This window comes from Mycobacterium sp. Soil_C_30 (assembly GCF_057656995.1).
This window is the reverse complement of the sequence record NZ_JBDGJH010000003.1, coordinates 396,603-453,216: the sequence shown is the minus strand read 5'-3', so window position 1 is coordinate 453,216 and position 56,614 is coordinate 396,603. Positions and strand designations below refer to the sequence as shown.

General features: G+C 67.6%; 55 protein-coding genes (2 of these 55 only partly in view). 26 read left to right on the top strand and 29 right to left on the bottom strand.

Annotated features, from left to right (window positions below):
- Both AC3A6P_RS07885 and AC3A6P_RS07880 read left to right on the top strand, forming a co-directional pair.
- Positions 1-70, top strand: partial view of a DUF427 domain-containing protein gene (locus tag AC3A6P_RS07885; protein WP_487690475.1) — the 3' end only. The gene continues 638 nt to the left of window position 1, outside the view; 70 of the gene's 708 nt are visible here — the last part of the coding sequence; the start codon falls outside the window, past its left edge; it ends in the stop codon at positions 68-70.
- The gene (locus AC3A6P_RS07880; RefSeq protein ID WP_487690473.1) at positions 58-522 is read left to right on the top strand and encodes an SRPBCC family protein; all 465 of its coding nucleotides are present in this window, start codon (positions 58-60) and stop codon (positions 520-522) included. Before AC3A6P_RS07885 ends, AC3A6P_RS07880 begins: the two co-directional genes overlap by 13 nt.
- Here AC3A6P_RS07880 and AC3A6P_RS07875 read toward each other — a convergent pair.
- Genes AC3A6P_RS07875 through AC3A6P_RS07845 form a run of 7 tightly spaced genes read right to left on the bottom strand, consistent with a single transcriptional unit; the run spans position 519 to position 7,279 of the window.
- A complete protein-coding gene (locus tag AC3A6P_RS07875) occupies positions 519-1,436 on the bottom strand; it encodes an alpha/beta hydrolase (RefSeq protein ID WP_487690471.1) in 918 nt (305 codons plus the stop codon). The two genes, AC3A6P_RS07880 and AC3A6P_RS07875, sit on opposite strands and share 4 nt — an antisense overlap.
- A gap of 8 nt (positions 1,437-1,444) precedes the next feature.
- Positions 1,445-2,911, bottom strand: a complete 1,467-nt coding sequence (locus tag AC3A6P_RS07870) for a flavin-containing monooxygenase (RefSeq protein ID WP_487690470.1) — start codon at positions 2,909-2,911, stop codon at positions 1,445-1,447.
- A gap of 3 nt (positions 2,912-2,914) precedes the next feature.
- Complete coding sequence (locus AC3A6P_RS07865) at positions 2,915-3,631, bottom strand: SDR family NAD(P)-dependent oxidoreductase (RefSeq protein WP_487690468.1); 717 nt, start codon at positions 3,629-3,631, stop codon at positions 2,915-2,917.
- Positions 3,632-4,405: an HpcH/HpaI aldolase family protein gene (locus AC3A6P_RS07860; RefSeq protein ID WP_487690466.1), complete on the bottom strand. Its 774-nt coding sequence runs from the start codon at positions 4,403-4,405 to the stop codon at positions 3,632-3,634. It abuts the gene before it with no gap.
- Positions 4,402-5,364: a zinc-binding dehydrogenase gene (locus tag AC3A6P_RS07855; protein WP_487690463.1), complete on the bottom strand. Its 963-nt coding sequence runs from the start codon at positions 5,362-5,364 to the stop codon at positions 4,402-4,404. Before AC3A6P_RS07855 ends, AC3A6P_RS07860 begins: the two co-directional genes overlap by 4 nt.
- A 2-nt stretch (positions 5,365-5,366) precedes the next feature.
- Entirely contained in the window at positions 5,367-6,578 is a 1,212-nt protein-coding gene (locus AC3A6P_RS07850) for a cytochrome P450 (protein ID WP_487690460.1), read from the bottom strand.
- Positions 6,575-7,279 carry an NIPSNAP family protein gene (locus AC3A6P_RS07845; RefSeq protein ID WP_487690457.1) on the bottom strand — a complete coding sequence of 235 codons (705 nt, stop codon included), beginning with the start codon at positions 7,277-7,279 and terminating at the stop codon, positions 6,575-6,577. The genes AC3A6P_RS07850 and AC3A6P_RS07845 overlap by 4 nt, the downstream gene beginning before the upstream one ends.
- Before the next feature lie 72 nt (positions 7,280-7,351).
- On the opposite strand from AC3A6P_RS07845, the gene AC3A6P_RS07840 reads away from it, so the two are divergent.
- Both AC3A6P_RS07840 and AC3A6P_RS07835 read left to right on the top strand, forming a co-directional pair.
- Positions 7,352-8,167: an SMP-30/gluconolactonase/LRE family protein gene (locus AC3A6P_RS07840; protein WP_487690454.1), complete on the top strand. Its 816-nt coding sequence runs from the start codon at positions 7,352-7,354 to the stop codon at positions 8,165-8,167.
- 17 nt (positions 8,168-8,184) lie between these two features.
- Positions 8,185-9,000, top strand: coding sequence for a thioesterase family protein (locus AC3A6P_RS07835; protein WP_487690451.1), 816 nt, complete (start codon positions 8,185-8,187; stop codon positions 8,998-9,000).
- On the opposite strand, the gene AC3A6P_RS07830 is transcribed toward AC3A6P_RS07835, so the two are convergent.
- Together AC3A6P_RS07830 and AC3A6P_RS07825 are read right to left on the bottom strand one after the other, a co-directional pair.
- Positions 9,001-10,257 carry a cytochrome P450 gene (locus AC3A6P_RS07830; RefSeq protein ID WP_487690448.1) on the bottom strand — a complete coding sequence of 419 codons (1,257 nt, stop codon included), beginning with the start codon at positions 10,255-10,257 and terminating at the stop codon, positions 9,001-9,003.
- A 42-nt stretch (positions 10,258-10,299) separates the two neighbouring features.
- Entirely contained in the window at positions 10,300-11,457 is a 1,158-nt protein-coding gene (locus tag AC3A6P_RS07825; RefSeq protein WP_487690445.1) for a CaiB/BaiF CoA transferase family protein, read from the bottom strand.
- Positions 11,458-11,522: 65 nt separating this feature from the next.
- Between AC3A6P_RS07825 and AC3A6P_RS07820 the strand changes: the two genes are divergently transcribed.
- Complete coding sequence (locus AC3A6P_RS07820; protein WP_487690443.1) at positions 11,523-12,068, top strand: TetR/AcrR family transcriptional regulator; 546 nt, start codon at positions 11,523-11,525, stop codon at positions 12,066-12,068.
- A gap of 3 nt (positions 12,069-12,071) precedes the next feature.
- Here AC3A6P_RS07820 and AC3A6P_RS07815 read toward each other — a convergent pair whose 3' ends face one another.
- On the bottom strand, positions 12,072-14,378 hold the full coding sequence (locus AC3A6P_RS07815) for an MMPL family transporter (protein ID WP_487690440.1): 2,307 nt from the start codon (positions 14,376-14,378) through the stop codon (positions 12,072-12,074).
- A 101-nt stretch (positions 14,379-14,479) separates the two neighbouring features.
- Here AC3A6P_RS07815 and AC3A6P_RS07810 point away from each other — a divergent pair, with 101 nt between their 5' ends.
- A complete protein-coding gene (locus tag AC3A6P_RS07810; protein ID WP_487690437.1) occupies positions 14,480-15,088 on the top strand; it encodes a TetR/AcrR family transcriptional regulator in 609 nt (202 codons plus the stop codon).
- Here the strand turns inward: AC3A6P_RS07810 and AC3A6P_RS07805 are convergent, their stop codons facing one another.
- A complete protein-coding gene (locus tag AC3A6P_RS07805; protein ID WP_487690624.1) occupies positions 15,089-16,309 on the bottom strand; it encodes a CynX/NimT family MFS transporter in 1,221 nt (406 codons plus the stop codon).
- Between the two features lie 65 nt (positions 16,310-16,374).
- Between AC3A6P_RS07805 and AC3A6P_RS07800 the strand changes: the two genes are divergently transcribed.
- A complete protein-coding gene (locus AC3A6P_RS07800; protein WP_487690434.1) occupies positions 16,375-17,043 on the top strand; it encodes a FadR/GntR family transcriptional regulator in 669 nt (222 codons plus the stop codon).
- Here the strand turns inward: AC3A6P_RS07800 and AC3A6P_RS07795 are convergent.
- Positions 17,016-18,155, bottom strand: coding sequence for an acyl-CoA dehydrogenase family protein (locus AC3A6P_RS07795; RefSeq protein WP_487690431.1), 1,140 nt, complete (start codon positions 18,153-18,155; stop codon positions 17,016-17,018). The genes AC3A6P_RS07800 and AC3A6P_RS07795 overlap by 28 nt on opposite strands.
- Positions 18,156-18,203: 48 nt before the next feature.
- On the opposite strand from AC3A6P_RS07795, the gene AC3A6P_RS07790 reads away from it, so the two are divergent.
- Both AC3A6P_RS07790 and AC3A6P_RS07785 read left to right on the top strand, forming a co-directional pair.
- A complete protein-coding gene (locus AC3A6P_RS07790; RefSeq protein WP_487690428.1) occupies positions 18,204-19,307 on the top strand; it encodes a phosphotransferase family protein in 1,104 nt (367 codons plus the stop codon).
- A gap of 55 nt (positions 19,308-19,362) precedes the next feature.
- Positions 19,363-19,809 (top strand): hypothetical protein, encoded by a 447-nt coding sequence (locus tag AC3A6P_RS07785; RefSeq protein WP_487690425.1) that lies wholly within the window; start codon positions 19,363-19,365, stop codon positions 19,807-19,809.
- 1 nt (position 19,810) lies between these two features.
- Here AC3A6P_RS07785 and AC3A6P_RS07780 read toward each other — a convergent pair whose 3' ends face one another.
- The 3 genes from AC3A6P_RS07780 to AC3A6P_RS07770 are packed head-to-tail and all read right to left on the bottom strand — an operon-like array spanning position 19,811 to position 22,403.
- Positions 19,811-20,701, bottom strand: coding sequence for a phytanoyl-CoA dioxygenase family protein (locus tag AC3A6P_RS07780; protein WP_487690422.1), 891 nt, complete (start codon positions 20,699-20,701; stop codon positions 19,811-19,813).
- Between the two features lie 57 nt (positions 20,702-20,758).
- On the bottom strand, positions 20,759-21,940 hold the full coding sequence (locus tag AC3A6P_RS07775; protein WP_487690420.1) for a cytochrome P450: 1,182 nt from the start codon (positions 21,938-21,940) through the stop codon (positions 20,759-20,761).
- A gap of 58 nt (positions 21,941-21,998) precedes the next feature.
- Positions 21,999-22,403 carry a nuclear transport factor 2 family protein gene (locus tag AC3A6P_RS07770; RefSeq protein WP_487690417.1) on the bottom strand — a complete coding sequence of 135 codons (405 nt, stop codon included), beginning with the start codon at positions 22,401-22,403 and terminating at the stop codon, positions 21,999-22,001.
- Between the two features lie 73 nt (positions 22,404-22,476).
- On the opposite strand from AC3A6P_RS07770, the gene AC3A6P_RS07765 reads away from it, so the two are divergent.
- From AC3A6P_RS07765 to AC3A6P_RS07740, 6 genes are all read left to right on the top strand, one after another.
- Entirely contained in the window at positions 22,477-22,974 is a 498-nt protein-coding gene (locus AC3A6P_RS07765) for a nuclear transport factor 2 family protein (protein WP_487690414.1), read from the top strand.
- Entirely contained in the window at positions 22,971-23,687 is a 717-nt protein-coding gene (locus AC3A6P_RS07760) for an HAD-IB family hydrolase (protein WP_487690412.1), read from the top strand. The genes AC3A6P_RS07765 and AC3A6P_RS07760 overlap by 4 nt, the downstream gene beginning before the upstream one ends.
- Before the next feature lie 20 nt (positions 23,688-23,707).
- Positions 23,708-24,184, top strand: a complete 477-nt coding sequence (locus AC3A6P_RS07755) for an Rv1352/Rv1906c domain-containing protein (protein WP_487690409.1) — start codon at positions 23,708-23,710, stop codon at positions 24,182-24,184.
- On the top strand, positions 24,184-25,419 hold the full coding sequence (gene lipE, locus AC3A6P_RS07750; protein ID WP_487690406.1) for a lipase LipE: 1,236 nt from the start codon (positions 24,184-24,186) through the stop codon (positions 25,417-25,419). The genes AC3A6P_RS07755 and lipE overlap by 1 nt, the downstream gene beginning before the upstream one ends.
- 300 nt (positions 25,420-25,719) lie before the next feature.
- Entirely contained in the window at positions 25,720-26,913 is a 1,194-nt protein-coding gene (locus AC3A6P_RS07745; RefSeq protein WP_487690403.1) for an acyl-CoA dehydrogenase family protein, read from the top strand.
- The gene (locus tag AC3A6P_RS07740) at positions 26,906-28,060 is read left to right on the top strand and encodes an acyl-CoA dehydrogenase family protein (protein WP_487690400.1); all 1,155 of its coding nucleotides are present in this window, start codon (positions 26,906-26,908) and stop codon (positions 28,058-28,060) included. The genes AC3A6P_RS07745 and AC3A6P_RS07740 overlap by 8 nt, the downstream gene beginning before the upstream one ends.
- On the opposite strand, the gene AC3A6P_RS07735 is transcribed toward AC3A6P_RS07740, so the two are convergent.
- Both AC3A6P_RS07735 and AC3A6P_RS07730 read right to left on the bottom strand, forming a co-directional pair.
- Positions 28,057-29,166, bottom strand: a complete 1,110-nt coding sequence (locus tag AC3A6P_RS07735) for an FAD-dependent oxidoreductase (RefSeq protein WP_487690397.1) — start codon at positions 29,164-29,166, stop codon at positions 28,057-28,059. The genes AC3A6P_RS07740 and AC3A6P_RS07735 overlap by 4 nt on opposite strands.
- Positions 29,163-30,056, bottom strand: a complete 894-nt coding sequence (locus AC3A6P_RS07730) for a DUF1295 domain-containing protein (RefSeq protein ID WP_487690394.1) — start codon at positions 30,054-30,056, stop codon at positions 29,163-29,165. Before AC3A6P_RS07730 ends, AC3A6P_RS07735 begins: the two co-directional genes overlap by 4 nt.
- 321 nt (positions 30,057-30,377) lie before the next feature.
- Between AC3A6P_RS07730 and AC3A6P_RS07725 the strand changes: the two genes are divergently transcribed.
- Positions 30,378-31,412, top strand: coding sequence for an extracellular solute-binding protein (locus AC3A6P_RS07725; RefSeq protein WP_487690392.1), 1,035 nt, complete (start codon positions 30,378-30,380; stop codon positions 31,410-31,412).
- A 90-nt stretch (positions 31,413-31,502) separates the two neighbouring features.
- Positions 31,503-32,126 (top strand): VTT domain-containing protein, encoded by a 624-nt coding sequence (locus AC3A6P_RS07720; RefSeq protein WP_487690623.1) that lies wholly within the window; start codon positions 31,503-31,505, stop codon positions 32,124-32,126.
- Here the strand turns inward: AC3A6P_RS07720 and AC3A6P_RS07715 are convergent.
- From AC3A6P_RS07715 to AC3A6P_RS07705, 3 genes are all read right to left on the bottom strand, one after another.
- On the bottom strand, positions 32,101-33,315 hold the full coding sequence (locus AC3A6P_RS07715; protein WP_487690621.1) for a CaiB/BaiF CoA transferase family protein: 1,215 nt from the start codon (positions 33,313-33,315) through the stop codon (positions 32,101-32,103). The two genes, AC3A6P_RS07720 and AC3A6P_RS07715, sit on opposite strands and share 26 nt — an antisense overlap.
- 80 nt (positions 33,316-33,395) lie before the next feature.
- Complete coding sequence (locus AC3A6P_RS07710) at positions 33,396-34,931, bottom strand: threonine/serine exporter family protein (protein WP_487690389.1); 1,536 nt, start codon at positions 34,929-34,931, stop codon at positions 33,396-33,398.
- Positions 34,932-34,986: 55 nt separating this feature from the next.
- A complete protein-coding gene (locus AC3A6P_RS07705) occupies positions 34,987-36,234 on the bottom strand; it encodes a mechanosensitive ion channel family protein (RefSeq protein WP_487690386.1) in 1,248 nt (415 codons plus the stop codon).
- A gap of 345 nt (positions 36,235-36,579) precedes the next feature.
- Between AC3A6P_RS07705 and AC3A6P_RS07700 the strand changes: the two genes are divergently transcribed.
- Positions 36,580-37,503, top strand: coding sequence for an AEC family transporter (locus tag AC3A6P_RS07700; protein ID WP_487690384.1), 924 nt, complete (start codon positions 36,580-36,582; stop codon positions 37,501-37,503).
- Between the two features lie 3 nt (positions 37,504-37,506).
- Here the strand turns inward: AC3A6P_RS07700 and AC3A6P_RS07695 are convergent, their stop codons facing one another.
- Positions 37,507-38,058, bottom strand: coding sequence for a DUF1697 domain-containing protein (locus tag AC3A6P_RS07695; RefSeq protein WP_487690382.1), 552 nt, complete (start codon positions 38,056-38,058; stop codon positions 37,507-37,509).
- 219 nt (positions 38,059-38,277) lie between these two features.
- Between AC3A6P_RS07695 and AC3A6P_RS07690 the strand changes: the two genes are divergently transcribed.
- Positions 38,278-38,865, top strand: a complete 588-nt coding sequence (locus tag AC3A6P_RS07690) for a DedA family protein (protein WP_487690619.1) — start codon at positions 38,278-38,280, stop codon at positions 38,863-38,865.
- A gap of 9 nt (positions 38,866-38,874) precedes the next feature.
- Here AC3A6P_RS07690 and AC3A6P_RS07685 read toward each other — a convergent pair whose 3' ends face one another.
- Positions 38,875-39,654 (bottom strand): glutaminyl-peptide cyclotransferase, encoded by a 780-nt coding sequence (locus AC3A6P_RS07685; protein ID WP_487690380.1) that lies wholly within the window; start codon positions 39,652-39,654, stop codon positions 38,875-38,877.
- 247 nt (positions 39,655-39,901) lie between these two features.
- On the opposite strand from AC3A6P_RS07685, the gene AC3A6P_RS07680 reads away from it, so the two are divergent.
- Entirely contained in the window at positions 39,902-40,066 is a 165-nt protein-coding gene (locus tag AC3A6P_RS07680) for a long chain fatty acid-CoA synthetase Faa4p (RefSeq protein WP_487690617.1), read from the top strand.
- A 6-nt stretch (positions 40,067-40,072) separates the two neighbouring features.
- Here AC3A6P_RS07680 and hrpA read toward each other — a convergent pair whose 3' ends face one another.
- Entirely contained in the window at positions 40,073-43,984 is a 3,912-nt protein-coding gene (gene hrpA, locus AC3A6P_RS07675) for an ATP-dependent RNA helicase HrpA (protein WP_487690377.1), read from the bottom strand.
- A gap of 29 nt (positions 43,985-44,013) precedes the next feature.
- Positions 44,014-44,226 carry a hypothetical protein gene (locus AC3A6P_RS07670; RefSeq protein WP_487690374.1) on the bottom strand — a complete coding sequence of 71 codons (213 nt, stop codon included), beginning with the start codon at positions 44,224-44,226 and terminating at the stop codon, positions 44,014-44,016.
- A gap of 86 nt (positions 44,227-44,312) precedes the next feature.
- Between AC3A6P_RS07670 and AC3A6P_RS07665 the strand changes: the two genes are divergently transcribed.
- From AC3A6P_RS07665 to AC3A6P_RS07655, 3 genes are read left to right on the top strand one after another with little or no spacing between them, the layout of a single operon-like run.
- Positions 44,313-44,711, top strand: a complete 399-nt coding sequence (locus tag AC3A6P_RS07665) for a winged helix-turn-helix transcriptional regulator (protein ID WP_487690372.1) — start codon at positions 44,313-44,315, stop codon at positions 44,709-44,711.
- A gap of 42 nt (positions 44,712-44,753) precedes the next feature.
- On the top strand, positions 44,754-45,752 hold the full coding sequence (locus AC3A6P_RS07660) for a zinc-binding alcohol dehydrogenase family protein (RefSeq protein WP_487690369.1): 999 nt from the start codon (positions 44,754-44,756) through the stop codon (positions 45,750-45,752).
- Positions 45,753-45,795: 43 nt separating this feature from the next.
- Positions 45,796-46,866: a M42 family metallopeptidase gene (locus AC3A6P_RS07655; RefSeq protein WP_487690366.1), complete on the top strand. Its 1,071-nt coding sequence runs from the start codon at positions 45,796-45,798 to the stop codon at positions 46,864-46,866.
- Here the strand turns inward: AC3A6P_RS07655 and AC3A6P_RS07650 are convergent.
- Entirely contained in the window at positions 46,850-47,695 is an 846-nt protein-coding gene (locus tag AC3A6P_RS07650; RefSeq protein ID WP_487690364.1) for a class I SAM-dependent methyltransferase, read from the bottom strand. The two genes, AC3A6P_RS07655 and AC3A6P_RS07650, sit on opposite strands and share 17 nt — an antisense overlap.
- A 121-nt stretch (positions 47,696-47,816) precedes the next feature.
- Positions 47,817-49,070, bottom strand: coding sequence for an MFS transporter (locus tag AC3A6P_RS07645; protein ID WP_487690616.1), 1,254 nt, complete (start codon positions 49,068-49,070; stop codon positions 47,817-47,819).
- Positions 49,071-49,288: 218 nt separating this feature from the next.
- Between AC3A6P_RS07645 and AC3A6P_RS07640 the strand changes: the two genes are divergently transcribed.
- Positions 49,289-49,675 carry a DUF2237 family protein gene (locus AC3A6P_RS07640; RefSeq protein ID WP_487690362.1) on the top strand — a complete coding sequence of 129 codons (387 nt, stop codon included), beginning with the start codon at positions 49,289-49,291 and terminating at the stop codon, positions 49,673-49,675.
- Between the two features lie 47 nt (positions 49,676-49,722).
- Here AC3A6P_RS07640 and AC3A6P_RS07635 read toward each other — a convergent pair whose 3' ends face one another.
- The 3 genes from AC3A6P_RS07635 to AC3A6P_RS07625 all read right to left on the bottom strand — a co-directional run bounded on the left by AC3A6P_RS07635 (position 49,723) and on the right by AC3A6P_RS07625 (position 53,936).
- Entirely contained in the window at positions 49,723-51,789 is a 2,067-nt protein-coding gene (locus AC3A6P_RS07635) for an HNH endonuclease signature motif containing protein (RefSeq protein WP_487690360.1), read from the bottom strand.
- A gap of 198 nt (positions 51,790-51,987) precedes the next feature.
- Positions 51,988-53,319, bottom strand: a complete 1,332-nt coding sequence (locus AC3A6P_RS07630; RefSeq protein WP_487690358.1) for a serine/threonine-protein kinase — start codon at positions 53,317-53,319, stop codon at positions 51,988-51,990.
- 176 nt (positions 53,320-53,495) lie between these two features.
- Positions 53,496-53,936: a MarR family winged helix-turn-helix transcriptional regulator gene (locus AC3A6P_RS07625; RefSeq protein WP_487690355.1), complete on the bottom strand. Its 441-nt coding sequence runs from the start codon at positions 53,934-53,936 to the stop codon at positions 53,496-53,498.
- A gap of 68 nt (positions 53,937-54,004) precedes the next feature.
- Here AC3A6P_RS07625 and AC3A6P_RS07620 point away from each other — a divergent pair, with 68 nt between their 5' ends.
- Complete coding sequence (locus AC3A6P_RS07620) at positions 54,005-55,252, top strand: multidrug effflux MFS transporter (protein ID WP_487690353.1); 1,248 nt, start codon at positions 54,005-54,007, stop codon at positions 55,250-55,252.
- A 192-nt stretch (positions 55,253-55,444) separates the two neighbouring features.
- Positions 55,445-56,614: the 5' portion of a maltose alpha-D-glucosyltransferase gene (treS, locus tag AC3A6P_RS07615; RefSeq protein WP_487690350.1), read on the top strand. It continues 1,092 nt past the right edge of the window; 1,170 of the gene's 2,262 nt are visible here — the first part of the coding sequence; its start codon is at positions 55,445-55,447; its stop codon lies off the right edge, out of view.

Genomic DNA, 56,614 nt, shown 5'->3' with positions numbered 1-56,614 from the left:
GGCACACGTGGACCTGACCGCCGAACTACCGCAACATCCGATCAGAGAGGCCACCTCGTGGGCATCGTGACCACCAGTTCGGCGACGGCTTTCACCCAGCCGGCGGAGACGGTGTACGACTTCGTGACCAATCCGGCGAACTGGACCAAGACCTACCCCGGCAGCAACTACGTGGGCAAGCTCGACGAACTCCCCCTCAAGGTGGGTGACACCTGGGAGGAAGGCGGCCCGGACGGCGAGCGCATCTTCACGTGGCATCTCGCGATGGCAGTGCGCCCGACGCTGTGGATGTTCACCTCGGTGGGCCGCCTGGGCCACGACCGGGAGGGCAACGGCGGGATGGAGGGCCGGATCACGGTCCAGTACCACTTCACCCACCCCGCACCCGAGGTCACGCTGTTTACCAGGACCATGACCGTCGAAGCTCCCAAACACGCACCGATGCCCGACGGCTTCTTCCGGATCGTCAACCCCGCGAACATCGACAAGTATCACGCCGCGATCCAGCGGGAGCTCGCCTAACTCACATGCAGCGCCCGTCGCAGCGCAGAACCCTGCTGCGCGAACAACTCCCGGCTCACCGCCCACTCCGGGGCCAGGGAATCGAAGCCGTGAACAGTCCCGGGGAACACGCGTAGTTCGGTGCCCACCCCCGCCCACATCAGCCGCAAGGCGTAATCGATGGCCTCATCGCGGAGGGGATCGAGCTCCGAGCAGGTGATCAACGCAGGCGCCATCCCGGTCAGGTCGTCGTGGCGTCCCGGCGCCGCGGCCCAGACATCCTGCGCCGCAGCATAATAGCTCCACATCTGCGCACAGGCGGGGCCGTCGAATCCCGGGGTGGTGGTGAATTCCTGTTTCGACGGTGACGGCCTGTCATCGAGAACCGGCTGGTGCAGTAACTGGAAGGCGACATCGGGTGCGGCCCCCGCAGCGGCCAATCGGGCCAGGGTCGCGGCCAGCGCTCCCCCGGCGCTGCTACCCGCCACGGCCACGCGGTGCGGGTCGAGACCGAGCTCGTCGGCCCTGTCCACCGCCCACATCAACACCGTCAGCGCATCGTCGAGTGCGGCCGGGTAGGGGTGTTCGGGTGCCAACCGGTAGTCAACCGAGATCACCACACAACCGCCGCGGCGGGCCAACTCGACACACTGCCGATGATCGGTGTTGAGATCGCCCAGCACGAATGCCCCTGAGTGGCAGTAGATCACCGCCGGGGCGCGGCCACCGATACCCCGGTACAGCCGGACCGCCACAGTGTCGACGGGTATCTCGGTGATCTGCACACCGGTGGTGTCAACCGTGCGGGCGGTTTCCCCACGGCGTCGGTTCAACCCGGCCCGGACGGTCTCGAGCACGTCGCCCGCGAGGTTGGTCCTGGCGTCCAGCAGGTGCCGAAGCGCAGGGTCGAGACGGGTTTCGACGCTGCTGTCCACGGCCGGGTTCACCGGAGCGGCCCGTCGAAGGTGAAGTCGGACGGCTTGAACCGGCGCGTCATCGCCCAGAAGGCGCGGGCGCTGCGCGGCCACTGGGTGACGACGCGGCCGCCTGCGGTACGGAAGTAGTTGCTGCACCGTGTCGTCCACACGGTGCCCTCCATCCACGTATCGATCTTGGCGAGGAAATCGGCCATCACCTCGGGGCGCACCACGATGGAGGACTTGCGGTGTCTGCGCATGTACCGCAGCGCCCGGACGATGTAATGCGCCTGTGCCTCCAGCATGAAGATGACGCTGTTGGAGCCGACATTGGTGTTGGGCCCGTACAGCATGAAGAAGTTGGGCACCCCGGGAACGGCCATTCCGAGGTAGGCGTATGCCCCGTCGCGCCAGCGCTCCCGCAACGTCGTACCGTCCGCACCGGTGACCTCGATCTGCCCCAGATAATCGGCCGCGGCGTACCCGGTGGCGCACACCACGGCGTCGACGTCGAGTTCACGGCCGTCCTCGGTGACCAGCGAGCGTGACCGCAACGCGCGGGCCGCACTGGAGATCACCTGGACGTTGGGGCGCGCCAGTGCCTGCAGGTAATCCGTGGCGAACACCAGCCTCTTGCAGCCCAACGGGTGCTCGGGTGTCAGCTGGGCGCGCAGTTCATCGTCGGAGATCGTGGCTTCCAGCACTTTCAACGCGATGGCCCTGAACTCCTGGGTCTTGTCACTGCCGTTCTCGATGACGGAGATGTTGGATTCGCTGCGCAACCACAGCCGGGTGCGGTAGACCTTCTTGGCGAACGGCACATGCTCGAAGACCCACTTCTCGCGCTCGGTGTAGGCCCGGTCCGGCTTCGGCAGGATCCAGGTGGGCGAGCGCTGCACCGAGTACACCGTGTCGGCCACCTTCGCGATCTCGGGAAGCAGCTGTGCCGCAGTCGATCCCGTCCCCAGCACCGCGACCCGCCGGCCGGCGAGCTCGATGTCGTGGTCCCAGCGTGCGGTGTGCATCACCGTGCCGGCGAACGGCTGCTCCTGCACCAGCGCGGGCATCACCGGCTGGGTGAACAGGCCGACAGCCGAGACCACCACGTCGAACGTGTGCTCGGCACCGTCGGTGGTGGTCAGCCGCCAGCACTGCTGTCCGGGATCCCACCGTGCTGCCGCGATTTCGGTGTTGAGGCGCAGATGAGACGCCAACCGGTAGCGCCGGGCACACTCCTCGAAGTACGCCAGGATCTCCGGCTGCCCGGACCACAGCCGCGACCACCGCCCGTTGAGCGCGAACGAGTAGGAATACAAATGCGATTTCACATCGCAGGCCAGGCCCGGGTAGGTGTTGATTCGCCAGGTGCCGCCCACCCCGTCTTCCCGGTCGAAGACGGTGAACTCGGTGAACCCGGCTCTCCTCAGGAAGATGGCCAGCGCCAGACCACCGGGGCCTGCGCCGATGATCCCCACGGACAGTTGTCTGGCCATCTGTCAACCAATCTGGAGGGTTTGGCCGCCGTCGACGACGAGCTCGGAACCGGTGATGAAGGACGCCTGCTCGGACAGCAGGAAGGCCACCGCGTCGGCCACCTCCATCGGCGAGCCCAGCCTGCCCGACATGGCCCGTGCGGCCAGGCGGGCCTGGGTGGTCTCGTCGAGCATCGGGGTGGCGATGGGCCCCGGGAACACGGCGTTGACCCGGATCCCTGCGGGGGCCAGTTCGGCGGCCGCCACCTGGGTCAGACCGCGCAGCGCCCATTTGGCCGAGCCGTAGGCGGCGTGATTCGGGAACGGCCGGAGGGCGCCGGTGCTGCAGGTGTTGACGATAGCGGCGCCCTCGGCGCGGGTCAGTTCGTCCAGCGTGGCACGCATTCCGAGGAACGGGCCCAGGCAGTTCACCCGCCAGCTGCGTTCGAATCCGTCGACGGTCTCGGTGCCCAGGGGCGCCCGGTGCAGGATGCCGGCGTTGTTCACCAGCGCGGTCAGCCCACCGAACCGATGGACCGTGGCGCTGACCGCCTGCGCCCACTGCTGCTCGCACGTCACGTCCAGCGGTACCGTCAGCACGGCGTCGGCAGCAGATGCGGCCAGCTCATCGGTGCGCACGTCGCACGCCGCGACGGCATACCCGTCGGCGCGCAAGCGGGCCACGATCGCAGCCCCCTGACCGCGGGCGGCGCCGGTGACCAGCGCGACTCGTTGACCCATTCAGTGGTATCCCTTCGACCTGTGCCCGGCGGCGTCGATACCGGCCAGCCGCAGCTGCTCGGCTGCGCCGTGCCGCAGGGCCTGCCCTTCCGACATGAGAGTTAGCATCCGAAAACCTCGTTCGCTGAACAGTTTTCCCGCTTGTCCGTGCCCGGCATGGATCCCGGCCACCAGTCCGGCTTCGGCAGCGGCATGCTGGATGCGGTCGATCGCGGCGTCCACTTCGCCGCCGCCGGCGGCGGAGAACCCCGAGGACACCGCCAGGTCTGCCGGTCCCACGTAGACACCGGTGAGCCCGGGGACCGCACAGATCTCGTCGACCACGGCCAGCGCCCGCGCGGTCTCGATCATGACGAACACGCTGACACGGTCTTGCAGTGCGGCGGTATCGGATCCGAGACCGGCGCGCAGCGGACCGAAGCTGCGTACACCGGCGGGCGCGTACCGGGTGGCCGCCACTGCCGCGGCGGCTTGTTCGGGAGTCTCGACCATGGCGATGATCACCGCGTCGGCACCGGCGTCGAGGACGCGCCCGATCGGGGCCGGTGCCGCTGACGGCAGACGCACGGCGGTGGCGATGGGCACCGGCTCCAGCCGGCGCAGCAGCACGGCGACGTCGGCATCGTCGAGATAGCCGTGCTGGGTGTCGAACCCGACGTAATCGTAACCGGCCCGGGCGAAATCCTCCGGGCCCGAGAACGACGGTCCGGTGATCCAGCCGCCCCACACGTGTGGTTTGGCGGTCAGCGCCTGCTGCAGCCGGCTGGCGCTCACTGCGCGATCACGATCTTGACCCGTGCGGGGTCGGGTCGGGCCCCCTGCTCGAAAGCTGCTTGTACGTCGTCGGTTCCGAACGTGTGTGTGACGTACGCGTCGAGCAGGTCGGGGTGGGCGGCGGCGAATTCGTCGGCGCGGCGCAGTACCCGCCGACGGTCCAGCGTCACGCCGGATTTGAGAGTCAGGTTGTTACGCAACAGAGTACGCATGCTGATCGGGTACCAGTCGTCGTCCGGCACCCCGAAGTAGAACACGGTGCCTCCGAACGCGACTGCCTCGACGGCGTGCCCCAGCGTGGCCACCTGATGACCGACCGCTTCGATCACGATATGAGGCCGGTCCTCGGAGCTGCGGTGCCGCACCCACCGGTCGCTGGTGGCCCGCACCGCGGTGTCCACCCCGAACCGGTGGGCGATCGCCGACCGGTCGATGGGGTCGATGCCGGTGACATGTTCAGCACCAAGGCTTTTGGCGACGAAGGCGAACAGCAAGCCGATCGAGCCCTGTCCGATCACCGCGACCCGGCGGCCGGCCAGGTCAGGTAGCTGTTCGAAGGCGTACAGCACACAGGCCAGCGGTTGCAGCCCGACCGCGTGCCGGGGTTCCAGCGCAGGCCGGTAGGCGGCCACCCCGTCGCCGTCGGTGATCACCTGTTCCGACAGCCCGTCGAACCCCGAGGCCCAGCCGACCACCCGGTCACCCGGATGGTGATCGGGATGGCGGCTGGCAAGAACCTCTCCGACGATCTCATGGATCGGGAAACCCACGATGCCCGCCGTACTGGCGCCGGTATCGCCGGGCAGCCGACCCTGCGTACCACGAAAGCCGGGCATGTCGCTGCCGCAGATCCCGGCGGCCAGGAAGCGCAGCAGCACCTGACCCGGCGCCGGCGCCTGCGGTTCGGGTACGGACAGCTTCTCGAAGACGAACGGGGCCACCAGCCGGTATGCCCACATGCTCACACCTGCACCGGGATGCTGTTCCAGCCCCACTGGAAGCTCGACGGCGGGCGTACCGCTGCCGCGGCATCGATGTGATACTCGGGTACACGTTTGAGCCACTCCTGCACCATGATCGTGATCTCCAGGCGGGCCAGGTGTACACCCAGACAGAAGTGCTGACCGCGGCCGAACGCCAGCAGCCGTCGGATCGGGCGGTTCCAGACGAACGCGTCGGGGTCGTGGTACTCCCGCTCGTCGCGGTTCGCCGATGCGAGCAGGGTAATGACACGCTGGCCGGGCCGCAGCGTGGTGCCGTGCAGGACGAACGGCTTGCGCACCGTGCGGGCGAACCACTGCGCCGGCGCGCAGTAGCGGATCATCTCTTCCCGTGCGATCACCGCGTTGGCCTCGGGATCGGCGCTCACCTCCGCGAGCTGTCCCGGATGGCGCAGCAGTTCCCACAGCCCGTGCGCGACGATCTTCGGCACGGTCTCGGTACCGCCGATGAACACCCCCAGCATCTGGGTGGCCGCCTCCGCGTCGGTGAAGGCGGAGCCATCCGGCAGCCGGAAGTTCACCAGTGCCTCGGCGATCGGTGTCTGCGCGGCGCCGGCCCGCTGCCGTTCCACGATGGGTGTCAGGTAGCTCAGGTACCCCGGCCGGGCGTTGGCCACATTCACGCCGCTACCGGGCTGCGCGAGACTGCCGGCGTTGACGGTGGCGAGCACGTCGGAGGCCAGTTGGGTTGGCAGACCCAGTAGTTCGCAGACCACCGCCGACGCGACGATACCGCCGTAGTCCTGGGTCAGGTCGAAGCCACCGCGAGGAAGTAGCTCGTCGAGTCGTTCGTTGGCCAGGGTCCGGATCCGGTCGGCCAGCTTCGACACCGACCTGGGGCGGAACTGCGCGGACGTGCAGCGCCGGACATCCTCGTACAGCGGCGAGTCGAAATTGGCGTGGAACGGCATGGGGTGCAGCGGTGGATCGGCGACCGCGCCATGATTGTGCTCGGCCAGAACCGTTGCGGCGGGCAGGGTTCCCTCTGATGCCACGAAGGTGCCGTCGTGAATTTCGAGCACCCGCCAGATGTCGTCGAAACGCGACACGGCGTAGGTGTCCCACTTCTCGACGTAGTACAGCGGGTGGTCGTCACGCAGCACCCGGTAGTACGGCAGCGGATCCGCCATCACGGCCGGATCGAACGGGTCGTACGAGAGGTCCGTCTTCATCGCAGTGGTGAGGGGGGTAGGGCTTGCAATATCGAGTCCTCCCAACCGTCGCGCAACGCCGGCGCGACGCTCATCCAGGTGACGATCTCGGCCGGCGGGTTGTCCTTCCAGGACGGGTAGTGGTTCTCGAAGCAGTCCCAGCCGCCGTCGAGGGCCCAGTAGTGGATCACCTCGTTGTAGCGGAAGGTACTGATGAACGAACCCAGCCAACGCTTACCGGTGCGCTCCGACCACGGCACGTACAACCGTTCCAACTCCCGGATGTAGTCATCCTGGCGGCCCGGTTTGGTCTGCATGATCTCCTGTATCACCAGGCCCGCCCCGAAACCGTTGTCCTGCAGCTCGGCCAAGGTCTTGTTGCTGCGGCCCGCATACATGATCCGGCCCTCACCGGAGGCGCCGTTCCGGGTCAGGAAGGCAGCCCACTCGCCGGCGGGCCCGCTGTGGGTTCCGCCCGGTGCTTGCGCGCGCCCGATCCGGGCGTAGTCGGCGAACGCGTCGAGTTCCCAGATGACGGTGGCCTGCGGCCAGTGCCCGTTGTAGGGCGTCGTCTCCCAGATCGCGAACAGCCGGGCCCCCAGATCGCTCATCATCGGGTGGTAGACGGTGTTGAACGTGTCGGTGAACCGCTGACTGCCGATCGCACCCAGGGCGACGGTCTCGTGCAGGTACAGCAGCGTGTGGCCGTGATACTTCTTCATGCGGTGCGCTTCGTGGTTGACACTGACACCTTGCGAGCGTGACACTTGAGACGTGTTTTGTAAAGGCATGGTGTGAAACCGGTCCCGCTGGCCAACGGCTTCTGTTTCGGTGAGGGTCCTCGCTGGTTCGAGGGCATGCTGTGGTTCTCCGACATGCTCGGCGAGGCGGTGCACACGGTCACCTTGGACGGCTCCATGACGACGCTGCCGCTGCCCGGACATGCCCCGTCGGGCTTGGGTTTCCGCCCCGACGGAACCCTGCTGATCAACTCCACCCGGCTCCGCCAGGTATTGCGCTACGACGGCGAGAACGTCGGCGCCTGTGCCGATCTGAGCGATCTGGTTCCCGCTGATCTCGGCGACATGGTGGTCGACGACACCGGTCGCGCCTACATCGGCTCTCAGGCCCGCAGCGGCGGTGTCATCGTGCGCCTCGATCCCGATGACACCGCCACCGTCGTCGCCGAAGATCTCGACTTCCCCAACGGCATGGTGATCACCCCGGACCGGCAGCTTATCGTGGCCGAGTCGACAGCGCGCCGGCTGACCTCGTTCCCCATCGACGACGCCGGCGGTCTCGGTGAACGCTCACTGTTCGCAGATGGGCTCGCCGGACCACCGGATGGGATCACCCTCGACGACGAGGGCGGGGTTTGGACGTCGATGACCCTGGCCTGCCGGTTCGACCGGATCATGGCCGGCGGCAGCGTCACCGACCGGATCGACCTCGGCGACCGGACCGCAATCGCCTGCACGCTCGGTGGCCCCGAACGCCGGGTGCTGTTCCTGCTGTCGAGCACCGACGCCTACCCGCAACGACTGGTCGGCACCAAGCTCTCCCGGCTGGACACCGTGACGGTCGCGGTGCCCGGTGCGGGCCTACCGTGACCCGAGAAAGGTGACGAATGTCGGACGCCTACTACGAACTGATCGATGAAAACGATTCGCGGGGAGAGAAATTCACCGCCAGCGATCTGGTCCGGAGCACCTGGACGGCGGCGATTCAGCACGCGGCTCCGGTGTCGGCGCTGTTGGTCCGCGCACTGGAACGGTGTGCGCACCGCGACGATACCCGGTTGAGCCGCGTGAGCATCGACCTGCTGGGCGGGGTGCCCGCCGACGGCGACCTGTGGGTACGCGGCCAGGTCGAGCGGTCCGGCAGGCAGATCGAACTGGTGAGCGCCGAGATGCTGGGCCCCGGTCGCGACGGCCGGCCACGTCCCGTCGCGCGCGCCAGCGGATGGCGACTGCAACAACTCGACACCGCTGAGCTGTTGCATGCTCCGGAGCCACCTCTACGGCCGGTATCCGAGGCGGTCAGCCGCGACATGAAGAAGGACTGGGATCGCAACTACGTGCACAGCCTGGACTGGCGATGGCTCACCACGCCGCTGGCGCCGGGACCTGGCGAGTCCTGGATCCGGCCCGAAGTGGATCTGGTTCTGGGCGAGACGATGACACCGCTGCAGCGGCTGTTCGCGGTGGCCGACGATGCCAACGGGATCGGCTCCACACTCGACATCCGGAAGTGGACGTTCCTCAACACCGATCTGGTGGTGCACGTGCACCGGATCCCCACCGGCGAGTGGACCGGCATCCGCGCCCAGACCAGCTACGGGCCGGACGGTATCGGGACAACCGTCGGCACACTGTTCGACGAGGCCGGGCCGGTCGGCGCGATCCAGCAGTCGGTGCTGGTGCGTCCGCGGCCCGCCGGTTGATCAGCCGACGTACGCCGGCACGCGTTTGATGCCGTGCACAAAGCTGCTGTGTAGGTGGTCGGGCTCACCGAACTCGATTCGATCGATCCGGGTCAGCAACTCGCGGAACAGGTTCCGCAGCTCGGACCGGGCCAGCTGGACACCCAGGCAGAAGTGTGGGCCGCCACCGCCGAAGCCCAGGTGCGGGTTGGGTGAGCGGGACAGATCAAAACGGTCCGGGTCGGTGAACACGGCCTCATCACGATTGGCCGAGCAGTAGAACAAGCCCACCTTGTCCCCCGCGCTGATCTGCGTTCCCGCGATCTCGACATCGGTGGTGGCGAACCGGGCGAACTGCAGCACGGGCGTGGACCACCGGACGAACTCCTCGACCGCCGTGCCGATCCGGCCGTCGAAATCCGCCATCAGCCAATCGCGTTGAGCGGGATTGTCCGTCAACGCCATCATGGCGTGCGTGGTGGCCTGTTTGGTGGTGTCGTTACCCGCCGATGACAACAGGATCAAGAAGGCCCCGATCTCGTCGTCGGTCAACCGGTGCCCGTCCACCTCGGCGTTGACGATGCTGGTCATCAGGTCATCGCCCGGGTGCTGACGGCGGAATTTCGCCAGTTCCACCCCGGTGCTGACCAACAGCATCATCTCGTTGATGGTGGCGGTGGCCCGCTCCTCCAGGGTGGAGTACTCGTCATCGCTCATGCTGAAGAGCTTTTCGGCGGCCTGGGCCACCGCGGGTCGGTCCGCCGGCGGTACACCGAGCATCTCCATGATGGTCAGCATGGGCAGCCGCGCGGAACATGCGGCCACGAAGTCGATGTCGCCCGCGCCTATCAGGTCGTCGACGACCAGTGCCGCGTTCTGCTGGATCTGCTGTTCGATCGTGCGGACGTTGCGCGGGGTGAAGGCCGAACTGATCAGCCGCCGGTACACGGTGTGCTGCGGCGGATCCATCGCCAGGAAGAACGTCGCGATCTTCTGCACCTCGGCCGGCATCGGGTCGAGCGCCACCCCGCGACTGGAGGTGAACAGCTCGGGATGCTGGCTGACGAAGGCGACATCAGCGCGCCGGGTCAGTGCCCAGAAGCCGTCCTCCTGCAGATCGAACAGCGACGACATGGGTCGCTGCCAGGACAATCCGTCGGCGGCGCGCAACTGCGCGAAGACCAGGTCGCGTTCGGCGAAGGGCCGGCCCCAGAATGCATGGGAGGTGATGTCCAACGAACTGTATTCGCGTGTGTGCGTTGAGCTTGCGACGGCCACGGGCGCTCCTTCCACAATCGCATCAGCGTGACATTGTTGATGCTATTTGTAAAGCTCGGCCAGGATCTCCGCGGTGTGTTCACCGAGCGCAGGTGCCGGCCCGCGCGGTGCCCAGGGTGTGGCGGAGAAGTCCACCGGCGAAGCCACCATGGGGACGGCTCCGTCGGGAACGGGGACGTCGACGATCCCGCCTGCGGCGTGGAACTGTTCGTCACCGAGGACGTCCTCCAGTGTGTTGATCGGAGACCAGAACAGGTCGGGCTCGGATGCGAAGATGTCAGCCCATTCAGCCAATGTCCTGGTGGCGAAAACAGCGTCCAGTTCGGCGATCAACGTTTCAGCATTCCTGGCGCGCTCCCGCGGACGGGCGTAACGCGGATCGTCGAGCCAGTCGGTCCGGCCCACAGCCCGGCACAGCGGCGGCCAGTGCCGTTCACCCTCCAGTCCCACGAGCCAGAACGGCTTGCCGTCCCCGGCCCGGTAGTTGTTCATACACGGATTGCCCATCGACTCCCGGCGCCCGATGGCGATGGGATGCCCGGTGGCCAGGAAGGTGTTGAGGTCGAAGCTCACGGTGTAGACACCCTGCCGGTACAGCGACGTCGCCACCAGTTGGCCTGCGCCGGTGCGGCCACGGGCCACCAGCGCCGCGCAGATGCCGGCGGCCAGTGTCATACCGGCGGCGTGGTCACCCATTCCGCCGCGCTGAAACGGCGGGGTCTCCCCGGGTCTCGTCAGCAGATGCGCCAACCCGGCGCGCGCCCAGAACGCCGCCACGTCGTACGCCGCACGGTCGGCGTCGGGTCCACCGACCCCGTAGCCGGTGATCAGCCCGTACACCAACCGGGGGTGGCGCTGCGCCAGCGTATCGAAATCGAACCCGAGCCGCCGCAGCGCAGCGGGGCGTACGTTCGTGAGGAAAACGTCTGCGCGGGAGATCAATTCGTCGGCCACCGCCCGGCCGTCATCCGTCGACAGATCGAGGACGACACTGCGCTTGGACCGGTTGTCCATGTCGAACGGCGGATTGACCTCAGGGTCCAGCCCCAGCATCCGCCCGAACCGCCGCGCGGGATCGCCGGCCGGCGGCTCGATCTTGATCACGTCGGCGCCCCAGTCGGCCAGCAGACCCCCCGCCGCGGGCGCAGCGACCCACACTCCCAACTCGACAACCCGGATGCCCGCCAATGGTCCCGTCACGGCTTGCCAGTTTACAAACCCGCTGGGCTTTGTAATTCTGAACGGACGAGCCGAAAGGGGCCTGTGTGAATCGACCACCGCCCGGCTCGCTCGCGTCGCTGGACAACGAGTCCTCGTCGCGACAGCGGATCCTGCGCGCCACCGCAGAGGTGTTGGCCCGCAGTGGCCAGTCCAAGCTCAGCCTGTCCGATGTGGCGGCACAAGCAGGCGTCTCGCGGCCGACGCTGTATCGCTGGTTCGCCTCCAAAGGCGAATTGCTCGACGCTTTCGGCGCCTTCGAACGGGACATGTTCGACGACGGGGTCAACCGGGCCACCGCGGGGCTGCGCGGCAATGACCGGCTCGATGCCGCGTTGCGGTTCATCGTCGAGTACCAGCAGTCCTATTCAGGGGTCCGGGTGGTGGACATCGAACCCGAGGTCGCCATCGCCCAGTTGGCCCGGGTGATCCCGCAGATGCGCGCGCGGTTACAGCGGTTGATCCCCGGCACCGGTGGCGCCATCAAAGCCGCCACCGCCATCCGCGTCGCCGTGGCGCACTACATCGTGCGCAGCGACGACAGCGAACAGTTCCTGGCTCAGCTCCGGCACGCGGTGGGCCTCAAACTGTAGCCACTACACCGTGACTCGATCATTCTCCAGTGCCCGGTTGAGCTTCTCGCCTTCGATGTCGAGGTCCGGCAGTCGGCGCTCCAGGCGCTCGGGCAGCCACCAGGCCCGGTCACCCAGCAGCGACATCACCGCGGGCACCATCGTCATCCGCACCACGAAAGCGTCGATGAAAACGCCGAAAGCCAAGGCGAATCCGATCTGTTTGATCATCGGGTCGGCATTGAACACGAAGCCGACGAACACGGCCATCATGATCACGGCGGCAGCGGTCACCACCCGGGCGGCCTGGGTGAAGCCCTGTGTCACTGCGGCATCACCGCGGTGGCCGTGCACGTGCGCCTCTTTCATCGACGACACCAGGAACACCTCGTAGTCCATGGCGAGGCCGTAGAGCACCCCGGTGACGATGATCGGCAGCAGGCTCAGAATGGGCCCGGTGGCACTGAGGCCGAACAACTGCTGCAGCCAACCCCATTGGAACAGTGCGGTGGTGGCACCGAAGGTGGCCAGGATGCTGAGCAGGAATCCGGCAGTGGCTTTCACCGGTACAGCGATGGAACGGAACACCACCATCAGCACCAGCAGCGAAAGACCCACCACCACACCGATGTACAGCGGGATCGCACTGGCGATGCGGTCGGAGATGTCGATGCCCATGGCGGTGATCCCCGTGACGCCGAGGTCGACGTTGTGCACATCGGCGAGCGGGCCGGTGTGGTCGCGGATACCGCGCACCAGGTCGGCGGTGGACTCATCGGTGGGTCCCGCGGTGGGGACCACCGAGAAGATCGCCTTGTCCGAATTGTCCGACACCATCTGCATGTTCACCGCCTGCACACCGTCGAGGCGGCGCAGATCGGTGTAGACGTCGGCGATCTGGGCCTCGGTCAGGGTGTCCGCGTCACGGGGTTCGGCGACCACCACCAGCGGGCCGTTGAACCCGTCGCCGTAATGGTCGGCCACCATGTCATAGCCGGCCCGCTGCGGGGTGCCCTCGTTGTAGGAGGAGCCGGCGGGCAGGCCCAGGTGCATACCGAGGGCAGGCACTGCGAGCACGCCGGTGAGCAGCACCCCGGCGATGGCCACCGGAACGCGGTGCCGCAGTACCGCACCCACCCAGGCGGCGGCGAAGCGGGGAGTGCCGGCGCCGTCGGACACCTGGGTACGGGCCTTGTCCGAGCAGATGCGTTCACCCACCAGGCCCAGGAGTGCGGGCAGGATGGTCAGGGCGGCAAGCACGGCCACGATCACGGTCGCGGCGGCGGCCAGCGCCATGGTGGTCAACAACGGGATGCCCGCCACCGACAACGCGACGAGGGCGATCACCACCGTCGTGCCTGCGAAAACCACTGCGCTGCCGGAGGTTCCGACAGCACGGGCGGCGGCGTCGGCGGCGGTCAGGCCCTGGTCGAGGATCAGCCGCCGCTGCCGGTTGACGATGAACATGGCGTAGTCGATACCCACCGCCAGGCCCAGCATCAGCGCCAGCACCGCGGTGATCGACTGCATGGTGAACAGATGGGAGAACAGGAACGTGCCACCCACCCCGACGGCGACCGAGGTCAGCGCCGTCGCCAGGGGCAGGCCGGCTGCCACCAGTGAGCCCAGGGTGATCACCAGGACCAGCGCAGCCACCATGACCCCGATGACCTCGCCGACGCCGACGATCTCGGGCAGTTGGGCCATCGACGCCGACGGCAGCACCTGCAGATCGGTGTTGGCCACGGCAGACTCGGCCGCCGAGACGGTGTGCTCCACCGCGCCGGTGGGCAGGTCGCTGGTCTGCTTGTCGAACTGGAATTGGAACAGCGCGGTCTGGCCGTCCGCGGAGACGACGACACCGGGCACCTGCTGTCCGTTGACGGTCAACGGGATGGGTGCGTCGGCCGGCGGCGGCAGCTGATGCTGGATCCGCGCGATCGCCGCCCCCGCGGTCAGGGTGGGGCTCGACGCGCCCTTGGCGAGTTCGGCCTGCGCGAGGGCGCGGGGATCGATGACGTGCTCGGCGTGCGACACCGCGTCGACGGCGGCTGTCAGCGCGGCCAGGTTGGCCCCCTGGTCGACCCGCTGCCCGTCGGGCGCGGCGAAGGCGATCATGCCCTGGCCGCCGGCCATCTCGGGCATCTCGGCGCCCAGCTGATCGATGACCTCCTGGGCGGGCGTGCCGCTGATCCGCATCTCGTTGGAGATCTTGGGCGGGTTCACCACCAGCAGGCCTGCGACGACGGCGATCAGCGCCAGCCAGGCGGCGAGCACCGCCCAGGGGCGGCCGAACGCGAAGCGTCCCAGACGATGGAGAAAGGTCGACATGTAAATGAGAGTAGGCTCCCAAAATGGGAGCGAGCTATCAATTGTCGCCAACACCACCACCGGCCTGACAGGATGATCTGGACCACTACTCGGAGGTTCCCGTGACCGAGATTTCGGCGGACGCCGACGCCGCCACCGCACCGGCCAAGCGCCGCCGCGCCGACGCATTCGCCAACGTCAACCGAATCGTTGCCGCCGCCCGCGAGGTGTTCTCCATCCACGGCGACTCGGCCACGCTCACCGACGTCGCAGCTGCGGCCGGCGTCGGCAATGCCACTTTGTACCGACACTTCGCCAACCGCCAGGCCCTGGCGGCGGCAGTGTACGAGGACATCTTCGTCACCGAGGTCGAACCGGTGATCACCCAGCTCGTCGAGAGTGAGGCGCCGCGTGAATCCTTCCTCGACGTCATCGAGCGCCTCACCGAGGTGATGTGCCAGCAGCGCCCGTTGCTGTCCTCACTGGATCATCTGGCCGAACTCACCGTCGCCCTGTTCAACCGCAACTCCGAGCTCGTCGCGGCCATCGTGGCGACCGGTCAGGCCAAGGGTGAGCTGCGCCTGGATCTGACCGCGGATGACGTGGCCACCTTCGTGGCCATGGTCACCACCGCTTCAGTGGCCCTGGATCAGCCACCGGAGTTACGCCGGCGCTACCTGAGCCTGATGCTCGACGCGTTGAACCCGGTCGGCGCTCAGCCACTTCCCTAGCTAGACGTACCGGTTGCGGCCGGCCACCGCGCCGGTGGCCATCTGCACGGCATACACCGCGAGGAACAGGATCCACGGCACCGTCCAGCCACCTGTGACGTCGTGCAGCACTCCGAACAGAAGCGGTCCCACGCCGGCTATCAGATAGCCGATCCCCTGCGCCATCCCGGACAGTTGCGCGGTCTCGTCCGCGGTCCGGGCCCGGAGTGCGATCACCGCGAGCGCCAGCGCGAACACACTCTGGCCGATGCCGATCAGCACACTCCACAGCACCGGTTGGGCCGCCGGCGCCAGCATCACCCCGAGGATGCCCACCACCCCGACCAGTCCGAGGCCGACGATCCATCCGCTCTGGCTCCCGCGGCGGGCGGCCATGGGCGCCACCACCAAGGCGATCGGCACGCCGATCAGCGCGGTCAGGCCCACCAGGATCCCGGCCTGCAGCTTCGGCACCCCGTTGTCGATGAAAACCTCTGGCAGCCAGCCCATCACGATGTAGGCCATGAAGGCCTGGCACCCGAAGAACACGGTGACGATCCAGGCCAGCCGATTACGCAGCAGCGAGCGTCGCGGCTCGGAGTGCTCGGCCCGTCGCGTCCAGGCGGCACCGTGGCGCCGGGACACCGGCACCCACACCGCCAGCGCGATCAAGGCCAGCGCACCCCAGACGGCGAGCGCCGGCCGCCAGCCGCCCAGCGGTTCCTCCAGCCCCGGCGTGAGCGCGGATCCCAACGCTCCCCCTGCCTGCAGCGCGGCCGTGTAGATGCCGGTCATCACGCCGATCCGGGCCGGGAACGAGCCTTTGATCACCACCGGGATCAGCACGTTCACCAAGGCGATTCCCGCGCACGCCACCAGGCTGGCGCCCAGGACCACGGTGGCCCCGCCCACCGCGCGGATCACCAGGCCCGCAGCGATGATCATCAGCGACAACGACACCGTGCGCCCCAGCCCGATTCGAGCGGACAACCGCGGTGCGGCCAGTCCGGCGGCGGCAAAACACAGCGCGGGCAAGGTGGTGAGGACACCGGCCCAGGTGGCCGAGACGCCGAACTCGGCGCGCATCTCGCCCAGCAGCGGCGCCACACTCGTCACCGCCGGACGCAGGTTCAGCGCCGTGAGGATCACCGCCACGGCCAGCAGCGCCCCTCCGGCAACCGCCGTGACAGCGGTCGTCCGCAACTCCGCTGCGGACCCGTACTGACGATCCGATTGTTTCATCCATGTTTCGGCCCTCACGGCTGCTATGGTCGCATACATCCCATGATTGGATGAAAGGACGCCCTGTGCCGTTGACCACTACCCGTCGAGCCGGCCTGGTCGAGCAGGTCATCGAGCAGTTGCGAAGTTCGGTCAACAGCGGCGAATGGCCGGTGGGTGAGCGCATCCCCAACGAAGCCGTGCTCGTCGAGCACCTGGGCGTAGGCCGCAACACCGTTCGCGAGGCCGTCCGCGCCCTGGCTCACGCCGGCATCCTGGAAGTCCGCCAGGGCGACGGCACCTACGTGCGTGCCACCAGTGAGGTGTCCGGGGCACTACGACGACTGTGCGGCAGTGAGCTGCGGGAGATCCTGCAGGTGCGCCGCGCACTCGAGGTCGAAGGCGCCAGGTTGGCAGCGCTCAACCACACCCCCGACGAACTCGCCGAACTGCGCCGACTGCTCGCCACGAGTCATCAGTGTCTCAGGACCGGACCCGACGAGTTCGCCCGTGCCGACGCCGATTTCCACCTCGCGGTGGTGCAGTACTCGCACAACACGATCCTGATCGAGCTGTATCGCGGGCTGCGCGAGACCATCGCCGCCAGCGTCGCAGCCACCACGTCGACCTTCGCCGAAGCTCTGGCGGACGAACACAGCGCGGTCGTCGAGCACATCGCTGCCCGCGACGAACAGCGCGCGGCCCAGTCCGCCGGCCGGCTCTTCGATCATCTCCTGGCGGGCGTGTCCCGGTAAACCGGCCGGCCCAAGCCCAATTCGTGCTGGGCGATCATGTTGCGGAACACCTCCAGGGTGCCGCCATAGATCCCGGTCGGTCCGGCCAACCGGAAGACATACTCCGCGGCACTGTCCGAGAGCGCCGAAGCACTGCCGAGGATGTCCATCAGATCCGGTGCGACATCCCGCATGGTCTGGGCGATGGCCACCCGGCCGTACACACCGGAGGTACTCAACGCGGCCTCCTGCCGCGCCACGCACCGTCCCAACCGGAGAGCGACGTCGTCGGTGGGCGTGCCCACCGACGCGGACACCGCATCGAGCGCCTCGGCGGTCAGCAGGGCATGTTCGGTCATCACCGCGAGCTTCTGCAGGCCTGCCGAATCCGGCTCTCTGACACCATGTTCGGCAGCCAGCGCGGCTCGCATCACCGTCCACCCGCCGTTGACGTCGCCGATGCGGTATCGGTCGGCCACCCGGACGTCGCTGTAGTAGACGATGTTGGTCCGGTCACCGTCGACGGTACGGACGGGTTGGATCTCGATCCCGGGGCTGGCCAGCGGTACCAGGAACAGGGTGAGATTGTGATGCCTCGGCCCGTCCGGGTCGGTGTTGGTCAACAGGAACACATACCGGCTGTTGTGCGCATTGGAGGTGAACATCTTGGACCCGTTGACAATCCAGCCCTGACCGTCCCGTACGGCCCTGGTCTTGCACGTGGCCACATCCGAACCGCCGTCGGGCTCGGTGTAGCCCAGGCACAGCAGGATCTCACCCGAGAGCACCCCGGGCAGCACCTCGTCGCGCAGCTCTCCGGAGGCGAACTGCGCGACGAACTTGGCCACCAGAGCCGTTGTCCCCCAATGGAACCACGGAGTGTGCGCCCGCCCGATCTCCAGCTCCCAGATGCGGCGGCGCACCGCGGAAAAACCGCCATCGGCTTCGCCGGCCCAGTCCGCCGCCAGATATCCGGACGCGCCCAGCGCACGGTGCACCCCCTCGTCGAAGTTCTCACCGGTCCGGCGGTCTCGCTCGATCACCTCGCCGGTGACGTGCTCGGCGAGGAATGTCCGCAGGCCGTCCCGGAACGCCCAGTCCTCGTCGCTGAGCTGCACGTGGGAGAAGTCCATGAGCATTCCCGCCTATCGGCATTACATATTCTGCTATCACTGTAAACCATGACGTATCGTGGGGATTCGGTCGGCCTCGCTCTTCACCTGGGCCGCGGGATACAGCGCGTCCTCACCCAACCGTTGATCGGGTGGGCCCGGCCGCTGCCCCGGCGGCCCGCCCAGCTCGACGCGCCGGCACTGTCCCGGCTGCTCGGGCGACGCGTAGCCTCGGCATCCCCACTCGGCGGTGACGACGGAACCTCCTCGCGTGTCCGGCTGGCCCTCACCGGCGACGACGTGCCCGCCACCGTCTTCGTGAAGATGCCCGCCCGCACCGCAGGCACCCGGTTCATCGGCGAGCTGGGCCGCCTCGGACACACCGAAGTCCGCTTCTACCAAGAGATCTCACAACAGATCGACGGGGTGCCGCAGTGTCATGCCGCGGCGTTCGATCCACTCACCGGTGGCTTTGTCCTGGTGCTCGAGGACCTGGCGGCCGGCCCCTGCGACTTCCCCGACACGCTGCACCCGCTGGGCGCCGACCGCGCCGGCCTGGTGATCGAACTGCTCGCCCGGCTGCACGGCCGGTACTGGGAACGGCCACTCGCGTGGACCTATACCGCCTCCGAGGACCCCACCTCGCAGCTCACCGGCTCGCTGCTGAACACGTCGGCGCGCCGGCTGACCCGCCGCACCACCATCCCGATCGAGGATGGCCGGTTCATCATCGACAACTACCGCGCGGTCGCCCGGCTGATCGACCGGCCGCCGCACACCGTCATGCACGGGGACGCCCACCCGGGCAATGTGTACTTCCGCGGCGGGGGCGCGGGGCTGCTGGACTGGCAGGCAGTGCGCCGCGGCCACCCCGGCCGCGAACTCGCCTACACCCTGGTCACCGGCATGACCCCCGACGAACGCCGGACCCACCAACGGGATCTGCTGGACCGCTACCGCGGCGCGCTCGCGGCCGCCGGCGGCCCGGCGCTCGACCCCGACGAGCTGTGGCTGCGCTACCGCCAGGGCGCGCTGTATGCGTATGTGGCCGCCCTGGCCACGGCCGGGATGGGCGGGATGCAGAACGAGGACATCGCCCTCGAGGGTCTGGCCCGCAGCGTCGCGGCCCTCGGCGACCTGGACACCGTCGCGGCACTGCGGCGGGGACTCTAGAGTTACATCTTCGATTTGTTGTGTAATCCAGCGCCGGTCGTCTTAGATTGAGGCCATGAGGATTCTGGTGGCTGTCGTCGCGATCGCCGCGTCGATTCTGGGGCTGGCGCCCACCGCGCATGCGGCCAAGATGTACTACGGCGCCTACAACGTCGCCATCGACGGCCGCTACGACTTCCACACCTGGATCTTCTCGATCAGCGGCTGCAACGAATCGGTGCCCGACTGCGTCAGCGTCATCACACTGCCGCAGCCCATCGCCAAGGCCTATGAGGCGTATGTCAACGCCTACTACGCCGACGGCAAGTACACGATGACGATCGACGACCCGTTCGGCCTGCGCTGCGGCAATGTCTACTACGGCCCCACCATCCCGACCCGCGACGTCTACACCTGGGACGCCAACACCCTCACCGGAGCCATGGTCTCGTCGTTCGCCACCGGCTGCGACGGCGCCCCGGGCGGCAGCTACACATATCCGATTCGCCTGACCAGGATGTGAATCATCCGCTCTTGGCGGCGATGAGCCTGTCGATGGCAGCACGGGCCGCCGGGGTGATCTCGTCGATGTCGGCACCGGGACGGGCGCTGTAGCCGTCACCACGGACGGCCACGATCGGATCCTCCACATCCCGGTAGTAGCCCATGGCGTACGCACCCTGCTGGTAGCCGATCAGCCTCAGCATGTCGTCATCGAGACCCGCGGCCACGTCCGGCGGGCAGGCCAGATACTGGTTCTCCTCTTGCCGCACCCACCCGACCGCGTAATTGATGTTGACGGCCTTACGGATCCGGCTCGACCGGTTCGCCCCGCCGCTGTGCCAGATCTTGCCCGAGTACAGAAGCACCGAACCGCGTTCCATCTCCGCTTGCAGACAGTCGGCGTCGCTGAACTGCGCGTCGGGCCCGGCCGTATGGCTGCCGGGTACCACGCGGGTGGCTCCCATCTCAGCGGTGTAGTCCGACAACGCCCACAAGGTGTTGCACTGTACGTGATAGTCCAGCGGGAAAGGGAAGTAATCCCAGGCGTTTTCGTCCTGATGCAGACCCTGCGCCGACTCGCCGGGGTAGATGGAGATCACCTGGGTCAGCATCAACTGGTAGGCACTGGCATGCCCGAGGAAATCACCGACCGCACCCAGGATGGTGGGGTGGCGGATCAGCCGGTGTGACAACGGTGAGCGGGCCACCAGGGCACCGGTGCGACGGGTCTTCTTGCCCAGGTGGTCTTCGGCACCGACCGGACTGTCGTTGATGTACGGGTCCAGTTCGGCCTCCAGCTCGTCCATGAACGCGGAGGAGACGAGGTTGTCGATGATGACGTAGTTGTCGCGCCGCAGGGCTGCGATCACCTCGTCGAGGGGCGCGGTGGCGGGCAGGTGGTGCAGGGTCACCCGAACCAGTCTGGCGCGGGCCGTGTTTCACGTTCCGCCGACGGCGTAAACGACGCGTTACGGCAGCACGATCCGCAGCTCCTCCCAGCCGCGCACCGTCGAGGTGGGCGCCAGCCGCGCCGTGTCGTGATCGATGTCCCACTCCGGAAACCGGTTGAGCAGTTCGTCGAGCGCGACGCGGCCCTCCAGGCGCGCCAGGTTCGCCCCGAGGCAGTAGTGCGTGCCCTTGCCGAACGTGAGGTGGCTGTTGCTGCGGTGGATGTCGAAGGTATCGGGGTCGATGAACCGGCGGGGGTCACGGTTGGCGGCGCCGAAGAGCAGCAGCATGGCGCTGCCCGCCGGCACAGTGGTGCCGTACGCCTCGAAATCGCTTGCCATCCAACGCGCTACGTGCGGGCCCGTGGGTTCGAACCGCAACGTCTCGTCGATCACCCGGTTCAACAGCGAGCGGTCCTGGGCGACCTCGCGGCGTTGCCCGGGATGGTCGGCGAGCACCTTGGCCAACCACCCGATCAATCTGCCGGTGGTTTCGTTGCCCGCACCCGCGACCACCTGGGTGTAGTGCAGGACCTCGGTGCGGGTGAGCTTGCGGACCGTGCCCGTCTCGTCCTCGAACTCGACGGTGAGCAACGCGGTCATCAGGTCATCGCCGGGGTTGTTCACCCGCCAGTCCACGTAGTCGGCGTACATCCGCCCGTCGGCGATCCGGTCTGCGTTGGCGACCTTCATCGGGGCGCCCGGCCTGGTTCGCAGATTCGCGTCGTTGGCGTCGCGGAAGCCGGTCTGCTCGGATTCCGGGATGCCCAGCAGCATCCCGATCACCCGCATCGGCATCATGGCGGCCAACTCGGCCACGATGTCGAATCCGCCTGATCCGACAAGAGGATCCAGGCATCGCACACAGTACTGCCGGATCTGATCCTCGATGGCGGCCATGCGCCGAGGGGTGAACACCCGTGACATCAGCCCACGCAGCATGGTGTGCTGCGGCGGGTCCTGGAACATCATCACCCCGGGCGGCATGTCGAAATCCGACTGCACCAGTTCCAGGATGTCGCTTCGGCTGTTGGAGAACGTCTCCCAGTCGCTCAGTGCGTGAGCGACGTCGGCGTGCCGCGACAGCGCCCAGAAGTCGTAGCGCTCGTTGTGATAGAGCGGCGCTTCTTCGCGCAGCCGCGCGTACACCGGATACGGATCGGCCACGATGTCCTGGTCGTACGGGTCGTAGTAGACGCCCATCGCGTCATGCTATGCAGCTGCTCAGCATGGGGTCAAGGTGCGCCCTCGTCGACCCGGCTCACACCGGCCACGAGCGTTGGGCCGACGCGGGCGCACCGACGTCCCGGGGATCCACCTCCACCGCATAGGACGTGATGGCGGCGATCCGGTTCCCGTCGAATTCGAAGATGTGGCAATCAGATACAGCGGTCACCCCGCCGGGGCTCTGATAGCGGGTCATCGAATCGATCACCACCGCATCCGGGCTGGTGACCACCACGCGTCGATCCGTCACCTCGGTGGTGTCCTCGAGACTGCCCGCGGTCTCACGACAGGTGCGCCGCAGGGCGTCGGCACCTTCGAGCACCATGTAGCCGGGCACCGTCCAGCGCACATCGGCGGCCAGGTGGGGGAAGACGTCGTCGAATCGGTGCTCACAGAAGGCGAGGCAGATCTGCTCCCGGTCCACCGGTTCGTCCGCCACTGCTCGACCGTACCGCCTCCAGGACGTCGCCGAAGGTAGTCTGGCCACCTCGTCACCCGCCGGAGGTTCAGCTATGGATGCCGCGACCGCTGTGCTCGAACTCGACTCGATCAAGCAGCTCAAAGCCCGTTACTGCCGTCATCTCGACGCCAAGGACTGGCAGTCCTGGCGCACCGTGTTCGCCGATGACTTCATCAGTGACACCGCGGCCGCCGGTGGCGCGGTGATCATGGGCGCCGACGAATTCGTCGCGTTCACCAGAAAGAACATCGGCCGGCGCTCCCAACCGACCGTGCATCAGGTGCACGCCCCGGAGATCGAGCTGACGTCGGATACCACCGCGCGCGGTGTCTGGGCCCTCCACGATGTGGTGCGCCTGGCCCCCGGGGTCAATCTCAATGGATACGGCCACTATCACGAGACGTACGAGAAGCTCGACGGCCAGTGGCGGATCACGAGTTCCACCCTCACCCGGCTGCGTGAGGACATCTTCAATCCGTTCTTCTCGATACGTATCTCCGACGGTATGAGGCGTACGGGGGCGCGGTTGGCTCGCCGGCTGACCACATGACCCCCCCGGCCGGAGCCGACGCGGTCGCCGCAAGTCCTGCGGGAGCGCACATCGGCGCCTTCTTCGACGTGGACGGCACCCTGGTCGACGGTTTCACCGCGGTACCGCACGCAGGTCACCGAATCCGACGGCGCCAGGCCAGGATCGGCGAGGTTCTCGGAGTCATCGAAGCCGCGACGCGCTACCGGCTCGGCCGGATGGAGTTCGAACGCCTCGTGGTGCGCGCTGCTGGTTATCTGCGGGGCGAATCGCTGGCCGATCTCGACGTCCTGGGTTCCGATCTGTTCAACCGCCGCATCGAAGCGCGGATGTTCCCGCGGATGCGCGAAATCGTCGCGGCCCACCAGAGCCGGGGACACACCGTCACCATCCTCACCTCGGCCCTGAACATCCACATCGACGAAGTGGCCCGCTCGCTGGGCATCACCAACGTGGTGTGTAACCACTTCGCCGTCGATGACCACGGCCGGCTCACCGGCGACATCCGTAAGCCGATCATCTGGGGCACCCGCAAGGCCGAGGCGCTCGCGCGGTTCAGCGAACAGCACCAGCTGGACCTGGCCGCGAGCTACTTCTACTCCGACGGCGAGGAGGATCTCCCGTCGATGCGATTGGTGGGGAACCCCCGCCCGGTGAATCCGCGCCGGACCCTCGCCGCGGCCGCCGCCGAAGCCGGGTGGCCGGTGCTGCGCGTGACCCGGGCTCTCAGTTAGCTCGTCTATTCTTGTCTGCTGTGTGGACGAAGAGATCAGCAGCATGGGTATCGGCGCTGGCCCTTGCGGGCCTGTGCGTCGCGGGCGGAACAGCCCACGCAGAACCCGAGCCCGCACCGCCCCCGGCGCCCAAGACCTCCATCGACACCAGCGGCACCTACGCGGTGGGCACCGACATCGCGCCGGGCACCTACCAGTCCCCCGGGCCGGTCGAGGGTGATGCCTGCTACTGGAAGCGGGTGGGCGGCGACCAGATCCTCGACAACGCCATGAGCAAAAAGGCCCAGGCCGTCCAGATCGAAGCCACCGACACCGCGTTCACCACCAGCGGCTGCCAGCCGTGGCAGAAGACCGACTGTGCGCCCGGCTGCCTGCCGGTACCCGCGTCCCCGCTGGACGTGTTGGGCCAGCTCGGCCGCGTCCTCACCGGCCCCAAGACGCCACCGGCTCCGTCGGCCCCGGCCCCCGCAGAAGCGCCGTCCACCCCGACGCCGTAATGACCGCGGACGGGCGGATCGCCGTCCCGAAGGACCTCGACGCCGTCACCGCTGTCGGTGACGAGGACCGCACCGGCATCGACCCGGCTGCGCTCGAGCGCATCTGGCAGGCGGCGCGGCACTGGTACGCCGCCGGAATGCAACCGGCGATCCAGGTCTGTCTGCGCCACCGCGGCCGGGTGGTGCTCAACCGGGCGATCGGACACGCCTGGGGTAACGGCCCCACGGACCCGCCGGATGCCAGGCAGATCCCCGTCACCACCGATACGCCGTTCTGCGTGTACTCCGCGGCCAAGGCCATCACCACCACCGTGGTGCACATGCTCGTCGAGCGCGGCGAGTTCTCCCTCGACGACCGGGTCTGCGACTACCTGCCCACCTACACCAGCCACGGCAAGGACCGCACCACCATCCGTCACGTCATGACACACAGCGCCGGCGTGCCCTTCGCCACCGGTCCGCGTGTCGATCTGAAGCGGATGAACGACAGCGAGTACGCCCGCGAGATGCTCTCCCAACTCAAGCCCGTGTACCGACCCGGCTTGGTGCACATCTACCACGGGCTGACGTGGGGACCGTTGATGCGCGAGATCGTCTCGGCGGCCACCGGCCGTGACATCCGCGAGATCCTGGCGACCGAGATTCTGGACCCCCTCGGCTTCCGGTGGACCAATTACGGTGTGGCACATGACGATGTGCCACTGGTCGCACCGAGTCACGTCACCGGTAAGCCGCTGCCCGCACCGATCGCCAAGGCGTTCAAGATCGCCGTCGGCGGCACCCCACAACGCATCATCCCCTTCTCCAACACCCCGGCCTTCCTCACCAGCGTCATCCCGTCATCGAGCACGGTGTCGACAGCGTTCGAGCTGTCCCGATTCGCCGAGATCCTGGTGCGCGGCGGCGAACTCGACGGTGTGCGGGTGCTGCGACCCGAGACGCTGCGCGCCGCGACGACGGAAGCCCGCAGGCTGCGCCCGGATCTCGCCATGGGCCTGATGCCGCTGCGCTGGGGTACCGGATACATGTTGGGCTCCAAGCGGTTCGGCCCGTTCGGCCGCGACGCAGCCCAGGCGTTCGGCCACACCGGACTCACCGAGATCGCGATCTGGGCCGACCCCGAGCGTGAGCTCGCGGCCGGAGTGGTCAGCAGTGGCAAGCCCGGCCGCCATCCCGAGTCCGGCCGTTACACCGCGCTGTTGGACAGCATCGCGGCGGCCATCCCGCGCGTCTGACCCCGCCCCCCTTCTCTCTCGCTCGACCGCCACCTCTCTCTGACGCCACATATATGTGCCCAGCGACGGCCACACGGCGTGTCGCGCGGTAAACCGCATATATGTCGCCGAGGGTCGGCGATCGACCGCCACATATATGTGCCCGGCGACGGCCACACGGCGTGTCGCGCGGCAACCCACATATATGTCGCCGGGTGTGGGGCGCGAGTCGCCGGGTGTGGGGCGCGAGTTGCCGGGGCAAGCCGCTCGAACGGCCACCCCGCCCGGAGTTGACAGAAGTCAATTTTCTACAGTGGCGTGATGAGCACCACATCTGACGAGGTTCGTGTCGCCGAACTCGCTCGAGCCGTAGTGCAGGAGCACGATCCGAAATCGGTCCCCGTCCGCGAGTACCTCGGCGCCTGCTACGACGCCGGGCTGTCCTGGGTGCACTTCCCCGAGGGCATGGGCGGCCTCGGGGTCTCCCGCGGCTTACAGGCCGTCGCGGACCGGATCCTGCAGGGCGCCGGCGGGCCGGTTCCGTTGGGGCTCAACCCCATGGGCTACGGCATGGCCGCGCCCACTGTGCGTGAGCACGCGCAGACCGACGAGGTGAAGCAACGCCTGCTCCGTCCGCTGGCCACCACCGAGGACATCTGGTGCCAGCTGTTCTCCGAACCCGGGGCCGGTTCAGATCTGGCCGGGCTGGCCACCTCAGCGGTCCGCGATGGTGAAGACTGGGTGATCAACGGCCAGAAGGTCTGGACCAGCTTGGCGCACCGGGCGCGGTGGGGCCTGCTGCTGGCACGCACCGATCCCGACCTGCCCAAGCACAAGGGACTGACCTACTTCGTCATCGACATGCACTCTCCTGGCGTGGAGACCCGGCCACTGCGGCAGATGACCGGCCAGGCCGAGTTCAACGAGGTGTACTTCACCGACGCCCGGATTCCGGACACCATGCGCCTCGGCGCCGTGAACGACGGCTGGCGGGTGGCGATGACCACCCTGATGAACGAGCGCAGCGCCCTCGGCGGCAGCGGATCTCGCCGCGGAGCGGGCACCATCGCCGACGCCACCGCGCTGTGGGCGTCCCGCCCCGAACAGCAGACACCGGTGCTACGTGACCGCCTCACCCAACTGTGGCTGCGCGCCGAGGCCCAACGCCTGACCTCGGAACGGTCCCGCGCCGCGGCGACGGTCGGCGGACCGGGCCCCGAAGGATCGATCGGGAAACTGGTGGGCGCCGAGCTCAATCAGCACATCTACGAATGGTGCATGGATTTCCTTGGCGCAGAGGCAATCCTGTACCACACGTACGACCTGCTGGATGAGGACGACAACGCCGATTGGCGGGGACCGGTACAGCAGCGGTTCCTGCGCAGCCGCGCCAACACCATCGAGGGTGGCACCTCGGACGTCATGCGCAACATCCTCGGCGAGCGCGTACTGGGGCTGCCCGGCGATCTCCGCGCCGACGCCGGGATGCCCTGGAAGGAGATTCCCCGTGGCTAGTGAGTTCGTGTTCACCGACGAGCAGGAGCAGCTGCGCCGCGCGGTGCGCAAATTCTGCGCCGACAACTTCGACGAGCAGTCGGTGCGCCGTCTGATGGAGACCCACCCGCCGTTCGACGCCAAGGCCTGGCAACGGCTGGGATCGGAGCTCGGTGTGCTGGGCCTGGCGGTTCCGGAGGACGACGGCGGCGCGGGCGGCACCCTGGTCGATCAGGCCGTGGCCGTCGAGGAGCTCGGCGCAGCCCTGGCCTGCGGGCCGGTGTTCGGCACGGTGTTCCTCGCCATCCCCGCGCTTGTCGCGGCGCCGGCCTCCCCCACTCGTGACGAGCTGCTGGCCGAGCTGGTCGAGGGACGGCGCACCGCGGCAGTCGTGGTGCCCGACCATGCCGGCATGTTCCACCCGGAGTCGGTGTCCATCACCGCGACCGCGGCAGGTGACGGGTTCACCCTGACCGGGTCCGCAACCCAGGTGGTCGACGCCGGCGCAGCCGATGTCCTGCTGGTGGCGGCCGACGGCCCCGACGGCGTGGCGTTGTACGCCGTCGACGGCTCTGCCACGGAGCGCACCGACCTGGCCACCCTGGACCTGACCCGGCCGCAGGCGTCAGTGCAATTGACCGGTGCGCCGGCGAAACTCGTTGCCGGTGCCGGTGAAGCCGACCGGGTCATCAGCCATGCGCTGCACGTCGGCGCCACCCTGCTCGCGGTCGAACAGGTGGGTATCGCCGCACACCTGCTCGACCTCGCCGTCGACTACGCCAAGGCGCGGCTGCAGTTCGGTCGGCCCATCGGCTCGTTCCAGGCCGTCAAACACCGACTGGCGGACATGCTGGTGGACGCCGAGCATGCCCGCTCGACCGCCTACCACGCAGCCTGGGCGTTGACCGACGGCTCCGATGATCCGGCGCTGGCGGCGAGCATCGCGCAGTCCACCTGCTCTGCCGCGGCGGCCCGCATCGCCGCCGACACCATTCAGGTGCTGGGCGGGATCGGCTTCACCTGGGAACACCAGACCCATCTGTACTTCAAACGCGCCAGCACCGATGCGGCCCTGCTGGGTTCGGCTGAGCAGCACCGGGATCGGGTGGCCGCGATGGTGCTCGACACGGCGTCGGCAGACCGGGCGCCGCGGGTGGCGGCGGGCTAGCGCCGGATCCCGCGGTAGATTCCACGCCGGACGATCCACGGTTGCAGTACCCGATCGATGGACCACGCCGGAAAACGGAACGCGTGACCGGACGGAGCGAACACCTCCAGCCCGTCCGGTTGCACGCCGAGCACCGAACCCCACCGCCGCTTCGGCGGCGTGTAGGTGCGCAGCGGTGCACCGTCGAGTGACGCTGTGACGTTGTGCGCCAACAGTTTGTCGGCGCGGTTGCGTGCTGAGCTGCGCAGCGGATCGGTGGCCGCCACATCACCGACGGCGAACACGTCCGGATGGCCCGGCACCGACAGATCGGGTAGGACCCGGACGAAGCCGTGTTCGTCGAGCATCGTCGACGGTAGCCAGCCCGTGTTCGGCTGCACCTTCCCGACGGCCCACAGCACCGCATCGGCAGTGGCGGGCGGCTGGCCGGTGGTCCACTGCACGGGCCGGTCGGTGATCCTGTCGAACCCGAACCCGTGCGGGATCTCGGCCCGGTGTCCCGGATGCAGCACGACCCCGCGGTCGACCAGACGCCGCCGCACCGTCGTCCAGGTCTTGAGGTGGTGCGCCGGCAGCGCGCGCTCACCCGGGTAGTACAGGTGGACGGACTTGCCCGGCCATCTGCCGGCCAGATTGGCGGCGCTGCTGACCGCTGCCGCGCCGCCCCCGACGACGATCACCGACGTCGCGGCCGACAACTGGGCATGTGCCGCATGCAGATCGGCGGCGATGTCCGCACCGGACTGCACTGTGGGTCGTCGCCAGAAGCCGTTGGTGACACCCGTGGCGATGACGAGCACGTCGTAGTCGAGTCTGACGGTGGTGGCGTCGGCGACCGTCACCGTGACCGTGCGCGCGTCCGGGTCGGCGCCGGTGAGAGTGCCCTGCACGGTACGTACGTCATCCAGGCCGCGGAAACGTTCGAAGGCGATCCAGTAGTCGCGGGCCCACTCGTCGGGCCGCGCCAGACGCACACCCAGCTCTTGACCGCTGAGCAGCCCTGGCTTCACCGAGACACCCACGACGTCGGCGGTGCGGGCCAACCGGATCGCCGTCAGGACACCGGAATCGCCGAGACCGGCGACCACCACGCGTGGACGGGTCACACCCGCGCCTTCTTCGGCGGGCGCGGCACGAACCGCGGCACCCGGGTGATCACGTCGCCGTAGTGCGGCCGGCGTTCGAGACTGCGAGCCTCCATCATCGGGATGCTCGCCCCCAGGAACATGGCGAGCATCGAGGCTGCCCCGAGCACCAGCCACCACCAGTCACCCGGAGCCGCGGCGATGCCGAAGAGCGCCAGCGCGAGCCAGAACAGGAACTCGCCGAAGTAGTTCGGATGCCGCGACCAGCTCCACAGGCCGCGATCCATCACCTCACCCGGCGCGCGGTGGCGGACAAAACGATGCATCTGCACGTCTGCGACGAGTTCCAGCAGCACCGCGGCCAGGCCCAGCGTGAATGCGGCCGCGGTGAGCCACCCGATCCCGTCGCTCGGCCGCGTCACCGCGATGTACACGGGGAGCATCGCCAGAAACACCTGGAGAGTGGGGATCAGGTGGATCGCGACCAGATCGGCGACGAACTCCAGCCGGCCCGCCCGCTCCCGGAACATGGGGTAACGCCAGTCCTCGTGGTGCAGCCCGGGGAACGCGTACACCCAGTTGGCCGTCAAGCGAATGGCCCACGCCACCACCACGATGGCGACAAGCCAGCAGCGGGGATCATCGAACCCGGCCTCACCACGGAGCCACCAGTAGAACAGCAGCAAAGGTGGGACAACGCTCCAGAACGCGTCATAGAAGCTCGAGTTGCCAAAAGCGCGGGAGAACGCAAACACCACCAGTGTCGCGAGGACATCGGCGATCAACGCATCCAGCCACAGCCGCCCGGTGTCCGGACCCCACACCAGCCAGCAGACCGCCAGGACAACGGCGACGGAATAGGCGAGCACCACCCACGCCAGCGACGCCGACTTGCTCCGTGGTCTAGTCAAAGATGGCCACCGTTCCTCCGCCGCTTTGCATCGCTCCGCACTCACGCCGGCCCGCTCGGCCGACGCTCGATGCGAGCCGACGAAACGGCCGCCACGGCAGGACGATCCCGAGTGATTCTGTTGTGGCGCAACCGGGAAACGCGCAACCAGCGTGCGTCTCACGGGAGCGCCCCACCGGCACCGTCATGAGGGCGACGACCGCAGAACTGTAACACGTTCCAGTAACGGTGGGGCCCGGTTCGCCGACGTACCCGCTATGCTGTCGGCAAACAGTTGCGGATGCTTGTCCCGTTGGCGTCCCAGTCTTCACAGGATGGACCGATGACCGACACCGGCGCGCCAGCCCGACGGTGGCGGCGGCTCCTCTCCATCACCCTGCTGGCCACGCTGATCGCCGGCTGCTCCAACGCGACCTCGGGGGCCGGCTCGGAAGACGCTCCCGACGGCACCGTGTCGCTGTCCGTCCTGGCGTTCACCTCGGCCGCTCCCGGGTGGAATGCCAGCATTCCGGCCTTCGGCGCTACCGAGGCCGGCGAAGGCATCTCCGTCCGGACCACCTACGGACCGTCGGCCGAACTCGTGCAGTCGGTCCTCGACGGGGCCCAGGCCGATATCGTCTACCTGGCCGATCAACCCAATATCGATCGGCTGGTGCGGGAGGAGAAGATCTCCGCCGACTGGAACACCGGACCCCACCACGGGCAGCCGTTCGGTTCGATCTCCACTCTGGTGGTGCGTGAGGGCAACCCGCTCAACATCCAGACGTGGAACGACCTGCTTCGGCCCGGCGTCGAGGTGATGGCCGCCAATCCCGTCCTGTCCGGCTCTGGCAAGTGGGGACTGATGGCGGGGTATGCGGCCGCCAGCCGCGGCGGGCAGGACAGAGCCGCCGGCATCGACTACCTCAACAAGTTGATCCTCGAACACGTGCTCGTCGGCCCCACCACCGTCCCGGAGGCCATCGACCTGTTTCTCGCCGGCACCGGCGACGTCCTGATCGCCCCGGAGAACAGCGCCATCGACGCCGAACGGCACTCCTCCGGCGTGGAGCGCATCGTTCCTCCGCAGACCTTGAAGATCGACAACCAGGCTGCCGTCGTCAGTACCAGCGAGCATCCTGACGAAGCGGCGCGACTGGTGGACTACCTGTACACCCCTGAGGCGCAACGACTCTGGGCCGAGGCCGGCTTCCGTCCGGTACTGCCGGAGATCGCGGCGGAGTTCGCCGCGGACTTCCCGACCCCGGAGAAGTTGTGGACCATCGACGAGATCGGTAGCTGGGCGGTCCTGGACCCGCTGTTCTACGACCCGGAGAACGGCATCATCACCCGGATCTTCGATCAGGCCACCGCGTGAGCGACATTCGCCTGTAGTTTCCTCGCCGGCAATGTCGCGCAGGTAGTTTCGCAGGCTGTGACGGGTGCGGTCCTGGCGCTGCCCGAGGTCATGGACCCGATGTACTGGCTCGGTGACACGGGGCCATTCGGGTCGGCGGTCCTGCTGGGTGTCGTCGTCATCGTCTTCATCGAGACAGGGCTGCTGTTTCCGTTCCTGCCGGGGGACACCCTGTTGTTCACCGCAGGTCTGATTGCGGCCCAGCCACATTCAGCCGTCGACCTGTGGTCGGTCGGTCCGTGCGCGGCCGTCGCCGCGGTGGCGGGCGGTCAGGTCGGTTACGGGTTGGGCCGGCGTATCGGTCCGGCGTTGTTCGGCAAACCCGATGCGCGGTTCTTCAAACAGCGCTACCTGCGTGAGTCGCATCGTTTCTTCGAGCGCCACGGGGCCAAGGCCCTGGTCATCGCGCCGTTCATCGGCGTGGTGCGCACTTTCACACCCGTGGTCGCCGGTATCGCCGGGATGCGCTACCGGATGTTCCTCCTGTTCAACATCATCGGCAGCAGCTTGTGGGGCCTGGGTCTGACGACGGTCGGTTATTTCCTGGGCAACGTTGCGTTCGTCGCGCAGCACCTGGAGCTCATGGTGCTCGCCATCGCGGTGCTGTCCACCCTGCCCGTGGCCATCACGGTGGTGCGCGCGGCGGTGGTCACGCGATCGCGCCGGACTCCTTGAGCTCGGCGATCCGGTCCCAGTCGATGCCCAGTTCCATCAGCACCAGCTCCGTGTGTTCGGAGGCCTGCGGGGCGCGGGTGGTCTCCAGCGGTTCGTGGTTGAACTGGACGGGTCCGCGAACCACCTTGAACGGGGTGCCACCGTCGCCGGCTTCGACCTCGACCACCATGTCGTTGGCGATCGCCTGTTCATCACCTGCCAGGTCGACGAGGCTCTGGAAGGGCGCCCATTGGCCGCGCATCGTCCTCAGATGCTGACGCCAGTATTCGAAGGGTTTACTCCGGATCGCTTCGGCGATCAGTGCCCCACCCTCGGCGGCGTTCTCGATCAGCGGCATCACTTCGGAGAACCGGGGGTCGTCGGCGAGTTCCGGCAGGCCCAGGTGCTCGAAGGCGTCGCGGATGTAGCCGGTGGGGCTGACGATGCACAGGTTGATGGTGCCGCCGTCCGAGGTCTGGTAGTTGGCCATGAACGGATTGACGGACGGCCCTGTGGAATTCGGCATCAACGAACGCATGGTCTGACCGGTCTCCATGCCCTGCGTGACACTGGCACCGGCGGCCCACCACGCGGTGGACAACAACGACACGTCGATTTCGGTCGCCTCACCAGTGCGTTCCCGGTGGAACAGCGCCGCCGAGATGCCGCCGGCGATGTTCATCCCGCCGATGGAGTCGCCGAACGCCGGAATGCCCTGCGACAGAGCGCCGCCCAGCTCTTCCGGCGTCAGCGCATGCCCCACTCCGCTGCGCGTCCAGAACGCGGTTCCGTCGAAGCCGCCGGTGTCCCGCTCCGGACCCTTGTCACCGTAGGCGCTGCCGCGGGCGTAGATGATGTCCGGGTTCACCGCGCGGATGTGTTCGACGTCGAACCTGTTCTTCTGCCGTTGTGCGGGCAGGTAATTGGTGAGGAAGACATCTGCGGTCTTGGCGATCTCGTAGAGCACTTCCTGCCCGCCCGGGGTGGACACATCGATCCCGACGCTGCGCTTGCCGCGGTTGGGATGTTCGATCAGCGGGTGGCGGTCCGGGTCGAGCTGGAATCCGCCCATGTTGATGAATCCGCGTTGTGTGTCACCCCGGACGGGATGTTCGACCTTGATGACATCAGCTCCCCAGTCCGCGAGGATGGCGCCCGCGGCGGGTACGAACGTGAACTGTGCTACTTCCAGGACCCGGACACCTGACATCACCTTGGTCAACTCTGACCCTCCCGTTCGACTGATGGCTCTTGCCGTATGGCGAACAGTATGCCTTGCAGCAGTGGTACTCAGTCGGTGTCGTCGTCGGCCGGTTCCAGTGCCACGCTGTGCGAGCGCGTGTACCCGCTGCTCTTGGGGCGAGGAGTCTTCACCGGCCGCAGCCGCACCCCGCGGCCGACCGCGCGGCGGATTCCGGGTGGCTCCGGTCGCTGGAAGAAGCGACTGAACCGGCCGGCACCGGACCGCAGCGGCGATCCGATGAACTCCCCCATCACCACCCCGCTGCCGATCGCGAGCGCGGTGGCCCCCGCGGCCAGCATCTGGGCCAATCCGTCGTCGAAGCGTTTGTCCACCGCGAAGGCGAACACGGCCTGGAAGACGGCCAGCCCCGGGAGCAGCGGAGTGATGCCGGCGGTCGCGGTGACCAGCGCCGGTGCCCGCCGGCTGATCGACATGACGGTCGCGACCAGGCCGACGCCGACGGCGGCCATCCCGGTGGCGACCACCTGACCGAACCCGACGGCGCTGAGACCGATGACGAATGCCGATGCGAGCGCGGCCGCGAATCCGGCCGGAACGGCCGACCGCAGCGGGCCGTAGCTGGCGATGGTCAGGCAGACACCGGACAGCGCCGCCCCCGCCACCGCGACGGCGATCGGCAGGGGCTGCGAGGGGGTGACGAATGTCTGGCTGACGTCGACGTGCAACTGGATGGTCACGCCGGCGACGGTGACGACCTGCAGCGCCGCCAGGATTCCGACCACGATCCCGCCGGTCAGGAACAGCGCGTCACCCAACCGGGCCAGCGCCGTGATCATGTAACCGGTCAGTGCGTCCTGCATCGAACCGACGATCGTCATCCCCGACAACAGCACCACGATTCCGGTGGCCACCAAGGCGGCGAGACCCTGCCCGGCGAACTGCGCCACCACGACGGCGACCAGGGTTGCGATGGCCGCGCCGACGGCGTGTTGGAAGAAGAACGGCGTCTTCATCCGGTTCAGGACGCGGCCCACCCGGTCGATCAGTGCCGCGGTGACGGCCGCGACCAGGCACGTCAGCGGTGAGCCGCCCAGCAGCATCGCGATGCCGAGGGCGAAGCCCGCCCAGCTCACCGTGGCCAGCCAGCGTGGGTACGGATGGGGACGTTCGGTGAGGTCGTCCATCGCGGCGTGGGCGTCGTTGACGGTGACTCCGCCGGCGGTGATGCGCTGGATCAGCCGGTTCAGCTGGTCGAGACGGGTGTAGTCGATCGATCGGGTCCAGACCGACCGCACGATCGTCACCGGCGGACTGTCCGCTGTGGGCAGCGCCGAGACGATGATCGTGGTGAAGGTGACGTCGACGACGCAGTCGGTGAGTTGATAGGCCTGGGCGACATCCTGGGCGGTGGCGACGACGTCCGCGGTTCCTGAACCGGAGGAGAGCATCACCTCGGCGAGGCGGATGGTGAGGTCCAGGACGCTGCGGGTGTGCACATCGCCCATGCCGCCGGACGTCCGGCGGCGTTGTCCGGCCAACGGCGCCGGGTCCCGGCTGCCGTTCAGCGCCGCTTTGAGACCCCGGCTGAGGCGGATCCTTCCGCTCGATCGATCGTGCGCCATCGCCAGCAGGATACTGACGGGCGGCCCGGTCGGTGGCGGGTCAGTTGTCGGCCTGTCAGTTGTCGTCGTAACCGCGGGGCATCGCGTCGTGCCCGTTGACCCTCTCGTCGACGGCCACGCCACCACGCTCGTACTCGCGGGCCCGCTCCTCGGCTTCCCGGCTGCCGCTGAACACCCCGGCGGCGGCCTTGGGCTGACCGTTGTGACCGTTGCGGCGGGCGAGTTCCTGCGCCGGCGCCGACTGGACCTCCTCGAGCCGCTGATGCGGCAGGGCACCCCGGTTGGTGCGCTGCAGCCAGTCCACCAGTCCTTCGCGGACGAAACAGCGCAGGTCGAACAGCGCGCTGGCATTCGGGGCACTGAGCAGCATGCGGACCCGCACGACCCCGTTGATGGCGTCGGTGACCTGCAGGACGCCGGTGCGGCCGTCCCACAGATCGCTCTGCTCGAGCCGGCGCTGGAGTTCCACCCGCATGTCCTCGATCGGCACGGTGAAGTCGACGTCGAATTCGACGGTGCCCAACAGCTCGGTGGCGTTGCGGGTCCAGTTCTGGAACGGCGTGGTGGTGAAGTAGGTGGTGGGCAGCACCAGTCGACGCTGGTCCCACAGTTTCACCACGACGTAGGTGAGGGTGATCTCCTCGATACGGCCCCACTCCTCCTCGAGAACCACCACGTCACCCACGCGGATGGCGTCGGAGAACGCGATCTGCATGCCCGCGAACACCGACCCCAACGAAGTCTGCGCCGCCAGGCCGGCGACCACCGACAGCACACCGGCCGAGGCGAACAGCGTCGTGCCGATGTTGGCGAAGGCGGGGAAGGTCATCAGCGCTGCGGCCAGTCCGAGTAGCACCACGACCGCGATGACCAGCCGGCGCACGGTCGTGACCTGCGTCCGCAGCCGGCGGCGTTGCCGGTCGGCGTCGGTCATCTCCTCGTCGCCGCCGCCGAACTTGGCGATGACCCGGCGCTCGACCACTTTCACGAAGCTGGCGATCAACCAGGTGACTGCGGCGATCAGCAGGATCACCAACGTGTGGTCCACCCAGGACCGCCAGCTGGCACCGGGATCGGCGAAGCGCCGGATCGCGATGTTGGCCGCCATCACCATCAGCAGGAAACGGAACGGTGTGCGCGTGATCAGGGCGACGTCGAGGATCGACGCGCTGCGGCGGCCGAGCCGCCGCAACAGCCAGGGCACCAGCAAGCCCAACAGGTACGCGATGGCGATGGCGCCCGCCACCCAGGCGAGCGTCACGGCCAGGGATGTTGCGGATTCGAGCTCGATCTCTTCGGGCATCGTTGACTCTGCGCTCCCGTTCGAAAAATCGTGGGCGGGTTCAGGGGGTCGTCATCGACCGTACGGGACTTCCCCTGATCCCGTCACATCGAAACCCGTTGAAAACCCTTGTGGCGCCGCCTGGTTCAGCGAGTTTTGTGTTCCGCACCACATTCGGATTCGGCAGCGTCGTGGACGGTTATGCGACGGTGTCGACTGAGGTCAAGGGCATGTGTGACGCCCTGGGCCGAGAGACTCGCCACAGTCCGGGCTCGGCTCGAGGCCTGGATTTCGCGCTACCGACGCCGCGCCCCGATAATCGAGGTGTTGACGGGCCCGGGCTGACTGCCCCGGAAAGGGGTTTCAGTGCTGGCGGTGTTGGAGGCCTTCGCCGTCATCGCCGTCATCATCGCGGTGGGCATGATCGTGGGCTGGCGCGGCGTCCTCGGAGAGAACGCCCGCATGGTGCTCAACCGCGTGGCATTCCATGTCGGAGTGCCTGCGCTGCTGCTGCTGTCACTGTCCGACTCGACACCTTCGCAGGTGTTTTCGTTCCCACTGCTGGTGTCCGCGGTCACGACGTTCATCGTCTTCGCCGTCTACTTCGTCATCGCGATGGCACTGCGGCGGCGCAGCCGTGGTGATGCCACCGTCGGCGCCTGGGCCGCGTCGTGGGTCAATTCCGGCAATCTCGGCATACCGCTGAGCACCTACGTCCTGGGCAGCACCACCGAGGTGTCGGCCCTCATCGTGTTCCAGACCGTGGTGCTGGTACCGCTCGGCGTGGCGATCATCAACTCCGACGGCCGCGGCGCCTCATCGGTGAAGGCACAGGTCAAAGACCTCGTCACCAACCCGATCATCGTGGCAAGTGCCCTCGGACTGGTGATGGCCTTCACCGGGATCACTCTGCCGCGGGCCATTCACGAACCGCTGGACCTGTTGGCGGACTTGGCAATTCCCACCGTGCTGTTGGCCTTCGGCATCGCACTGGTCACCCAGCGCGGAGGTTCCGGCGAAGAGAGCCGCGTGGATCTCGTTCTGGCCGTGGTGTTCAAGGTGATCCTGATGCCGGCGCTGGCGTACGTGCTGGCCCGCTGGGTGTTCGACATGTCGGCGCACGGGATAGCGGTGGCGACGGTGCTGGCGGCGCTGCCTGCCGCTCAGAACCTGAACACCTACGCCGCGGTGTTCCAGCGCGGTGAGAAACTCGCCCGCGACGCCACCTTGATCACCACCGTGGCCTCGGTTCCGGTGATCGCTTTCATCGCCTTTGCACTCGGGCTGTAGTACTCAGCGCATCTGGTCGAGCAGCGCAACGAGTTTGACGGTGGTGGTCCAGCTGCGGATGGTCATCTGCTTGTACTCGGGCTTACCGACGATCTTGCTCATCTTGCTCTTGGTCCGTTCGGCGCCGAGCCGGGCGAAATAGACGACGCCGGGGCCGGGCCAGGCCTGGTCCACCCCGTCCCGGAGTTCGACGATTCCCATCACCTGCTCGGTGGTCAGTGGCGCTTTCAGGAACACCGCGTCGGAGTAATAGGTGTCGGGGTCCGTCCCGAAACCGGACGGTGCCTGCTTGAGCACGTTCTGCATCTGCCGGTGCGAGCGCAGCACCACCACCAGCGGGACGCCCAGACGCTTTTGCAGGGTGGCTTCGATCTCGGCTTCCAGCGCAGCGCGGGCGGCATCGGTCTCGAACAGGACATTGCCGGACTGGATGTAGGTGGAGACGTTGTGCAGACCGTGATCTTCCATCGCGGCGCGCAGATCCTTCATGCCGATGAGGTTGCGGCCCCCGACGTTGATGCCGCGCAGCAGCGCGACGTATCGCGTCATCGCCATGAGGGGACGCTACCGCTTGGCGTATTTGCTGACCAGGCCCGATCACCTGCGTTGCTAGCATGGCGCTCGCTGACCAAGGAGTGCCGCCAGGCCGGCCGAGACGATTGCCGCCCATTCGCTCGCACATTCCTCGCCCGAGAGTTCGACCGCAGAGAGGTTTGTGTTTTGCCACCAGATACCGCTGAACTCGGGGGCCTCGCCGGCTGGGCCGTGAATCTGATGGAGCGCATCGGCGGTCCGGGCGCAGGTCTGGCCATCTTCATCGAGAACCTGTTTCCTCCGGTGCCCAGCGAGGTGGTCCTGCCGATGGCGGGGTTCGCCGCGCGGCTCGGTCAACTGTCCCTGACCGAGGCGATCGTCTGGACCACCCTCGGATCGGTGCTCGGCGCCTGGGTTCTCTACGGCCTCGGCGCGTGGTTGGGTCATGAGCGCGTGCGCACGCTCGTCGCGAAGATTCCCCTGATCGACGTCGACGACATCGACAAGACCACCCAGTGGTTCGCCCGTCACGGCACCAAAGCGGTGTTCTTCGGCAGGATGGTTCCGCTGTTTCGCAGCTTCATCTCCCTGCCGGCGGGCACCGAGCGGATGAACTTCGCGGTCTTCACGCTTCTCACCTTGCTGGGCAGCCTGACATGGAACAGCGTCTTCATCGGAGCCGGCTATCTGCTGGGCGCCAACTGGCATGCCATCGAGCCCTACACCTCAGCGCTGCAATACGTGGTGCTCGCCGCGGTGGCCGGCTTCTTGGTGTGGTTCGTGGTCACCAGAGTCAGAAGACAGAAGGCCAACCCCAACGAGGCCTGAACGCGCCGGCTAGGCCCCTGGGATGCGCACCCGGAACATCGCCGGCCAGTTCTTGCCCGTCAGCAGGAACTCCTCACCGTCGATGTGGGCGATGCCGCTGAACACCTGGGCAGGCGAGCGCTCACCGAAATGCCACAGCCCCGAGGTATCGACGATCATCGTGATCGCCCCGGTCGCCGGGTCGATACGCGCCACCTCGTCGGTGGGCCAGAGACTGGCCCAGACCTGGCCGTTGACACATTCCAGCTCGTTGAGCCCGGTGACCGGCACGCCATCGCGGGTGACGGTCACGGCGCCGGTCTCGGCGAAGCTCCCCAGCTCGCGGAACTGCAACCGGCCGGTGCCGTCGCTCATGATGAAACGGCCGCCGTCACGGCACAATCCCCAGCCTTCGCCCGCCACCGGGATCTCGCGCAGCGGGGTCAACGTGGCCTTGTCCCACACGATCGCCACACCGTCCTGATAGGTGAGCTGCCAGATGGTGTCGTCGACGAGCGTGATGCCCTCGGCGAAGTAGTCGCCGGGCAGCGGGACCGCGCGGCGCACCACTCCGGTGCCGGGGTCCACCTCACGCAGTTCGGAGCGGCCGATCAGTCCGGTGGCCTCGTACAGTGTGTCGCCCTCGATCTCGAAGGCCTCGGTGTAGGCACCCGGGTCGTGCGCGATCTCGGCCAGCACCACCGGTTGCACCACCGGGATGGGGATCGGTTCGGCCCGCGCCACCGGCGTGACACCGGCCAGAAATGCTGCAGCGGCAACGAGAAAGGCGGAAGCGCGTCGCAAGGCCATGACCGCAGTTGTACCCGTTGCGCGTCGCGTACCGCACGTTCACGCACAGTTCACGGCGAGTACCTGCGCCGATTAGGTGCTGACGGCGAAACGCACTAATCTTTGCTGCGGTCTTGCGACGACAGTCGAAGCGCTCCCAGAAAGAAAACTCATGCCCATTCAGCCCACGCTCGCGCATGCGTCCGGTCTCCGCAGACGACGTGTTGCCCCGCGCGCCAGCTTCACCACAGTCGGACAGTGTTTCGACATCGAGGTCAGCCGCGACGCGTCCGGATGGGTGATCCGGGTGCCCGAGATCGACGCCGTGACCTATTCCCGCCGCCGGGCCGCGGTATCGGCAGCCGCACGCGAATGCATCGCCGCGCACACCGGCATCCCGATCGGCTACATCGCCGTCATCGTCCGGGACTGATTTCACTCAGGTGATCGCGTCGATCGCCCGGTAGATCCGTTTCTCACTGACCGGCATTGCCGTCCCCAGCTGCTGGGCCCACAGGCTGACCCGCAGCTCCTCGATCATCACGCCGATGTCCCGCACGTCTTCGGCGGCGGCGCGTACCGGCGAAAGCGCCTGCCGCAGTTCGTCGTAAGCGTCCTGCACCGCGTGAACGCGCTGCATCCGCTCCCGGTCCGCCGCGGGCGCCTGCGGCAGCCGTTCCAGGCGCCGGACGATGGCGATCAGGTACCGCGTCAGATGATTCAGCTTGGCCGCGCCCGTCCGCGCGACGAATCCCCGTGGCATCAACTCGTTCAGCTGGGCCCGGATATCGGCGACGGCCTCGGCCTGCGCCGCCGTCGGGCGCTCGGGCAGGGCGATCTGCGCGTCGTGGGCCGCGACGAGTACCTTCTGCACGCGCTTCACGATGTCGAGCGTGGTGGGCACCAAGGAGGCGGCCACCCGGTCTCGCGCTGCCGTGAAATCGGCTTTGTTCCAGACCGGTGCAGGTGTGATGACGGCGACGGCGGCGTCAGCACAATCGTCGATGAGCGCCGCCAGCGACCCGTCCGGGTTCGACCCCAGAGTCAGCCGTGCCCGCGGATCCAGGGCCCGTTCAACGTTTTTCGACGGCGACGGGACCGTCAGCCGCAACAGGCGACGGGTGCCCGGTCCCATGGCGGCCTGCTGCTCGGCCTGGGTGGCGAACACCCGCAGATCGACGGTGGCACCGTTGTCGACGAGCGCGGGGTAGCCGCGCACGGTATGCGCGCCGCCGCTGCGGGACACGCTGCGCGGGATCTCGTCGAGATCAGCCGGCCACGCGCGCAGGCCCGTTCGCTCCAATTCTCCTGCCACGGCCTTGGCCACGGCTTGGCGCACCGGGGCCGCCAACTGGGTCTGCAGCGCGTCCAGATCTTTTCCACGTGCCACCTCGGTGCCGTCGGCGCTCTCCACCGCGAACGTCACCCGAAGATGCGGCGGCAGCTTCTCGAGGTCGAAGGCGTCGATCGGCACCAGGATTCCACTGCGTCGCTTGAGTTCTCTCTGCAGACTCTCCAGCAGGGCGCCCTCGTCCGGGGACAGGTCGGCCAGTACCGCGCGGGCGGTGTCCGGTGCGGGTACGAAATTGCGGCGCAGTTCCTTGGGCAGGGAGCGGATCAACGACGTCACCAGTTCTTCACGTAGAGCCGGTACCTGCCAGGCGAATTCGTGGCCACCGAGATTGGCCAACACCTCGACGGGCACGTGGACGGTGACGCCGTCGTCGGCGGCCCCCGGCTCGAATCGGTACGTCAGCGGAAGCGAGACCTCGCCGGACCGCCAGGTGTCCGGGCGGTCGCCTGCGTCGTCGTCGCTGCGCAGCAGTTCCTCACGCGTGAAGGTCAGCAGCTCGGGGGTCTTGTGTCGTTGCTTCTTCCACCACGCATCGAAATGCCGTGCCGATAGCGCGGACTCGGGAATTCGCGCGTCGTACAGCGCGTAGATCTCGTCATCGCCCACCACGAGATCCCGTCGCCGGGCCCGCTCCTCGATCTCGGCCAACTCCTCCAGAAGCCGGGTGTTGTCGCGGAAGAAATGGTGCCGGGTCTGCCAATCGCCTTCGACGAGCGCGTGCCGGATGAACAGTTCCCGGGCCAGCACCGGGTCCACCTCGGCGTAACCCACCCGACGGCGCGGAACCAGCGGCAGTCCGAACAACGTCACCCGCTCGAAGGCCATCACGGCACCGCGTTTGGCGTCCCAGTGCGGCTCACTGTAGGTGCGCTGGACCAGGTGCGACGCGATCCGCTCCAGGGCCTCCGGCTCGATCCGCGCGGCGGTGCGGCCGTACAGCCGGCGGGTCTCCACCAGTTCGGCGACCACCACCCACCGCGGGGGCCGTTTGGTCAGCACCGAACCCGGGGCCAGGACGAAGCGGGTGTTGCGTGCTCCCAGGAAGTCTCGCGTCTCCCCCTCGCGTACACCGATGTGTGACAGCAGACCCGCGGCCAGGGCCCGGTGCACGGTGGCCGCATCGGCGGGTTCGTCGGACTCGGGGGCTTCGCGGATACCCAGGTCGCGGGCGATGCTGCGCAGCTGCCCGGTGAGGTCCTGCCATTCGCGGATCCGCAGGTAGTGCAGGAACTCCTCACGGCACATCCGCCGGAACGAACTGCCGGAGCGCTCTTTTCGCTGCTCCGACAGATATCGCCACAGGTTCAGGTAGGACATGAAGTCGGAGTGCTCGTCGGCGAACCTGGCGTGTTTCTGCCGGGCCGCCTCCTCGTGCTCGGCCGGGCGCTCGCGGGGGTCCGGTATCGACAACGCCGCCGCCAGCACCAGAACCTCGCGTACACAGCCTTCGTCGTGCGCGGCCAGGATCATCCGGCCGATGCGGGGATCCAGCGGTAGCTGAGCGAGCCTGCGCCCCACCTCGGTCAAGGTGCTCTGCCCGTCGAAGGCGCCGAGTTCCTGGAGCACTTGCACACCGTCGCGGATGCTGCGGTTGTCCGGAGGGTCCAGGAACGGGAATGCCTCGATCTCGCCGAGCTGCAGGGCGGCCATCTGCAAGATGACGGCAGCGAGGTTGGTGCGCAGGATCTCCGGGTCGGTGTAACGCGGCCGGCTCTGGAAATCCTCCTCCGAATACAGCCGGATGCACACACCGGGCGCGGTACGGCCCGACCGTCCAGAGCGTTGCGCGGCCGACGCCTGCGAGATCGGCTCGATGGGCAGCCGCTGCACTTTGGTGCGCCGGCTGTAGCGCGAGATGCGGGCGGTGCCGGGGTCGACGACGTACCGGATGCCCGGCACGGTCAGTGACGTCTCGGCGACGTTGGTGGCCAGCACGATGCGCCTGCCGGCGTGCGGTTGGAACACCTTCTGCTGCTCGGCGGTGGGCAGCCGGGCATACAACGGCAACACCTCGGTGGTGTGCCGGTTGAAACCCGGTGCACCGCGCAGCGCTTCGGCGGTGTCGCGGATCTCGCGCTCGCCGGACAGGAACACCAGGACATCACCGGGGGGCTCGGACTCGAGTTCGGCCACCGCGTCGACGATCGCCTCGGTTTGATCGCGCATCACGGTGCGCACCAGATCATGGTCGGGATCGTCGGGGTCGTCGTCGGTCTCCGGCGCTACGCCCACCTCGAGCGGCCGGTACCGGATCTCGACGGGGTAGGTGCGGCCGGACACCTCGACGATGGGTGCGTCACCGAAGTGGGCGGCGAATCGGCCGGGCTCGATGGTCGCCGAGGTGACGATCACTTTGAGGTCGGGGCGGCGGGGCAACAGCTCGCGCAGATAGCCCAGCAGGAAGTCGATGTTGAGGCTGCGTTCGTGCGCCTCGTCGAGGATCAGGGTGTCGTAACGCAGTAGGCGACGATCACGCTGGATCTCGGCGAGCAGGATGCCGTCGGTCATCAGCTTGATCAGGGTGCGGTCGCTGGCCTGGTCGGTGAACCGGACGGTGTAGCCCACCGTCTCCCCCAGTGGGCTGCCGAGTTCGTCGGCGATACGTTGAGCGACCGTGCGTGCGGCAAGCCGGCGCGGCTGGGTGTGTCCGATGGTGCCCCGGATCCCGCGGCCCAGCTCGAGGCAGATCTTGGGCAGCTGCGTGGTCTTGCCGGAACCGGTCTCCCCGGCTACCACTACCACCTGGTTGTCGCTGATCGCTGCGGCAATATCGCGACGCAGGTCACTGACGGGCAGGTCCGGGTAGGTGATCTGCGGGACGGCCGCCAGCCGGGTCGCCACCAGGGCTTCCGCCGCGGCGATCTGCTGCGCGATCGGTTCGAGCTTGGCCGGGTCATCACCCCGGAGGCTGCGCAGCCGGCGGCGCAGGCGCGCCTCGTCCCGGAAGGTCAGTGCCTCCAGCCGCTGATAGAGCTCGTTGCGGGACTTCTCGGACACTCCGGCAAGGATAGGCGGGCGTGCCGGGGTTACGGCAACTGGACGGCCGGCGGACTCGCCGGCACCGGTTCGGCGCGCTTGCGGGACGCGATCAGCCACGCGGCGCCGGCCACCGCGGTGACGAGCAGTGTCGGCCACAGCAGGATCTGTGCCAGCCAGACGCGGCGCTGGATGCGCACGACCCGCCGCTCTGTCCGCGCGGCGGTGCTGACGACTGACTTGGCTTTGGTGATTGCCGACATGCCTGTCTGTGCCCCGCCAGGGCCGGGCGGAAACGTACCCACTTCCGTTCGGGAAGCATCCCGGCTGACGAGCCGTTGGCACTGCCATGAGCACCTGTCCCACGGGCCAGCACGACCACCATGACGTGTACGCCGAAGCCTGTCCCTGTCGGGCGTTACTGGATCTGCTGGCCAACAAGTGGTCGGCGTTGATCATCGGGTTGCTCGAGGACGGCCCGCAGCGGTTCACTCACCTGCAGGCCGGCCTGCCCGGGGTGGGGCCCAAGATGCTCACCCAGACATTGCGCCGCCTGGAGAACGCAGGGCTGCTCACCCGTACCGTCTACGCCGAGGTGCCGCCACGCGTCGAGTACCACCTCACCGAACTCGGTATCAGCGTCAGCGACCCGCTGGCACGCCTGCGGCAGTGGGTGGAAGACCACATCGACCACGTGCCAGCTCGCGTCGACGCGCTGACCGGCGAACCTTCCCTACAGGGAAGTTAGTGCCCTTGCAGGGAACCGCGGCAGCGGGCCTACCATCGCACCATGTCCTCAATGAAAGCCATCGGTTCCTTCGCCGGCTCCTCAGTCGACGACCCAAATGTCCTGCAAGACATCGACATCGACATCCCTGAGCTTCGGCCCCACGACATCCTGGTCCGCGTCGAGGCGGTGTCAGTCAACCCTGTCGACGTCAAACGACGCAAGTCCCTCGATTCTTCGGACACACCGGTCATCCTGGGTTTTGACGCGACCGGGGTGGTCGAAGCCGTCGGCCCCGAGGTCAGCACGTACGCCGTCGGCGACGAGGTCTGGTACGCCGGGGACATCAGCAGGCCGGGCAGCAACGCGCAATTCCAGGCCGTCGACGAGCGCATTGTCGGGCGCAAGCCGAAGTCGTTGTCCTTTAAGGATTCTGCGGCCTTGCCGCTGACGGCCATCACGGCGTGGGAGGCTCTGTTCGAACGATTCCGGCTGACGAAGGAGTCCACCGGTGACCTGTTGGTGCTGGGCGCCGCCGGCGGCGTGGGCTCGATCATGATCCAGCTCGCCAAGGCGCTGACCAGTGTCCGGGTGATCGGCACCGCCAGCCGGGATGACTCACGGGACTGGGCCCGGCAGATGGGCGCCGATGTCGTGATCGATCACCGTGATCTCGAGGCTCAGGCCTTGGACGTGGCATCCGATGGCGTCAGCTATCTGTTCTCCCCGCACAGCGCCGGCAACATCGAGACCTATGCGAAGATCGTCCGGCCGTTCGGCGAGATCACCGCGATCGACGAGCCGCCGGGCCTGGATCTGGTGTCCCTCAAGCAGAAGAGCATCGCCTGGCACTGGGAGCTCATGTTCACCCGGTCGCTCTACGGCTATGACCTGAGCTACCAGCAGGACCTGCTCAATTCTGTGGCTGAGTTGGTGGACGCCGGCACGGTGCGTAGCACGGTGACCGCGGCCATCGACGACTTCAGTGCCGAGGGTATCCGGGAAGCGCATCGCCAGGTCGAGTCCGGTCGCATGGTCGGCAAAGTCGTCATCCATCGGTGAGTTCGTTGGTGAGCAGTCAGCGTGCCGTGGGTACCCGCGTCATGTGACCGACCTGAACCGCGAGCTGTTGCAGGAGTTGCTGTGGGCGTACGGACCCTGCGGCCAAGAAGATGCCGTGCGCGACATCTGCCGCCGCGAACTCGAGAAGCTGGTCGACGACCTGTGGGTGGATGACGCCGGAAACCTGGTGGGCCTGATCCGCGGCGATCGCGGTCCGGTGCACCACCCTGGCGTGCGCGTGATGGCTCACCTCGACGAGCTGTCGACGATCGTGAAGCGGGTGGACCCGGACGGCACGCTGCACCTGTCCGCGCTGGGGTCCATATACCCCGGCAACTTCGGGCTCGGCCCGGTGGCGGTGCTCGGCGACAAGCAGACGCTGGTCGGGGTGCTCACCGTCGGCTCGGAGCACACCACCGCGGAAAGCCAGCGGATCTGGGAGACCAAACCCGGCCAGGGTGACAAGGCGCTGGACCTGACCAATGTCTACGTGTTCACCGCCTGTTCCCCAGATGACCTGGCGGACGCCGGTATCGGGCCGGGCACCCGCGTGTGCATCGAGCGCAGTAAGCGGACGCTGACCGATATCAACGGCTATCTGGGTTCGTATTTCCTGGACGACCGCGCTCCGGTGGCGGCGCTGCTGCACACCGCGCGGTTGTTCGCCGAACGTGGAGTCCGGCCAGCGCAGGACAGCTATCTGGTGTTCACCACCAATGAGGAGATCGGCGGCGTCGGCGCGGCGTACGCAAACCGCACGCTGCCCGGCGACCTGACTCTCGCCCTGGAGGTCGGTCCCACCGAAATCGAGTACGCCACAACCGTTCACGGCGGACCCATCGTCGGTTACGGCGACGCGCAGTGCGTGTACGACAAAGACGTCGCGGACCGGTTGATGAACATCGCCGACGGACTCGGTTTCTCCCCCCAGGCGGCGGTGCTGGGTGCGTTCGAATCCGATGCCTCTCATGCCAAGTCGACAGGACTGACACCACGTGCGGGGCTCCTGTGTGTACCGACCCTGAGTACGCACGGTTACGAAGTGATCGCCCCCGAAGCGATTCCGCAGGTGGCCGCCGTGGTGGCCGACTTCCTGCTCAATCCAACGGCTTGACCGCCTGCAGGGTGTAGGTCAACGGCATCCGGTCGCGATCGCGCGCCAGGACGAATTCGCCCGGGAAATCCGGGCTTTCGACCATGACGTCGCTCTGCCCGTCGAAATCCAGTGGATTCCACGGCACTTCACGATGCTCCTCGAGATGGGTCACCATCAGGCCGGCTTCGGTGAGTGCCGTGAAGATCTCTCCGAGGCCGTGGTTGAACGACATCGCCCGCGGCTGGGTAACCGTCGCAGTGCCGGCGTAACTGGTGTCCTCCTCGAAGATCACACCGTCGGCCTCGAAGTACGGGTACTCGATCACCAGCAACCCGTCCGGGCGGGGCTCGCACATCGACCACAGCACGGGGTGGCCCTCCCGCATGAAGAAGCGTCCGCCCGGTTCCAGCAGCGTCGCCACCACGTGGGCCCAAGGTTTGATGTGCGGAAGCCAGCAGATGGCACCGATTCCGGTGTAGACGAGATCGAAACGGGTTCCGAGCGCGGTCACGGCGTCGTACAGATCGGCCTCGACGAATCGGCAGTTCACTCCAGCACGCGCAGCCAGTTCCGTCGCCGCTCGCACCGCGGATCCGGAGAAGTCGAGACCGGTCACCGAGTTCGCACCCAGCCGCGCCAATGACACTGTGTCGGTTCCGATGTGGCACTGCAGGTGTGCGATGTTCAGCCCGTCGAGCCGCCCCAACCTCGGCGCATCGTAGCGCACCACGTCGGACAGGTGGTCGGGATCCTCGAAGGCCGCCAGGTCGTAGCCGTCGGCCGCGGTGTGCACCGGCACCCGCGACTCCCAGTTGGCGTGATTGAGCGCCCGCCAGTCTTCGTCCACCGGGCGATGGTAGCCCCGGAGCTCCACTGCACCAAGGGAATTTCTTTTCAGGTTCGGGCGACGCCTTCGAAATCCCTCCGGCGAGTCGTCCCACTTTTCCCGGCAGCCCAGCGCCGACGGCTCAGCGCAACTCCGCGCCCTTGGTCTCCGGCAGTAGCCACGTCACCACCAGACTGACGGCGACGAGCACGGCCATCATCACGCCGATCACGTCAGGACCGAACAGGTCCACCAGCGGCCCAGCGACGATTGGGGGCACCGCGCCACCGACGATGCCACCCAGGTTGAACGCCAGGCCGGCACCGCTGTACCGGTACCTCGTCGCGAAGATCTCGGGCAGGAACGCCGCCATCGGTCCGCTGGCGATGCCGAGGATGGCGTAGGTGCCGACGATGGCCACGCCGAACAACACCGGAGAGTCGGTGTCCATCAAGGGCATCACTGCGAACGACCACGGCACCGCGAGGGCGAACCCGCTCAGGATCATCCGCCGTCGGCCTACCCGGTCGCACAACCCGGCTGAGATCGCCGTGCACACCAGCATGGCCACCCCACCGAGCACCCCTACCGACAGCACGAGCTCGCGCGGATGCGCCAGGATCGTGGTGGCGTAACCCATCAGATAGGTGCCGCCCATGAAGCTGAACGTGAAGATGCCGATCATGCACCCCGAGGCCAGCAGGGTGTGACGCAACTGTGCACCGAAGAGTTCCGACAGCGGCGCCTGCGCCGGACCGTGCACCTGGGCGGAGAAAACCGGTGTCTCATCGATGCTCACGCGGATGTACAGGGCGATCACCAGCAGGACCGCGCTGAACAGGAACGGCAGCCGCCATCCCCAGTCCATGAAGGTCGGGCTCTTCTCCCCGACCGTCAGGTTGACCACCAGGAACACCGCGTTGCCCAGCACCAGGCCGGCGCCCACACCCAACTGGGTGAACATGCCGTAGCGGCCGCGTTGGTCGCGCGGTGCGTACTCCGCACTGAGCAAGGCCGAACCGGCCCACTCGCCACCGACTGCGAAACCCTGCAAGAGCCGCAGGGCCAGCAGAAGCAGCGGCGCGGCCATGCCGATGGTGTCGGCGCTGGGCACCAGGCCCACCGCGACCGTGGAGAACCCCATGATCAGCAGCGTGGCGACCAGAGTTCGCTTGCGCCCCAGCCGATCCCCGAAGTGACCGAACACCGCGGCACCCACCGGCCGGGACAGGAAGGCGACCGCGAACGTCGACAGTGAGGCCACGGTCGCCACTGTCGGACTCAGATTGGGGAAGAAGACCGACGGGAACACCAGCGCCGCGGCAGTGCCGTAGATGAAGAAGTCGTAGTACTCGATGGCCGTGCCCACGAAGCTCGCAGATGCGACGCGGCGCAAGCGGAGTTTCGTCGGCGTTGCTGTGAGGGTCACCGACGAAGATTAGGTGACCCCGGTTCCGATTGCGCGCGCAGCGGCAGAACGACGAGCCGGAGCCGTCGTAGGGGACTCGGCAACGGCAGCCAACGGCCATTCAGCCCGGTGTTCCCGGCGACGTAAATCTGGCGGTTCTACCATCGCCCTGGTCTGCCCACCCCGGCCGCGGTCATACTTGTGGGATGCCGGAGCGCAATGTCCTCGGAGGCCCACTGGAGCCGTGCGGCACCGATCCGGTCACCGGGTTCTACCGGGATGGCTGCTGTTCCACCGGTGAGGAGGACGCGGGCCGACACATTATCTGCGGTGTGGTCACCGCTGAATTCCTCGCCCACCAGCGCTCCATCGGCAATGACCTGTCGACGCCGATGCCGCAGTACCGGTTTCCCGGGCTGGTGCCGGGTGACCGCTGGTGTGTCACCGCCGCGAATTGGTTGCGTGCGCACCGTGACGGCCAGGCATGCCCGGTGGTGTTGGCGGGCACCCACGAACGCACACTCGAGTTGATCAGCCTGGACGAGTTGCGGCAGTACGCCGTGGACGTTCCCGACGATCTGGAAGGAATCTGAGCTCCCAGTCAATCCGGGACAGCGGCGCCACCGGTGCGGCGACTCCTCTAGAACGGTGATTTTCGTGGGGGTTTCCCGAGGGCGCGTTGCAGGGCGTTGTGTTCGCGTTCGGCGTTGATGTGTTGTTGGCGGTCTTGGTCGCGGGTGCGTTTGCGGGTGGGCATGGTGATACCCGGGTGCGCTGTGCGGCGTCTTGTGGGTGTCGGGGGTGGCAGGGTGGCGGTGGTGCAATCCCAGTCGGGGAACAACAGTCTGCTCGTCGGTTGCGTGATGTAGGTGTGACCGGTGGGTGCGGTCCAGCGGACGTCGCCGTTGGGCAATTGCTCGTCACACCAGCCGTCACCAAAGGTCTTCGCGAGGTGATGTTCTCGACACAACACCTTCCCATTGGAGGGGTGGGTGGGTCCGCCATCTGCACCGTGCGGGACGGTGTGGTCGATGTCGGCGTATTCGGCTTTACGGGTGCAGCCCGGGAACCGACATCGCATATCGCGGCATTGGATGAACTCGCGGGCCTTGCCGGTGAACTTGTAGCCGCGGGCAGGTGCCGCGGGCGGGATCGGTAGCGCGGTGACGGTGGCGCCGTCGCGGAGCATGGCGGCGAGTTGGTCGAGTGGAATGAGGGTGCCACCGAGGGTGACTGCGGGGCGCGGCCGCCGTGGTGGGGTGTGCGCGGCCGGTGCCTGCGGCAGATCCTGGGTCCAGACCTGCTCGGAGGCAGCGTTGTTCACCCGGTCGTCTGCCTCAGGGGTGGCTGCGGTTCCGCCGCCGGTGTCGGGGGTGGTGGGTCCGGGTGGGGGTGGCGGTGCACTGCCGGTGCCCCACGGCGGCTCGCCCTCGTCCCCGTCGTCAGCGTCGGGGTCGTCGGTCTCGGTGTCGTCGGCGGCGCCGTCGGCCTCGTCCGTCTCATTGATGCGGTCAGCGCCCTCGTCGATGTCGTCGCCTGTTTCGTCGCCGGCGCCGTCTGTCTTGTCAGGTGCTTCCAGCGCGGGTGGGGTGGGGTGCGCCCAGGGTGGCTCCTCCCCGTCGTCGTCACGGGGTGAGGTGGTCCACCAGTGCGACCAGTCGACGCCACCGTCATCGGCGGCCGGTTCGTCGGGCTGCCCAGCCTCCGGCTCCGACTCGGGTTCGGGTTCGGTTGTGGGGGTGTTGTTTTCCCACGGTGGCGGTTGGGGTGGGGTGGGGATGCGGGCGGCTTCGGCCGCGGCGGCCTCGCGGGCCAGCACCTCGTAGTCGATGGTGGGTGGGGCCGCGGTGGCATCGGTGGACTGGGCTTGGCGCAGGGCGTCGATCTGGGCCAGCACATGTTCGAGGGCGCCTTGTTCGGCCAGCACATGAATCACCGCCGACGGCACCGCCGAAGGCAGACTGGCTGCCTCGCAAGTGCGGTCACCGCACTGACAGGCCAGCCGGTCGTGACGGCGGTACACCGCCCCCAGCGCCGCGGCCCGCAACTCCCCCTTACTGCGCGGATCGTTTTTGCACACCGTCCCAGCCAGGGCATTGAGCACCCGCCAGCCCAACTCCGCATCAGCCGCGGAGATCCGCCCATACAGCGACGCGGTGCCGGTGGCGTCATCGCGTTTGCCGAACCCCACATCACAGCCTTGGGCGGCCTCACGGTAGCGGCGCACCGCATCGGGGTCGTGTTCTTCGATGATCGCATCCACGGCCAGCACCAGGTCATCGTCGGAGAGCAGGGTGTAGCCGCCCGCCCGGGCGGCGAGCTCGGCATCGACGGTGGCCTGCACCGACGGCAGCAGCAGCTCGGTGCGATAGATCAGGGTTTCGGCGACCCGGGTGTTGATCACCCCCGCCGCCAACAACGCCGCGACCTTCGGGGACCGGGCCAGCCCTTCGGCCAGCCGCATCTGGGTGGAGGCCCGCCGTGCGCTCAGCCGCATCACCGGGCCCACCTGATCCCGCACGGCGTTCCATTCGTCGTAGGCCCAGGTTTTCTCCTCGGCGGCGGCATTGTCTTTGTGGTGGGCCAGCAGGCGGGCGATCATCGTCCATTTGTGCGCGACCATGGTGGCCTCAGCCCGGTGGAAGGCGCCGATGGCATCGACCATCGCCGCGGGGGACAAATCCCCGCAAGTGGTCGGATCAATCACGCCTTCGAACATACATTCGAGACTACCCACGCCCACCGACAAGACATGCGCCACAAGGCAATCCACCACGACAAGCGCCTACTTATCCACAGTCAACGCTTCATCCACAACCCCCACGCACGGGGCTTGACACGGGACGGCAGGTTGCGCTCGCACATCGGAAGTGGGGAGGAAGCGGGTAGTGAGACTATGCCTGAATCAGGCCGGGCCGCTGATATTTCCGCGGCGCACGTCGTCCCGGCACTCGATCCGGCTCTTGCCGGTCTGCTGCACGCACAGCTGTACCTGTTGTTCGATGCCGGGCGGGTAGACCTCATCGGACGGGCCGGGGGTGACGGTGGGGCTGGGCAGGGTGCCCTCGTACAGCGACCACACCGCTTGATTGGCCGCGGGCAGATGCGCGCAGTACGCCTGCGCCCCGGTGGTGCTCTCGCCCGCCGCGCCCAGCGGTTCGCAGTCCGCGCCGATGATCACCACCGGCAGATGCGGCACCGCGGTCGGTTGGGCGCCGGTAGCCGGCTCGTCCGGTTTGCGGACTTCGAGCACCACGATGGTGGCCACCAGCGCGGCGATCAACACCACCGCCGCAATGCCCCCGACCCACAACATGTTTCGCCGCGGCGAGCCACCCCGGGCCTTACCCGGGCCTGACGGGAACGCCAACTGGGTGGCGTCCGAGTCGTCGTCGGGCACACCGAGCTGCTGTTCCAATGCCCTGGCGAACTGCCGGCAGCTGGCGAACCGCTCCCGGGGTGTCTTGGCGAGCGCACGCGCGAACACCGGACTGAGCGCCGCGAGCTCGGGTCTGCGCTCGCCGATATCGGGCGGCTCGGAGCTGATGTGCTGACTGATCACCACCGCCTGATTCCCGTGCTGGAATAGCGGTTTACCGGTGAGCAGCTGAAAAGCCGTGGCCGCCAACGCATACTGGTCGGCACGGCCGTCGACGTCGCCGCCCATCAACTGCTCGGGCGCCGCGTATGCCACCGTTCCCACCGCCACGTCGGTGGCGGTCAGCTTGCTGGTGTCATCAGCCCAGCGCGCAATACCGAAGTCGCCGAGGTAGATTCGCGGTTCGTCCGAGTCGACGTCGGTGATCAGGATGTTGGCCGGTTTGATGTCGCGGTGCAGCAGCTGGCGCTGGTGCGCGTAATCGAGCGCATCGGCGATGCCGCGGACGATCCGGATGACGAGCTCGACCGGCATACCGTCGGGGTACCGGTCGGCCAGCAGCTTGCCGGCGTCGGTGCCGTCGATGTAGTCCATGGCGATCCACAGCTGGCCGTCGGCCTCGCCACGGTCGTGCACGCTGACGATGTTGGGGTGCGAGAGCCCGGCAACGATGTCGGCCTCGCGGATGAAGCGCTGACGGTATTCCTGGTCCTCGATCACGGTTCCGCGGAGGATCTTGAGCGCGTCCCGACGGGGCAACCGGGGATGCTGACCCAGGTACACCTCACCCATACCGCCGACACCCAGCGTGCCGACGATCTCGTAGCCGGCGAACACCTGGCCCGCCTCTAGCGCCATGACGGTCCGTCGCTGCCGGTGGGACGGTGGACGCAGCGCACGGTGGATCTCACCGATGATGTCGATCTCAGCGCCGCCACCTCCTCCCGCTGCCTACCTGTTGACTTCGGCGGAGTCGAGTAAACCCTGCGGCTTGTCGCGGTGCACAGTGAACCCCACCCTCGGCGCGCGGTCGATCACCGGCGCCGGGCCGCCACCAGTCCGCCCTCCAGCCGCTGGAGCAGCCGTTTCGCCGAAGCGATGTCTCGGTGATCAGCACCGAGGCCGACGTCGAGGGCATGCGCCCACTCGCGTCGCACCAGCTCCAGATTGCGCGCCGCCCGCGGGGTCGGGAACAGGTTGACTCCCCGCCCGTCGTTGGGGTCGACGCGGCGCTCGACGAATCCACGCGACTCCAGATCGCGCAGGGCCGTGCTCAGGTTGCTGCGCCGCAGGCCGGTCGCGTCGGCGACCGCGCTGGGCGTGGTGCCGGGGTGGGTGTCGATGTAGCGCATGACGTTGGCCTCCGAAGCGTTCAGGCTCACCGCCTCGGGGTCGTCGTATCCGCGGAACCGGATCTCCCGCGCGACGCTGAGGATCAGCTGGGCCAGTTCGGCCAGTTCGTCGCCGTCGGTCATGCCGCGATCGTACGACAGGATAGTTATGGTTGTATAGTTATCATTAAATAACTACTTTGAGGACTTCCATGACTGATATCGACGTGGCCGGCGCACGCCACGCGGGGGTGACCACGCCGGACCGGGGCATCACCACCTCTCTTCTCCTGGCGCTGGCGCTGCTGTCGGCGGTCGCCCCGGTGGCCACCGACCTGTATCTGCCGGCGTTTCCGGAGATGGCCGGAGTACTCGAGGCCAGCGCGTCAGCGGTGCAGCTGACATTGATGGCGTTCCTGCTCGGCATCACCCTCGGCCAGCTGGTTTTCGGCCCGCTGTCGGACCGACTGGGCCGGCTTCGGCCACTACTGGCCGGCACCCTGCTGTGTGTCGGTGCCAGCGCGGTGGCTGCGTCGGCGCCCACCATCGAGGTCCTCACCGGCGCTCGCTTCGCGCAGGGCTTCACCGGGGCCGCCGGCATGGTGATCGGCCGGGCCATCGTGTCCGACCTCGCCAGCGGTAAGGCAGCGGCGCGGGCCTTCAGCTTGATGATGATCGTCGGCGGGGTGGCACCCGTCATCGCTCCGTTCGCCGGCAGTCTGCTGGTGGGCCAGATCGGCTGGCGCGGCATCCTGTGGGTGGTGTGCGCCGTGGTGGTGCTCATGTTCGCGGTCACCGCCGCCGTGGTGCGCGAGTCGCACCCCAAGGAGCGACGGCAGGAGTTGCGCGCGGCCACCACCGGGTCGACGGCCCGACGCGCGCTGCTCACCCGGACCTACGCCGGCCACACGGTGGCGTTCGCCTTCGGCTTCGCGGTGATGATGGCCTACATCTCCGCCTCGCCCTTCGTGTTCCAGACCATGATGGGAATGACGCCGGTTCAGTACGGGCTGACCTTCGGGGTCAACGCGCTGGGAATCAGCGTGATGAGCGCCCTGTCGGCCCGGTTGTCGCAGCGTTTTGCGGTACGCACCCTCCTCGGCGTCGGACTGCTGACCGCTTCGGCCGCCGCCTTGGTGTTGCTTGCGCTGGTCCTCACCGGGGCGCCCGTCTGGACACTGGCGATACCGATCTTCGTTGCCGTGGCCAGCCAGGGTCTGATCCTGGGCAATGCCACCGCACTGGCGCTGGCCGCCGTCCCGCACCAGGCGGGGACCGGATCCGCGGTGCTGGGCGCCCTGCAGTTCGGCATCGGCGCCCTGGTGGCGCCACTGGTGGGCCTGGGCGGCGAACACACCGCGTTGCCCTTGGCGCTGGTGATGGTGGGGTGCGCCGCCGTGGCCGTCACCGGGTTCGTCACCGCGGCGCCCCGCCCGGAAAGCTCTCCCACCTCGGACTAACCGCGAGGCCGCGCCGCCGACAGGATTGGTCCGTAGGGTGGTTTCTCATGTCGGGGATGTGCCCAGTGTCGCCGTGGGCGGTTTTATCTGCGCCTGGGGTTGGCAATACCCCCTAGAACGCCCGCGGCCGACGCCAACGCATCGACGCGGCTTCACGAGCCTTCTACTACGAGCTTTTCGCGAAAGGGATTCATGACTCAGGCGGCAGAGTCGGAACGCGATGATCAAGCCCGCGAGGATCAGACGAACGAGCCGACCGAAATCACGTTCGACGAGCATCTGCATCCTGCGCGCCCACGCTCACTGCGGTTCCGGCCGCGCGTCAAGACCTCGTTCACCCGGCGCTCGCTGAATCAGGACGGCCCCGCCCGTGGCGACAACCCGGCCTATGTGTCGTGGCTGTTGTCCCAGTCGATGCTGTCCGACGCCAACGAGATCAGCCAGCAATTCTCCGGTCAGGGCTCGATGTGGCAGAACCCCTACGCCACACCGAGTCCGCGCGGCGCGGTGGAGACGGCCGCGGTCTGGTTCACCGCCTACCCGCTGTCGTTGATCACCCGTCCCAACGAGTCGTTCCTCAAAGCCATGGCCGACGAGGACATGTGGCAGGCCTTCTCCGAGATCGGCATCGAGGCCGTCCACACCGGTCCGGTCAAGCGCGCCGGCGGCATCTGGGGCTGGGAGCAGACTCCCAGCGTGGACGGCCACTTCGACCGCATCAGCACGCAGATCGACCCGGCGTTCGGCACGGAAGAAGAATTCCGGCAGATGTGCGGCACCGCCGGCTGGTACGGCGGCACCATCATCGACGACATCGTCCCGGGCCATACCGGCAAAGGTGCCGACTTCCGCCTGGCCGAGATGAAGTACGCCGACTACCCCGGCATCTATCACATGGTCGAGATCGACCCCCGGGACTGGGAGCACCTGCCCGAGGTTCCGCAGGGCGCCGACTCGGTCAACATCGACACCGCCACCGAAGAGTGGTTGGACAAGGCCGGTTACATCATCGGGCGGCTGCAGCGCGTCATCTTCTACGCCGAGGGGGTCAAGGAGACCAACTGGAGCGTCACCCGGCCGGTGGTGGGGATCGACGGCGTGGAGCGGCGCTGGGTCTACCTGCACTACTTCAAGGACGGGCAGCCGTCGATCAACTGGCTGGACCCGTCGTTCGCCGGTATGCGCCTGGTGATCGGTGACGCCCTGCACTCACTGGCCGACCTCGGCACCGGCGGTCTGCGCCTGGACGCCAACGGTTTCCTCGGCGCGGAGAAGACGGCAGCCGAGGACAGCACCGCCTGGTCGGAAGGCCACCCGTTGTCGGAGGCGGCCAATCACCTGATCGCCAGCATGGTGCGCAAG

What these genes read in the sequence shown, in the direction of transcription:
- AC3A6P_RS07870 (WP_487690470.1), bottom strand. Translation starts at nt 2,911, where the DNA reads ATGGCCAGACAACTGTCCGTGGGGATCATCGGCGCAGGCCCCGGTGGT.
- AC3A6P_RS07835 (WP_487690451.1), top strand. Translation starts at nt 8,185, where the DNA reads ATGTCGGACGCCTACTACGAACTGATCGATGAAAACGATTCGCGGGGA.
- AC3A6P_RS07695 (WP_487690382.1), bottom strand. Translation starts at nt 38,058, where the DNA reads ATGGCGATGACGCGATACGTCGCGCTGCTGCGCGGCATCAACGTCGGG.
- AC3A6P_RS07785 (WP_487690425.1), top strand. Translation starts at nt 19,363, where the DNA reads ATGAGGATTCTGGTGGCTGTCGTCGCGATCGCCGCGTCGATTCTGGGG.
- AC3A6P_RS07865 (WP_487690468.1), bottom strand. Translation starts at nt 3,631, where the DNA reads ATGGGTCAACGAGTCGCGCTGGTCACCGGCGCCGCCCGCGGTCAGGGG.
- lipE (WP_487690406.1), top strand. Translation starts at nt 24,184, where the DNA reads ATGACCGCGGACGGGCGGATCGCCGTCCCGAAGGACCTCGACGCCGTC.
- AC3A6P_RS07715 (WP_487690621.1), bottom strand. Translation starts at nt 33,315, where the DNA reads ATGTCAGGTGTCCGGGTCCTGGAAGTAGCACAGTTCACGTTCGTACCC.
- AC3A6P_RS07745 (WP_487690403.1), top strand. Translation starts at nt 25,720, where the DNA reads ATGAGCACCACATCTGACGAGGTTCGTGTCGCCGAACTCGCTCGAGCC.
- AC3A6P_RS07665 (WP_487690372.1), top strand. Translation starts at nt 44,313, where the DNA reads ATGAGCACCTGTCCCACGGGCCAGCACGACCACCATGACGTGTACGCC.
- AC3A6P_RS07670 (WP_487690374.1), bottom strand. Translation starts at nt 44,226, where the DNA reads ATGTCGGCAATCACCAAAGCCAAGTCAGTCGTCAGCACCGCCGCGCGG.
- AC3A6P_RS07775 (WP_487690420.1), bottom strand. Translation starts at nt 21,940, where the DNA reads ATGGGCGTCTACTACGACCCGTACGACCAGGACATCGTGGCCGATCCG.
- AC3A6P_RS07720 (WP_487690623.1), top strand. Translation starts at nt 31,503, where the DNA reads ATGGACCCGATGTACTGGCTCGGTGACACGGGGCCATTCGGGTCGGCG.
- AC3A6P_RS07855 (WP_487690463.1), bottom strand. Translation starts at nt 5,364, where the DNA reads ATGTGGGCATACCGGCTGGTGGCCCCGTTCGTCTTCGAGAAGCTGTCC.
- AC3A6P_RS07685 (WP_487690380.1), bottom strand. Translation starts at nt 39,654, where the DNA reads ATGGCCTTGCGACGCGCTTCCGCCTTTCTCGTTGCCGCTGCAGCATTT.
- AC3A6P_RS07660 (WP_487690369.1), top strand. Translation starts at nt 44,754, where the DNA reads ATGTCCTCAATGAAAGCCATCGGTTCCTTCGCCGGCTCCTCAGTCGAC.
- AC3A6P_RS07620 (WP_487690353.1), top strand. Translation starts at nt 54,005, where the DNA reads ATGACTGATATCGACGTGGCCGGCGCACGCCACGCGGGGGTGACCACG.
- AC3A6P_RS07625 (WP_487690355.1), bottom strand. Translation starts at nt 53,936, where the DNA reads ATGACCGACGGCGACGAACTGGCCGAACTGGCCCAGCTGATCCTCAGC.
- AC3A6P_RS07765 (WP_487690414.1), top strand. Translation starts at nt 22,477, where the DNA reads ATGGATGCCGCGACCGCTGTGCTCGAACTCGACTCGATCAAGCAGCTC.
- AC3A6P_RS07845 (WP_487690457.1), bottom strand. Translation starts at nt 7,279, where the DNA reads ATGAAGAAGTATCACGGCCACACGCTGCTGTACCTGCACGAGACCGTC.
- AC3A6P_RS07815 (WP_487690440.1), bottom strand. Translation starts at nt 14,378, where the DNA reads ATGTCGACCTTTCTCCATCGTCTGGGACGCTTCGCGTTCGGCCGCCCC.
- AC3A6P_RS07725 (WP_487690392.1), top strand. Translation starts at nt 30,378, where the DNA reads ATGACCGACACCGGCGCGCCAGCCCGACGGTGGCGGCGGCTCCTCTCC.
- AC3A6P_RS07760 (WP_487690412.1), top strand. Translation starts at nt 22,971, where the DNA reads ATGACCCCCCCGGCCGGAGCCGACGCGGTCGCCGCAAGTCCTGCGGGA.
- AC3A6P_RS07640 (WP_487690362.1), top strand. Translation starts at nt 49,289, where the DNA reads ATGCCGGAGCGCAATGTCCTCGGAGGCCCACTGGAGCCGTGCGGCACC.
- AC3A6P_RS07805 (WP_487690624.1), bottom strand. Translation starts at nt 16,309, where the DNA reads ATGAAACAATCGGATCGTCAGTACGGGTCCGCAGCGGAGTTGCGGACG.
- AC3A6P_RS07630 (WP_487690358.1), bottom strand. Translation starts at nt 53,319, where the DNA reads ATGGCGCTAGAGGCGGGCCAGGTGTTCGCCGGCTACGAGATCGTCGGC.
- AC3A6P_RS07710 (WP_487690389.1), bottom strand. Translation starts at nt 34,931, where the DNA reads ATGGCGCACGATCGATCGAGCGGAAGGATCCGCCTCAGCCGGGGTCTC.
- AC3A6P_RS07795 (WP_487690431.1), bottom strand. Translation starts at nt 18,155, where the DNA reads ATGGACTTCTCCCACGTGCAGCTCAGCGACGAGGACTGGGCGTTCCGG.
- AC3A6P_RS07705 (WP_487690386.1), bottom strand. Translation starts at nt 36,234, where the DNA reads ATGCCCGAAGAGATCGAGCTCGAATCCGCAACATCCCTGGCCGTGACG.
- AC3A6P_RS07850 (WP_487690460.1), bottom strand. Translation starts at nt 6,578, where the DNA reads ATGAAGACGGACCTCTCGTACGACCCGTTCGATCCGGCCGTGATGGCG.
- AC3A6P_RS07790 (WP_487690428.1), top strand. Translation starts at nt 18,204, where the DNA reads ATGACGTATCGTGGGGATTCGGTCGGCCTCGCTCTTCACCTGGGCCGC.
- AC3A6P_RS07690 (WP_487690619.1), top strand. Translation starts at nt 38,278, where the DNA reads ATGGAGCGCATCGGCGGTCCGGGCGCAGGTCTGGCCATCTTCATCGAG.